The organism is Clostridium ihumii AP5, from assembly GCF_000612845.1.
Lineage (GTDB): Bacteria > Bacillota > Clostridia > Clostridiales > Clostridiaceae > Clostridium_J > Clostridium_J ihumii.
In genome coordinates this window covers 230,686-288,356 of record NZ_CCAT010000043.1, presented here as the reverse complement: position 1 = coordinate 288,356, position 57,671 = coordinate 230,686, and the positions used below count along the sequence as shown (strand labels likewise).

General features: G+C 25.4%; 54 protein-coding genes and 1 riboswitch (1 of these 55 running past the window's edge). Of the genes, 5 read left to right on the top strand and 49 right to left on the bottom strand.

Annotated elements, in window-relative coordinates; all coding sequences use genetic code 11:
• Positions 1-12: 12 nt before the first annotated feature.
• From BN346_RS07205 to BN346_RS07155, 11 genes are all read right to left on the bottom strand, one after another.
• On the bottom strand, positions 13-1,356 hold the full coding sequence (locus tag BN346_RS07205) for a replication-associated recombination protein A (RefSeq protein ID WP_101541685.1): 1,344 nt from the start codon (positions 1,354-1,356) through the stop codon (positions 13-15).
• Between the two features lie 158 nt (positions 1,357-1,514).
• Positions 1,515-1,970 (bottom strand): GNAT family N-acetyltransferase, encoded by a 456-nt coding sequence (locus tag BN346_RS07200; protein WP_040327457.1) that lies wholly within the window; start codon positions 1,968-1,970, stop codon positions 1,515-1,517.
• Between the two features lie 242 nt (positions 1,971-2,212).
• Positions 2,213-2,620 carry a hypothetical protein gene (locus BN346_RS07195; RefSeq protein ID WP_040327456.1) on the bottom strand — a complete coding sequence of 136 codons (408 nt, stop codon included), beginning with the start codon at positions 2,618-2,620 and terminating at the stop codon, positions 2,213-2,215.
• A gap of 499 nt (positions 2,621-3,119) precedes the next feature.
• Entirely contained in the window at positions 3,120-3,875 is a 756-nt protein-coding gene (locus BN346_RS07190; RefSeq protein ID WP_040327455.1) for an ABC transporter ATP-binding protein, read from the bottom strand.
• Between the two features lie 5 nt (positions 3,876-3,880).
• Positions 3,881-4,915 (bottom strand): FecCD family ABC transporter permease, encoded by a 1,035-nt coding sequence (locus BN346_RS07185; protein ID WP_040327454.1) that lies wholly within the window; start codon positions 4,913-4,915, stop codon positions 3,881-3,883.
• Complete coding sequence (locus BN346_RS07180) at positions 4,899-5,813, bottom strand: ABC transporter substrate-binding protein (protein WP_040327453.1); 915 nt, start codon at positions 5,811-5,813, stop codon at positions 4,899-4,901. Before BN346_RS07180 ends, BN346_RS07185 begins: the two co-directional genes overlap by 17 nt.
• A 197-nt stretch (positions 5,814-6,010) precedes the next feature.
• Positions 6,011-6,565, bottom strand: coding sequence for an NUDIX hydrolase (locus BN346_RS07175; protein WP_040327452.1), 555 nt, complete (start codon positions 6,563-6,565; stop codon positions 6,011-6,013).
• Between the two features lie 695 nt (positions 6,566-7,260).
• Entirely contained in the window at positions 7,261-8,007 is a 747-nt protein-coding gene (locus tag BN346_RS07170; protein WP_040327451.1) for an ABC transporter permease, read from the bottom strand.
• Positions 8,007-8,663: an ABC transporter ATP-binding protein gene (locus BN346_RS07165; protein WP_040327450.1), complete on the bottom strand. Its 657-nt coding sequence runs from the start codon at positions 8,661-8,663 to the stop codon at positions 8,007-8,009. The genes BN346_RS07170 and BN346_RS07165 overlap by 1 nt, the downstream gene beginning before the upstream one ends.
• Positions 8,664-8,800: 137 nt before the next feature.
• The gene (locus BN346_RS07160; RefSeq protein ID WP_040327449.1) at positions 8,801-9,412 is read right to left on the bottom strand and encodes a DUF488 domain-containing protein; all 612 of its coding nucleotides are present in this window, start codon (positions 9,410-9,412) and stop codon (positions 8,801-8,803) included.
• A gap of 38 nt (positions 9,413-9,450) precedes the next feature.
• Entirely contained in the window at positions 9,451-9,957 is a 507-nt protein-coding gene (locus BN346_RS07155) for a gamma carbonic anhydrase family protein (protein ID WP_040327448.1), read from the bottom strand.
• 255 nt (positions 9,958-10,212) lie between these two features.
• On the opposite strand from BN346_RS07155, the gene BN346_RS07150 reads away from it, so the two are divergent.
• Positions 10,213-12,348 (top strand): sensor histidine kinase, encoded by a 2,136-nt coding sequence (locus tag BN346_RS07150; RefSeq protein ID WP_040327447.1) that lies wholly within the window; start codon positions 10,213-10,215, stop codon positions 12,346-12,348.
• 180 nt (positions 12,349-12,528) lie between these two features.
• On the opposite strand, the gene BN346_RS07145 is transcribed toward BN346_RS07150, so the two are convergent.
• The 15 genes from BN346_RS07145 to BN346_RS07075 all read right to left on the bottom strand — a co-directional run bounded on the left by BN346_RS07145 (position 12,529) and on the right by BN346_RS07075 (position 28,218).
• Positions 12,529-13,647 carry a 4-hydroxybutyrate dehydrogenase gene (locus tag BN346_RS07145; protein WP_040327446.1) on the bottom strand — a complete coding sequence of 373 codons (1,119 nt, stop codon included), beginning with the start codon at positions 13,645-13,647 and terminating at the stop codon, positions 12,529-12,531.
• A gap of 27 nt (positions 13,648-13,674) precedes the next feature.
• Positions 13,675-15,042, bottom strand: a complete 1,368-nt coding sequence (locus tag BN346_RS07140; protein ID WP_040327445.1) for an aldehyde dehydrogenase family protein — start codon at positions 15,040-15,042, stop codon at positions 13,675-13,677.
• 44 nt (positions 15,043-15,086) lie between these two features.
• Positions 15,087-15,617: a 2-oxoacid:acceptor oxidoreductase family protein gene (locus BN346_RS07135; protein WP_040327444.1), complete on the bottom strand. Its 531-nt coding sequence runs from the start codon at positions 15,615-15,617 to the stop codon at positions 15,087-15,089.
• Between the two features lie 22 nt (positions 15,618-15,639).
• Positions 15,640-16,407: a thiamine pyrophosphate-dependent enzyme gene (locus BN346_RS07130; RefSeq protein WP_040327443.1), complete on the bottom strand. Its 768-nt coding sequence runs from the start codon at positions 16,405-16,407 to the stop codon at positions 15,640-15,642.
• Between the two features lie 2 nt (positions 16,408-16,409).
• Positions 16,410-17,528, bottom strand: a complete 1,119-nt coding sequence (locus tag BN346_RS07125) for a 2-oxoacid:acceptor oxidoreductase subunit alpha (RefSeq protein ID WP_040327442.1) — start codon at positions 17,526-17,528, stop codon at positions 16,410-16,412.
• The gene (locus BN346_RS07120) at positions 17,521-17,709 is read right to left on the bottom strand and encodes a 4Fe-4S dicluster domain-containing protein (protein WP_040327441.1); all 189 of its coding nucleotides are present in this window, start codon (positions 17,707-17,709) and stop codon (positions 17,521-17,523) included. The genes BN346_RS07125 and BN346_RS07120 overlap by 8 nt, the downstream gene beginning before the upstream one ends.
• A 29-nt stretch (positions 17,710-17,738) precedes the next feature.
• Positions 17,739-19,070 carry an acetyl-CoA hydrolase/transferase family protein gene (locus tag BN346_RS07115; protein ID WP_040327440.1) on the bottom strand — a complete coding sequence of 444 codons (1,332 nt, stop codon included), beginning with the start codon at positions 19,068-19,070 and terminating at the stop codon, positions 17,739-17,741.
• A gap of 428 nt (positions 19,071-19,498) precedes the next feature.
• Entirely contained in the window at positions 19,499-20,548 is a 1,050-nt protein-coding gene (locus tag BN346_RS07110; RefSeq protein ID WP_051540147.1) for a sigma-54 interaction domain-containing protein, read from the bottom strand.
• 24 nt (positions 20,549-20,572) lie between these two features.
• Entirely contained in the window at positions 20,573-21,415 is an 843-nt protein-coding gene (locus BN346_RS07105) for a YitT family protein (RefSeq protein WP_040327439.1), read from the bottom strand.
• Positions 21,416-21,798: 383 nt separating this feature from the next.
• A riboswitch (cobalamin riboswitch) is annotated at positions 21,799-21,986 on the bottom strand.
• Positions 21,987-22,548: 562 nt separating this feature from the next.
• Positions 22,549-22,941, bottom strand: a complete 393-nt coding sequence (locus BN346_RS07100) for an HsmA family protein (RefSeq protein WP_040327438.1) — start codon at positions 22,939-22,941, stop codon at positions 22,549-22,551.
• Positions 22,942-22,943: 2 nt separating this feature from the next.
• A complete protein-coding gene (locus BN346_RS07095; protein WP_040327437.1) occupies positions 22,944-23,375 on the bottom strand; it encodes a MarR family winged helix-turn-helix transcriptional regulator in 432 nt (143 codons plus the stop codon).
• Positions 23,376-23,407: 32 nt separating this feature from the next.
• Positions 23,408-23,854, bottom strand: a complete 447-nt coding sequence (locus BN346_RS07090; protein WP_040327436.1) for a hypothetical protein — start codon at positions 23,852-23,854, stop codon at positions 23,408-23,410.
• Between the two features lie 202 nt (positions 23,855-24,056).
• Positions 24,057-25,877, bottom strand: a complete 1,821-nt coding sequence (locus tag BN346_RS07085) for an ABC transporter ATP-binding protein (RefSeq protein WP_040327435.1) — start codon at positions 25,875-25,877, stop codon at positions 24,057-24,059.
• 1 nt (position 25,878) lies between these two features.
• The gene (locus BN346_RS07080; protein WP_040327434.1) at positions 25,879-27,606 is read right to left on the bottom strand and encodes an ABC transporter ATP-binding protein; all 1,728 of its coding nucleotides are present in this window, start codon (positions 27,604-27,606) and stop codon (positions 25,879-25,881) included.
• Between the two features lie 426 nt (positions 27,607-28,032).
• Complete coding sequence (locus tag BN346_RS07075) at positions 28,033-28,218, bottom strand: hypothetical protein (protein WP_040327433.1); 186 nt, start codon at positions 28,216-28,218, stop codon at positions 28,033-28,035.
• A gap of 184 nt (positions 28,219-28,402) precedes the next feature.
• Here BN346_RS07075 and BN346_RS07070 point away from each other — a divergent pair, with 184 nt between their 5' ends.
• Positions 28,403-29,992, top strand: a complete 1,590-nt coding sequence (locus tag BN346_RS07070) for an amidohydrolase (protein ID WP_040327432.1) — start codon at positions 28,403-28,405, stop codon at positions 29,990-29,992.
• 41 nt (positions 29,993-30,033) lie between these two features.
• Here BN346_RS07070 and BN346_RS07065 read toward each other — a convergent pair whose 3' ends face one another.
• The 6 genes from BN346_RS07065 to BN346_RS07040 all read right to left on the bottom strand — a co-directional run bounded on the left by BN346_RS07065 (position 30,034) and on the right by BN346_RS07040 (position 34,572).
• Positions 30,034-30,498 (bottom strand): GyrI-like domain-containing protein, encoded by a 465-nt coding sequence (locus BN346_RS07065; RefSeq protein WP_040327431.1) that lies wholly within the window; start codon positions 30,496-30,498, stop codon positions 30,034-30,036.
• Between the two features lie 141 nt (positions 30,499-30,639).
• Positions 30,640-30,981: a zinc ribbon domain-containing protein YjdM gene (locus tag BN346_RS07060; protein ID WP_040327430.1), complete on the bottom strand. Its 342-nt coding sequence runs from the start codon at positions 30,979-30,981 to the stop codon at positions 30,640-30,642.
• A 99-nt stretch (positions 30,982-31,080) separates the two neighbouring features.
• Complete coding sequence (locus BN346_RS07055) at positions 31,081-31,968, bottom strand: sensor histidine kinase (RefSeq protein ID WP_040327429.1); 888 nt, start codon at positions 31,966-31,968, stop codon at positions 31,081-31,083.
• Between the two features lie 24 nt (positions 31,969-31,992).
• On the bottom strand, positions 31,993-32,877 hold the full coding sequence (locus BN346_RS07050; protein WP_040327428.1) for an ABC transporter permease subunit: 885 nt from the start codon (positions 32,875-32,877) through the stop codon (positions 31,993-31,995).
• A 1-nt stretch (position 32,878) separates the two neighbouring features.
• Entirely contained in the window at positions 32,879-33,793 is a 915-nt protein-coding gene (locus BN346_RS07045; protein ID WP_040327427.1) for an ATP-binding cassette domain-containing protein, read from the bottom strand.
• Positions 33,794-33,882: 89 nt separating this feature from the next.
• A complete protein-coding gene (locus BN346_RS07040; RefSeq protein ID WP_040327426.1) occupies positions 33,883-34,572 on the bottom strand; it encodes a response regulator transcription factor in 690 nt (229 codons plus the stop codon).
• Between the two features lie 316 nt (positions 34,573-34,888).
• Here BN346_RS07040 and BN346_RS07035 point away from each other — a divergent pair, with 316 nt between their 5' ends.
• Genes BN346_RS07035 through BN346_RS07025 form a run of 3 tightly spaced genes read left to right on the top strand, consistent with a single transcriptional unit; the run spans position 34,889 to position 37,869 of the window.
• Positions 34,889-35,998, top strand: a complete 1,110-nt coding sequence (locus tag BN346_RS07035; protein ID WP_040327425.1) for an ABC transporter permease — start codon at positions 34,889-34,891, stop codon at positions 35,996-35,998.
• A 14-nt stretch (positions 35,999-36,012) separates the two neighbouring features.
• On the top strand, positions 36,013-36,708 hold the full coding sequence (locus tag BN346_RS07030; RefSeq protein ID WP_040327424.1) for an ABC transporter ATP-binding protein: 696 nt from the start codon (positions 36,013-36,015) through the stop codon (positions 36,706-36,708).
• Positions 36,709-37,869: an ABC transporter permease gene (locus BN346_RS07025; protein WP_040327423.1), complete on the top strand. Its 1,161-nt coding sequence runs from the start codon at positions 36,709-36,711 to the stop codon at positions 37,867-37,869.
• A 207-nt stretch (positions 37,870-38,076) separates the two neighbouring features.
• Here the strand turns inward: BN346_RS07025 and BN346_RS07020 are convergent, their stop codons facing one another.
• The 17 genes from BN346_RS07020 to BN346_RS06940 all read right to left on the bottom strand — a co-directional run.
• Positions 38,077-39,720: an ATP-binding cassette domain-containing protein gene (locus BN346_RS07020; RefSeq protein WP_051540145.1), complete on the bottom strand. Its 1,644-nt coding sequence runs from the start codon at positions 39,718-39,720 to the stop codon at positions 38,077-38,079.
• Positions 39,721-39,743: 23 nt separating this feature from the next.
• Entirely contained in the window at positions 39,744-40,775 is a 1,032-nt protein-coding gene (locus BN346_RS07015; RefSeq protein WP_040327422.1) for a helix-turn-helix domain-containing protein, read from the bottom strand.
• 161 nt (positions 40,776-40,936) lie between these two features.
• A complete protein-coding gene (locus BN346_RS07010) occupies positions 40,937-42,850 on the bottom strand; it encodes an FtsX-like permease family protein (RefSeq protein ID WP_040327421.1) in 1,914 nt (637 codons plus the stop codon).
• Complete coding sequence (locus tag BN346_RS07005) at positions 42,850-43,596, bottom strand: ABC transporter ATP-binding protein (RefSeq protein WP_040327420.1); 747 nt, start codon at positions 43,594-43,596, stop codon at positions 42,850-42,852. The genes BN346_RS07010 and BN346_RS07005 overlap by 1 nt, the downstream gene beginning before the upstream one ends.
• 172 nt (positions 43,597-43,768) lie before the next feature.
• Entirely contained in the window at positions 43,769-44,407 is a 639-nt protein-coding gene (locus BN346_RS07000; protein ID WP_040327419.1) for a nitroreductase family protein, read from the bottom strand.
• 93 nt (positions 44,408-44,500) lie between these two features.
• Positions 44,501-46,252 (bottom strand): WG repeat-containing protein, encoded by a 1,752-nt coding sequence (locus tag BN346_RS06995; RefSeq protein ID WP_051540143.1) that lies wholly within the window; start codon positions 46,250-46,252, stop codon positions 44,501-44,503.
• A 289-nt stretch (positions 46,253-46,541) separates the two neighbouring features.
• On the bottom strand, positions 46,542-46,865 hold the full coding sequence (locus BN346_RS06990) for a cupin domain-containing protein (protein WP_040327417.1): 324 nt from the start codon (positions 46,863-46,865) through the stop codon (positions 46,542-46,544).
• A gap of 134 nt (positions 46,866-46,999) precedes the next feature.
• Positions 47,000-48,121: an ABC transporter permease gene (locus BN346_RS06985; RefSeq protein WP_040327416.1), complete on the bottom strand. Its 1,122-nt coding sequence runs from the start codon at positions 48,119-48,121 to the stop codon at positions 47,000-47,002.
• Positions 48,114-49,262 carry an ABC transporter permease gene (locus BN346_RS06980; RefSeq protein WP_040327415.1) on the bottom strand — a complete coding sequence of 383 codons (1,149 nt, stop codon included), beginning with the start codon at positions 49,260-49,262 and terminating at the stop codon, positions 48,114-48,116. The genes BN346_RS06985 and BN346_RS06980 overlap by 8 nt, the downstream gene beginning before the upstream one ends.
• An 11-nt stretch (positions 49,263-49,273) precedes the next feature.
• On the bottom strand, positions 49,274-50,203 hold the full coding sequence (locus BN346_RS06975; RefSeq protein WP_040327414.1) for an ABC transporter ATP-binding protein: 930 nt from the start codon (positions 50,201-50,203) through the stop codon (positions 49,274-49,276).
• Between the two features lie 111 nt (positions 50,204-50,314).
• Positions 50,315-50,935 carry a response regulator transcription factor gene (locus tag BN346_RS06970; protein ID WP_040327413.1) on the bottom strand — a complete coding sequence of 207 codons (621 nt, stop codon included), beginning with the start codon at positions 50,933-50,935 and terminating at the stop codon, positions 50,315-50,317.
• A complete protein-coding gene (locus BN346_RS06965) occupies positions 50,935-52,050 on the bottom strand; it encodes a sensor histidine kinase (RefSeq protein WP_040327412.1) in 1,116 nt (371 codons plus the stop codon). Before BN346_RS06965 ends, BN346_RS06970 begins: the two co-directional genes overlap by 1 nt.
• A gap of 176 nt (positions 52,051-52,226) precedes the next feature.
• Positions 52,227-52,976, bottom strand: a complete 750-nt coding sequence (locus BN346_RS06960) for a nitroreductase family protein (protein ID WP_040327411.1) — start codon at positions 52,974-52,976, stop codon at positions 52,227-52,229.
• A gap of 234 nt (positions 52,977-53,210) precedes the next feature.
• On the bottom strand, positions 53,211-53,993 hold the full coding sequence (locus tag BN346_RS06955; RefSeq protein ID WP_040327410.1) for a class I SAM-dependent methyltransferase: 783 nt from the start codon (positions 53,991-53,993) through the stop codon (positions 53,211-53,213).
• A 137-nt stretch (positions 53,994-54,130) separates the two neighbouring features.
• On the bottom strand, positions 54,131-55,132 hold the full coding sequence (locus tag BN346_RS06950) for an aminoglycoside phosphotransferase family protein (protein WP_040327409.1): 1,002 nt from the start codon (positions 55,130-55,132) through the stop codon (positions 54,131-54,133).
• Positions 55,133-55,635: 503 nt separating this feature from the next.
• Positions 55,636-55,977: a hydrogenase maturation nickel metallochaperone HypA/HybF gene (locus BN346_RS06945; protein WP_040327408.1), complete on the bottom strand. Its 342-nt coding sequence runs from the start codon at positions 55,975-55,977 to the stop codon at positions 55,636-55,638.
• Positions 55,978-56,009: 32 nt separating this feature from the next.
• Positions 56,010-57,671, bottom strand: partial view of an FAD-dependent oxidoreductase gene (locus tag BN346_RS06940; protein ID WP_040327407.1) — the 3' portion only. 1,038 nt of this gene lie beyond the right edge of the window; the window shows 1,662 of its 2,700 coding nt (coding positions 1,039-2,700); its start codon lies off the right edge, out of view; its stop codon occupies positions 56,010-56,012.

Here is a 57,671-nt window from a genome sequence, read left to right as displayed (position 1 = left end):
ATATATTTTATATTATAATTCCTTAAGACTTCTCAATCTGTTTTTTATTTTACTCTCATACCCAATTTCAGTAGGTTCATAATATACCTTGTTTTTTATTTTATCTGGAAGATATTGTTGCTTTACATAATGATATTTAAAGTTATGAGGATAAATATACTTTTCTTTATCACCATATAGTCTTTCAGCACCACTATAGCCCTTTTCCCTTAAATGAATTGGAACTTCCCCAATATCTTCATTTTGTACATCATTTAATGCACTGTTTATAGCATTATAAGCTGCATTGCTTTTAGGTGCACTTGCTACATATGTAACAGCTTGAGAAAGTAAAATTCTAGCTTCGGGCATTCCAATTTTAGAAATACCATCTAAACAAGCATTTGCTATTAGTAGTGCATAGGGATCTGCATTACCAACATCTTCAGATGCACATATTAAAATTCTTCTAGCAATGAATTCAATATCCTCACCTGCATAAAGCATTCTAGCTAAATAATGAACAGCAGCATTAGGATCTGAGCCCCTCATACTTTTAATAAATGCAGATATTATATCATAGTGATTATCACTATTTTTGTCATATGTTATATGTTTTTTTTGGATACATTCTTCAATAGTTCCAATATCTATGATTATAACTCCTTCTTCATTTTTATTTGTAGTTAAAACTGCAAGCTCAAGTGCATTTAATGCTCTTCTACCATCACCATTAGAAGATTCAATTAAAAACTCTAAAGCTTCTTTCTTTAATTCTATATTTAAATTTCCAAATCCTCTTTTTTTATCAATCAAAGCTTTTTTTATTAATTTTTTTATATTATCCTTAGTTAATGGATTTAATTGAAATATCATTGCTCTAGATAAAAGAGCTTTATTAACTTCAAAAAATGGATTTTCTGTTGTAGCACCTATAAGAATAATTCGCCCTTTCTCAACATGTGGAAGTAAGGCATCTTGTTGACTTTTATTAAATCTATGAATTTCATCTATAAAAACTATAGTTTTTTTATTTTCCATTTTCAAATCATCATCAGCTTTTTCTATAGTTTCCCTAAGTTCCTTTAAATTACTTGTAACAGCATTTAATGATTTAAAATTACTACTAGTTGATTTTGCAATAACTCTTGCTAAACTAGTTTTTCCTGTTCCTGGTGGTCCATATAGGATTAGAGATGACAATCTATCTGCGCTTATAGCTCTATATAAAAGTTTACCTTTTGATAGAATATGTTCTTGTCCTATATAATCATCTAGGCTTTCTGGTTTTAATCTTTCTGCTAATGGAGCATTAGAAGAATATTCTTTTTCTTCAGTTGGATTTATATCAAAAAGACTAATATTTTTAAAACTCATATTTATAAACCTTTCCTAAAATAAATTATTAAGTTTAAATGGTATAAATAAACATACCATTTATATTTTATGGTATGTTTATTATATCAAATTATTTTTCCTTTAGGATAAAAATAATTTAATTAATTATATTAAAATTATTTACATAAATCTGCTAATTATAACTTTTTTATATAAATTGTATAGTCGTTATTTTTAAATTCTACATTGTATAACAACTTTTCAAAAATTTTACATGAACCAATATTGCTATTTCTAACATATGCAACTAATTCATTTACATCTTTAAATTGGTTTTTGTTATCTTTTATATAGTTTTCAGCTAATTTTATAGCATTAAGTCCAAAACCTTTATTACGATAATTTTTATCTATACTATAACTATATACCACTTTAATTTTTTCTTTAGATATTTTTATTTGACCAATTTCATAATTATTATCCATAATTATGAAATGATGTATATTGGGATTTTCAATATTTTTCAAAAAATCAAATTCAAAGCTATGTCGAGAAACTTTTTGAGTATATCTTGCATTTTTTCTTACATCTTCATCATTAATCCATTGAAATAATTTATCAAAATCTTTTAATGTAACCCTTCTTAACTCCATATATTTTCCCCCATCATAGTATTTAGTTTTTCATTTTAACTTTAAATAAATTTTGTTTCTTGACACAATACTATTTAAAATTGTAACCTAAATAATTTCTTGTTTTATCATAAATTCTTAAAACATATTAAAAAATTATTTTTCTATATAAAAGCACATTAAGGAAAATAACAAATCAAATATATATTATTTGGTAAGCTATCTTCCTTAACATGCTTAGTGCTTAAAATTAAAATATTTTATTATTCTTGTTCTTGTTCTTGTTCACTTAAAAATTCAGTTAAGTCAGTAGAAGTGCTTTTAGCAAAGGCTAAGAAAACATCCTCATCAATTTCTTTAAATTGTCTAGTATTAACTACAACTAAATCTCTCATTAATAATTTGATGTCTATTTTTCCTACAACTTTAACCATATCAATTTTAGTTAAAGCTCCTAGTATTCCTTCAAACTCTTTTGTGTTTGAAATAACTGCATTATTTGATTTTGGGAATGAAGCTCTATCATCTAATGTAACACATCCATAAAATTCACCAAATTCATCATATAATTCTAATGCTATATTATTCGTATTTAAGTATCTTTCTAATGCACAAGTTAAATTTAATCCTTGCCATGAAACTTTTTTATTAAATATATTTAAAGTTGCCATTTATAAAACCTCTTTCTTTGGTAATTTACTTTAAGCACCTAATGTAATCTAACATATTTACTAGTAGTATTTACAATTATATTAAATTTAATTTTATAATATACTAGTTATAGATTTATAAGTTTTAAATTTTTATTGAAGCTTTTTTCTATATAGGGTTCTAAGTTAATTTCTAAATTTATTCATTTTCAAAATTACACATTCTTAATAGTTAATTATGATATGAATTGATTTAAATTTAATAACAAAGTAAAAAAACTATTCTTAAATTCATACATAAAATTTAAGTGAAAGCTTGTTCCCCTATATGCATCATAAATTATCACACTTATATATTATATATAATTTTTCTATATAGTAAAGTAAATTTACATAAATTTTTACTATATAATGCTAATATAATATATTTATATATTATATATAATACCAAAATAATGGCTAATTTTATACGTTGAAAATTTTGGAGTGATAAAAAACTACACTATTTTTAAGTGTAGTTCTATTTCCATTTTTCTAAAGCTTTAATCATAAAACCTTTTATGTCTAATCCATAAACTGATTTTAATTTATGCTCATCTAAAACTTCTTTAGATTTCCCACTAGATATAATTTCTCCATTTTTAATCATAACTATTTCTTCACTAAACATTTGAACTAAATTCAAATCATGAAGTACACCTATTACAGTTTTATTATTTTTCTTAGTCCAGTTATTTATATGCTCTAATATTTCTATTTGGCATTTTAAATCTAAGTGGTTAGTTGGTTCATCAAGTAATATTATATCTGGATCTTGTGCAAAAGCTCTAGCTAAATATACTCTTTGAAGTTGACCACCAGACAATTCACTTATTAACTTATCTTTATAATCCAGTAATCCTACAGTTTCTATGCAATTTAAAATAATATCTATATCTTTTTTAGATAAACTAGCAAAAACACCATCTAAATGAGCATATCTTCCAAGTGCTACAGTTTCATACACAGTATATGGAAAATATATTTGAGAAGTTTGGGTCATAAAAGCAATTTTTTTTGCTAAATCTTTTCTTTTAAAATTTTTAATTTCTTTACCATCTAAAAGTATATTTCCTTTATAGTCTATTAAATTAGCTATAGCTTTTAACATAGTTGTTTTGCCACAACCATTAGGACCAACTATGGATATGTTTTGACCGCGATTTATTTTAATAGAAACATTTTTAACAACATCTATTCCATCATAACCACAATATAAGTTATTTATTTCTAACATATAAATCACCTACTTCTCTTATTAAAGTATAAATAACCAAAGAATGGAGCACCAATTAAAGCTGTTATTGCACCTACTGGAAGTTCAGATGGTGATGCTATAGTTCTAGCTATTAAATCAGTTATTACCATTAAAGAGCCCCCAAAAACTATACACATTGGAATAACAAGTTTATGTTCTGAACCTAAGGTTTTTCTTACTACATGAGGTGTTATTAAGTCAATAAATCCAATTGTCCCACTTAGTGCAACTGCACTTCCAGTTAAAATAGCAGTTGCTATAAATAATATTTTTTTCACTTTTTTTGTTTCTACACCAACAGATTTAGCTTGTTCTTCACCAAAAGTCAAAATGTCCATTTCTCTACAATATCTTAAAACTATTAATATTCCAATTACAAAAAACGGTAATCCAACTAGAACATAAGACCAACCTTTCATGGCGAAAGATCCCATTTGCCACATAGTTATAGTTTTTATATCCTCACTAAATAATGCTGATATAGTAGTTAATATAGCATTAGTAAATAATGAAAAAACCATTCCAGCTAAAATTATAGTACTATTAGATAATCCTTTGTCTACTTTAGTTGAAAACATTATAACAAAAAATACAGTTATAACTCCAGATAAAAAACCTATGAAAGGTAAAGCAAGATTTCCTACTATAGGTATTGTAATTCCTAAAATTATGTATATGCCTACACCTAAAGACGCACCTGATGATACCCCTAATGTATATGGAGATGCTAATGGATTTTTTAATATAGATTGTACAACTGCACCACTTACAGCTAATGCTGCTCCAACTAAAAATGCAAGTAGTACTCTTGGAAGCCTAATAACCCAAATTATAGAAACATCTTTAGGTTTAATACCTTCTATTAATGGTAAATTAAAAAGTTTATTACCAATTATCGATATAATATCTGTTATATTAATATCGGAACTCCCAATGGAAGTTCCGATACAAATTACTAAAAATACTATAGGAATAGATAGTATTAAAAGCATATTTTTATTTTTATTCTTTATATTCATCTGGATAAATATCTCTTGCCATTTCTTTTAGTGCTTTAACTATATTTTGGCTTCCACGAGATGTAGTATTTTTATCAACTAAAAATACTTTATTATTTTTAACTGCATTTACATTTTCAAAACCTGGACGTTTTTTTATTGCATCTGTAGCATTTTCTATGTAACCTTCATTTGTTAATATTACATCTGGGTTAGCAGAAATTACAGATTCTTCACTAGGTGAAATCCATCCTTCTTCTTTAGCAAATACATTTTCAGCACCAATAGTTTCAATCATTTCATTTAGAAATGTTTTGCTTCCAAAACTATATAAACTTGGAGTTGAACCAATCTCAAAGTAAACTTTTTTCTTATCTTTAATTGTACTTGCAGTTTCTTTTATCTTGTCAACTTCGCTTTTCATTTCATCTACTATTTTCTTACCTTCAGATTCAGTTCCAGTTAATTTTGATAAGAAATCTATATCTTCATATATTCCTTCTATACTTTCACTGCTTGGAAGATATACAACTGTAATTCCAGCATCTTTTATTACTTTAAAAGGATCTTCAGAACCTTCTTGATTATGGCCTGATGCAATTACTATATCCGGCTCTAAGCCTATTATAGCTTCAGCATCTGGATTTCTAAAATCTATTTTAGTTATATCCTTATTAATACCTTCAATATCATCTGAGTATTTATCAATAGCAATTAGTTTATCGCCTAATCCTAATCCTACTAAAATTTCTGTATTTGATGGAGCTGTTGAAATTATTTTTTCCATCTTTTTAGGAGTAGTAAATTCATTTCCTGCTCTATCAGTCATAGTTGTAGTTTTACTACCACAACCAACAAATAAAACTGTTGACATAACTACTAATAATAAAGATATTAAAATGTGTTTTAAATGTTTCATATGTAACCTCCGTTTAAATTTTGTAATATTAATCTTAAAAACAACATTATTAATATATACATTTAATATTAAATATATGATTATATATTTAAATTTTATATGAGATACTAATAATTATTATCAATTTAAGCAATAATTATTATATTATTTACATATTATTTTGTCAATTCAAGTAATAAAAAGAAGATTTATGGAATTTATTTATTTCTGCTTAAAATCTTTTTGTAAACTGCTTGCATATGAGGTTCTTTTTTAGTTATGTCCAAAACAGCATTTACATCTATCCATCTAACATCACTATTTTCATCTTCTTTTACTCTTAAATTCTCATTTTCATCAACTTCTAATAAATATACAAGGGATATATGTAAATGTGATGATATAAACTTTCCATTCTTAATATGTGATTTAACTGGTAAAATATCTAAACTTATAATATTTTTATTTACAACACGTATATTCTTAACACCAGTTTCTTCTTTAATCTCTTTTATAGCAACATCTAAAAAATTTTCTTCCCCATCAGCATGACCACCAGGTAATGACCAATTATCATATATATTATGATAAACCATCAAAACTTTATCATGACTTTTATTAAAGGCTAAAGATGAACAAGTTATATGAGCAATAGTATTTTTTCTTGTTAATATATCATCAAAACTACTTAATAAGTTGCACATTGAAATTTTATCTGCTGATTCCTGTTCATTTATTGGTTCATATTTTTTAAGTGATTCTTTCCAATTCAAAATAAATACCTCTTTTCATAATATATAATAAAACCTTTATATTTAATATTTCTATAAAAGTACTATAGGGTTCCAAGTTCAAATTTGAAGTAATGTCTTTTTCAAATGATATTACTAAAATTATATTTTATTCCTATGTTTGTATCGTAAACCAATTAAGAACTAAGAGTGAAAAGTGAAAAGTTATGGTAGCTATTACTCTCTTTGTTCCTAATATCTAAAAATAGAAATGCTTAAAAACTACGTTTTTATATTGTTTTCCACTAATTTGCTCTGAAAATTTAATAAAAAATCATTCTTTTAAATTGGAAATCCAATATTTACATTCATTTTCAACTTTCAATTTTCCATTTTCAATTAAATTAATTAGAATTCTCAACTGAAACATGAATAACTTAAAGTTCCAACTTGGATTCCTATAGCTTTATTTTACTACAATAATTAAGATTACGAAATTCAAAAAAATAATTTTTCAAATGGAGAGATTAGAGATAATACCTTTGAATTTTCAGGAGAAATCAGAAAACTTATAACTAAAATACCATATAAAGTAAATGGAACTTTTGAAGATAACTCCCTAACTGCATTTGCAGATACAAAATATGGGTTATTATCTATAAAGGGAAAAGAAATTTAAAACATGAATTTATTAAATAAAATAGAACTTCACTAAATTTTAGTGAAGTTCTATTTTATCATATTTTCAATTGCTTTCGTTCATTAAAGAAATCTTTATAACATATGTATGTAGCAAGCATTGTTGATATTGATGAAGATGAAAGTATCATAAATGTAACCATTATCTGAAATTTTATTGCTATTAGTGGTGATGTTCCACCTAAAATTAGTCCAGTCATCATTCCAGGAAGTGATACAATTCCTAAAGTTTTTGCTGAGTCTATAGTTGGAATAATGGCTATTTTAATACTGTCTCTTAAAATATCTTTAGAAGCTTCCTTAATATCTGCACCTAAAGATAACTTTACTTCAACTTCTTCCCGTTTATTTTTAAAGTTATTATTTAAGTTTCTATAACTTAATCCAATAGCTACCATTGAATTACTTATAACCATACCAGCTACTGGTATAATTTCATTAGGAACAAATTTTATTGCACCTGATAAAACAAGTATTGTCATTGTTATTATAGTTCCTACTGCCATGGAAACAAAAGATATACTTACTACATTTTTAATGCCTTGTCCCCTTTTTCTTGTGTTTATAGCTGCATTTATCATCATTATTAAAATTAATATTATTGTACATATGGGATTTTTAAGTCCAAATATTAAATCTAAAATGTAACCTACAACTAACAATTGAACAATTGCTCTTAAAATACTTACTATAATTTCTTTTTCCAATCCTAAATGTTCCTTATAAGATATAAAAATTGGAATTAAAATTAGTATAGATGCTATAATTAGTGATATTGTATCCATTACTTAATCCTCTCTATATCTTCAATTTTACCTTCACACATCAATATTCTTTTATTAAATATTTTAGTACTTTGTTCTAAACTGTGAGTAATCCAAAGAATTGTAACACCATTTAAATTTAAATCTTTTATATAAGCTTCAACAAGTCTAGCATTTTCTTTATCTAATGCAGATGTAGCTTCATCTAAAAGCAGTATGTCTGGAGTATAAATTAAGTTTCTTATTATTGAAATTCTCTGCTTTTCACCACCAGATAAAGATTTAATATCTTTTTTTAAAATGCTTTCATCTAAATTAAATTTATTTAGCATTTCTACTATTCTATATCTATCAATAACTGTATTACGTATTTTATATGGAAATGTTAGATTTTCATATACATTATCACCAAATAAATGTGGGATTTGAATGCAATAACTTATATTTTTTCTAAGTTCTATAGGGTCATATTCATTATAATTTTTTTCTTTATAGAATAAATTACCTTTAGTTACAGGAATCAAATCTGAACATAATTTTAAAAGTGTGCTTTTCCCACTACCTGAAGAACCAATTATTGATATGCAATCTCCCTTTTCTACATTAAAAGAAATATCATTTAATATTGTTGTATTATCTTTTTCATAGTAAATATGTTTTACTTCAAGTATACTCATCTTAATCTCCTTACTCTAATTATAAGTTTAATTAACTCTACATTTTTATAGTATAAAATTTATAAAAAAATATATCAACCCAAAAGCATAAAGCTGTATTAAAATAAGACAACATTTATTTTAATACAGCTTTAAAACTAGTTTAAATTTTCAATTCTATAACTAATTTCTTTATTTGCAAGTCTATAGCATTCTAATAACATATCTTCTCTTGAAATTGAATTTTCAAAAGTATCTAATGTAAGTTGTTTTCCACCTTTAAAATATTTATCTAAAAGACTTTCTTCTATATCTAATTGAGATGCTAAAGAATAATCATGTAAAATATGTTTTACATGAAAACCTTCTTCTGTTAAAGCTTTACCAACTAATATACTTCGATGACATCTTAAAGGTTCTTGCATAGCACCTAAAAGTGCAATTTTATATCCTTTTTTAATACCTAGTTTTAAACGTTCTACACCATTTTTAAAGTCTATTTCATTTATAACTTTTTCAAAATCAGCATATCCATAACTATTATATGAGGTTTTAGTCTCTCTTTTAGCACCAAATTCTTTAGCCATATAAATATAAGTAAAACCTAAGTTTATTAGTGTGTGTTTTATATTGTCTTTATTATATTGAATATTATACTTAGAATAAGGTGTAGCTCTAATATCTACAATACAATTAATATTATAATGTTTTAACATATCAACTAGACGGGTTAATTCATAATTTGAATGTCCTATTGTATAAATATCCATACACTCACCTTCACTTTTTAAATTTAGTTTATTAAATTTTACATAGATTTATATTCTTTTGCTTCGTTTATATAATGTTGAGCAGAAGTTTTAAGTGATGCTAATTCATTTTCAGTAAGATTTCTAATAACTTTTGCAGGAGATCCCATACACAAAACTCCAGAAGGTATTTTTTTATTTGAAGTTACAAGACTACCAGCACCAATTATAGTATTTGCACCTATTTCAGCATTATTAAGTATTGTTGCTCCCATACCAATTAATGTATTATCACCTATTTTACAACCATGTATAATTGCATTATGACCAACTGTTACATTTTTCCCAATTTGTACGCATTCTTTATGTCCTACATGTACTGTAGAATTATCTTGTATATTAGTACCGCTTCCTATAAATATTGGATTACAATCGCCTCTTAAAACTGCTCCAAACCATATACTACAATTAGACTCTATTGTTACATTCCCTATAATATCTGCACTAGGTGCTACAAAAGCACTTTTATCTATTAGGGGATTACTACCCTTATATTTGTATATCATAAAATTCATCTCCTAAATTTCATCATTTGTTTAATTTTATTATATACTAATAAAAATAGTTTTAAATAGAAAACTATTTAAACGGAAAAGTTTAAAAATTCTAATAAAAAAGAATAAATTCAACAAAAATAAATTTATTTTTGTAATTTTTTCAAGATTTATTGAGAATATGTAAATATTGCAATATAATTAGTTTATTAATTAAAGTATATAATTAAATTTACTTTTTAAAACCTGTGTATTGAGGTGAGAAAAATGTGTTATAAAAATGATTTTTTAAAAAAGGGATATACTTTGGAAGATTTAGAAAGCATATTAGATGCCATTCCTAATGAGATATGGCTTAAAGATGAAAATGGAAATTATAAATATGTAAATAAAGCTTTTGCTGAACAAATGAATAGAAAAAAAGAAGATATTCTTGGGAAAAATGATTTAGATTTTGGTGATAAGGATATTGGAACTAAATCTAATAACAATGATAAAGAAGTTATATTAAGAAAAACACCTACATTTCAAGAATCTAAAATATCTATTAATGGGGTGGAAAAATGGTTTGAAACATATAAAAGTCAACTTTATAGAACTGGAAAAAAATCAAAATGGATTATGGCAATGGCTAGAGATATAACTTTATATAAGAGTATTGATGAACATATTAAGAGAGAAATAGAACAAGATTCTAAAAATATACTTGCTAATTTGGATTTTTCTACTGAAGTATATGATATAAAAAAATTTAAAAATACTGATATAGAATATAAAGAAAGAATAAATACAATCATTGTTAATTTGCATAATACTTTAAAATGTGATGAAGTCAGCATTTTTTTGTATGATAAAAACTTACAAAGTTTAGATTTATATCTTAAAACTGGTAATTGTTTAAGTTTAGAATATGATTTTAAATTTAAGTTAGATACTATAACAAAAAATACTTTTATCAATGAGGACATATGTCATAATTTCACTTATGTAATGAGTAATTTAGGTTATCATACAAATAATGGAGAAGTCATAACTTGCAGTTTAAAATGTAAAGAAAAATTAATAGGTATCATAAATATTTATTATGATTATAATAATAAAACTAATACCAATTATATAAAAGATGATTTCATTAAAAATTGTTGTTACAAACTTGGATTGTTATTTAAAAATAGATTTTTATTTAACAAATCGAAGGATGAATTTGAAAAAAGAATTGCATCAGAGTATGAATTAGAAATGTTTTTAAATACAGCTACAGATTTATGTGCAATTATTGATGAAGCTGGTAAATTCATTAAAATTACAGATAAGTGGACAAGTACTTTAGGATGGACTGAAAATGAACTTCTAAAAATGAATATATTAGACTTAGTTCACCCTGATGATTTAGACAATTTCACAAGCATTCATGAAAAATCAATAAAGAAAGAATTGGGTGTATTAAATAAATATAGATGTAAAAATAATGAGTATAAAATACTTGAATGGAGTTGGAATTATATAAAAGATTCTAAATGTACTATTCTTACAGCTAAAGATAAAACTAATCAATTTAAATTAGAAAAGGAAAAAAAATTATTAGAAGATGCTATTGCACTTGAAAGTTTAAAAACAGAGTTTTTTGCTAATATTTCTCATGAGTTTAGGACCCCAATAAATATAATACTTACTACTATTCAATTAATTTCTAAAAATCTAGATAATTGCCCTTGTTTAGATGAAAAAGAAAAACTTTTTAAATATATTAAGAGTATAAAACAAAACTCTTATAGAATATTGAGACTTGTTAATAATTTAATAGATATAACTAGAATAGATGGTGGATATTATGAATTAAAATTAATCAATTGTAATATAGTTTACCTAATAGAAAATATTGTTTCTTCTGTAGTTGATTATATTGGAACTAAAGGACGAAGTATAATTTTTGATACATCTGAAGAGGAAATAATAACAGCTTGTGATCCCGAAAAAATAGAAACTATAATGTTGAATTTATTATCAAATGCTGTAAAGTATACAGAAAAAGACGGTGAAATACTTGTAAATATAGATTATGATAAAGAAAATAGTAATTTAATTGTATCTGTAAAAGATGATGGAGTTAAAATAGATGAAGAACATGCTAAATCTATTTTTGAAAGATTTACACAAACTGATAATTTGCTTAATAGAAAGTGTGAAGGTAGCGGAATAGGTCTCTCACTTGTAAAATCATTAGTTGAATTACATGATGGAACTATATGGTTAAATACTGAATTTAAAGATGGTGCAGAATTTATATTTACTTTACCTATAAAAAAGGTTAAAGATAAAGAAAATGTAGACATTCAATCAAAGGTATTAGATTCTAAAATTGATAGATGTAATATAGAATTTTCAGATATATATTCTGTTTAATAAAAAATTATATATAATAAAAAAACACATATTCAAATTAATGAACATGTGTTTTTTTTGGGTAGTTCAAATATAAAATCAAAATAGTTGAATTATTAAATTACAAATTTGCAGACGATGAGGCAATGTTTATTTACAAATTTGTGTTTTAATTTTATCAATTATTTTTCTTTATATGCATTAATACAGATTTTTGTATAATTTATATATTTCTTCTTTGCTAAGTTCTACATAGTTATTAGCTAAAAGTCTTTGTTGTGTTTCTATTACACTGTTTGTAAAAATCTCTACTTCTTCTTCTTTCATACCGTAAGAATTTAATTTTTTCTTATTTATTAAATTTTCCAAAAGATTTTCTAGTTCTTCATATACATCTACATTTTTATCTGTTTTCATTACTTCTTTTAATAGTTCATTTACATTTTTTATTTTCCCATTAGGATTCTTTTTATTATAACATTTAAATACTTCTATAAAAAACTGGTAATTAGCTTCTCCATGTGGAACATGATAAGTAGCACCAAGTGGATATGACAATGCATGCACTGCTCCAACTCCAGCATTTCCAAAAGATATTCCTGCATAATTACTTGCAATTAGAAATTCTTCTATTATTTCTTTTCTATATTCTTTACCATTTTCTATTATTTTTTTATATCCATGCAGTATCATTTTAATTGCTTCTTTACTAAACATTTCTGTATATGGGTTTGCTTTTGGTGATACCAATGATTCTATAGCATGAATAAGTGCATCAATTGAACTATATACAAAGAATTCATATGGTAAATTTCTTACAAGCTCTGGTATAAGAATAGCATAATCTGCATATAACTCAGGAACTGCAAGCCCTATTTTAGTTTTTTTAGATTTTATTTCAGCTATAGATATATTTGTAACTTCACTTCCAGTTCCACAAGTTGTTGGTATAATTATAAGTTCTTTTTCTTTTATTATTGGAAGTTTCTTTTCGAATAATTCACAAGTAGTGCCAACTTCTTTAAGTGATAGCACTTTGGATATATCTATTATAGAGCCACCACCTATAGCTATAACTCTTTTTATATCTTTATGTGAAATTTCTTTTATTATTTTATCTATTATATCATCAGAAGGTTCTTTTAAATTGTAGTCTTCTTGAAAAATATAAGAGCTTTTAAGATTTAGATTTTTAAGAAAAGTATCATATAAAAATCTATTAGTAAATATTAAATCATTTTCACATACAGAAAATTCTTCACAAAATTCTTTAATTAAATTAAATTTTAAAATTTTAGGTCTAAGTTCTAACAAATTCATAATTTTATCCTTCTTTCATTAATTATCTTATGCCCAAATTTCATCATCACTTGGAATTTTTGCATCACTATTAAAGAAACCTATTCTTGAAACATTTATTAAATGTTTGTAATCTAAGTTTTCTGAAATACTGTTATTTCCCCAAGATCCACAGCCTAAAGTAGTTGTTGGCGCAAATCCATTATATAAACTTCCCCCTGCTGATGTTGATGAAGGTTGATTTACTACAAGTCGACTAACAGTTAAATGTTTTCCTGCATATTCAATATGCTCCTTATTATTTGAGTGTATTGCACAAGAATGTCCTTTTCCTTCAAAATTTAAATCATTTTGTGCTAATTTAACTGCATCTTCAAAAGTATCGTACTCGAAAGAAATCATAACTGGACACATTTTTTCTTTACATAATACATCTTCACGACCATTTCCTCTGGCTTTCAAGATTATTACTTTTGTGTTTTCAGGAATTTTAACACCTGCTAAATCAGCAATAAATTGAGTACTTTGTCCAACTATTTTTCCATTTATAGGTCCATTTTCTGGGAACATTACACTTGCAAACTTTTCTATAGTTTCTGGATTTTCAGTGTAATAGGCTCCATTTTTCTCAAATTCTTCTATTATTTCATTATAGCTTTCTTTAGGTGCTATAATGCTTTGTTCACCTGAACATATTATTCCATTATCAAATGTTCTTCCAGTTATTATTTTAGGAACAGCTTCACTTATGTCTATATCTCTATCTATAATGCATTGAACATTTCCTGCTCCAACGCCATAAGCAGGTTTTCCACTACTATAAGCTGATTTTACCATTCCCATACCACCAGTGGCTATAACTACATCAACTTTCCCCATAAGCTCTGAAGTTAAATCTATTGAAGGTTCTTCTATAGTTTGAATTAAATTTTCAGGTGCTCCTAATTTTTTTATAGCTTCATTAAATAAGTCTACCACATATTTATTACATTTTTTTGCTCTTGGATGAGGTGCTACTATTATAGCATTTCCACCCTTTAATGCAAACATTGCATTACACATAGGTGTAACTATCGGGTTTGTACAAGGTGTAACTGCTGCTATAACTCCTTTTGGCTTAGCAACTTTTATTATTCCTGTGTTTTTATCTTCTTCAAGGATTCCTATAGATTTTTTTGTTTTTAAATTATTCCATATAGTTTTTGATTTACCTTTATTTTTACTTACTTTGTTTTCATATACACCCATTCTTGTTTCTTCTACAGCCATTTTTGCAAGTTCTTCTGCTCTATCATAAACAACTTTTGCAATTTCTCTAACTATACTATCTACTTTTTCTTGGCTAAATTTTGAGTATTCCTCTTGTGCTATTTTTGCATTATTTATTAACTTATCAATACATACTTTAGTTTCCATCTTTTATTTCCCCTTTTATTTAATTTATTCAAATTTATATTTTTTTAAATAGCAATATCCACCATATTTATTCCGGCATTAAATGCATCTAAATTTTTATTTATAGTTGATTTTGGAACATTATCGCAAATTGCTTTTTCTATATTTTTATAATTTATTTCTTTAGTTAAAGCTGCCAATATTCCAAGGCATAATATATTTATAGCTTGAGAATTTTTTAATACATTCTCTGTACAGTTAAATATATCGAATTTTCTTACATTTTTTTCATTAGGAGCATCTATACTCTTATCAGTAATTATAATTGTGTTTTCATCTGCGTTTTTTATGAATTTATCAAGTCCACTTTGACTTAAAGCAAGAATGATGTCAGGATTTTCTACTCGTGGGTAACATATATCATTATCTGAAATTATTACATCAGCTCTACAACAGCCCCCTCTTGATTCAGGACCATAGTTTTGAGTTTGTATTGTGTGTTTACCTTCCAAAACTGCTGCTTCTGCTAGAATAACACCTGATTTTACAATTCCTTGTCCACCTAAGCCAGTAAATAATATTTCTTTTTTACTCATTTTAAATTCCTCCTAAACTTAACTAAATATTATTGATGTACTCATTTATATACTCAGGTTCCCTAGTATCTTTTAATATTCCTATTTTATATATGTCAGTATTATTTTTAACTTTTTCTTTAATATCATTTATCATACTAGATGGTGTTTTTAAGGAGTTTCTTCTTCCAAATTGCACTGGACAAGGTGTCAAAACTTCTACTATAGAAAATCCTTTATTATTAAAACTTTTCCTTATCATATCTACCAAATGATTGTAATGTGCAACTGTACTTCTTGCTATGTAAGTTGCTCCAGCAGCTTCTGTTAACTTGCAAATATTAAAATCTCTACAAGTATTTCCTGTTTCAGTAGTTGTTGTTCTTGCATTTAATGGCGTCATTGGTGAACATTGTCCACCTGTCATTCCATAAATATTATTATTGAAAACAATAACATTTAAATCTATATTTCTTCTGCATCCATGTATTAAATGATTACCACCAATAGCAGTACAATCCCCATCACCTGTTAACACAATAACTTCTAATTCTGGATTGGCAAGTTTTATGCCCTCTGCAAAAGGAATTGCTCTTCCATGCAATGTGTGTATAGTATCAAAGTTCATATATTGAGCTGCTCTTGAAGAACATCCAATACCTGAAACTATACATATTTTATCTTTATCTATAGTTAAAGAATCAATAGCTTCAACTAAAGCACTAACTATTATTCCATTTCCACAACCTGCACACCAAATATGAGGAAGATGTTCCTTTCTTAAATATTTATCAATCAATTCTTCCTTCATTTTTAATCCTCCTTTAGTGCATCTTTAATTTCATTAATATTGAAAATTTCTCCACAATATTTGTTTAAAGCTACAACTTTACATTTATCTCCAACAATTGCTTTAACTTCAGATACTAATTGTCCTGCGTTTAATTCTGGAACAATTATTTTATTTATTTCATTTTCTTCTAATATTTTTAATAGTGCTTTATCTGGGAAAGGCCAAATTGTATATGGTATAAATAGTCCTAAATCTTCAATTCTCTCTTCTAAGACAAGCTCTTTACACACTCTAGCTGTAGAACCAAATGTAACAATTAGTGTTTTACAATGGTCCGTATTTATTTTTTTATACATAGAAATATCATCTTTATTTTTTTCTATTTTATTTAACAACCTATCAATTAAATTTTTTGCAATTTCATTTGAATTAGAAGGATAACCCGTTTCATCATGACTAAGTCCTGTTACATGAAATTTATATCCTTCACCAAGTGGTGCCATTGAAGGTACAAAATCTTCTGTTAATTCATGCGAAATAAAGTTTTCTTTACCTTTGGGAATTTTCCTATTTATAATTTCAATGTCATCTTTCAGTTCAACACTTTCCCTCATATGAGCAATAACTTCATCTAAAAGTAAAATTACAGGAACCCTATACTTTTCAGCATAATTAAATGATTTTATAGTAAGTTCATAAATAGTAGCTACACTATCTGGAGCAATAACTATAACTGGATGATCTCCATGAGTTCCCCATTTACTTTGCATTACATCACCTTGAGATACAGATGTTGGAAGTCCTGTACTTGGTCCCCCTCTCATTACATCTACTATTACACAAGGTATTTCTGCCATAGAAGCATATCCTATTATTTCTTGTTTTAATGAAAATCCTGGTCCACTTGTAGCAGTCATTGATTTTATACCTGTTAATGCTGCTCCAACAGTTGCTGCTGCTCCTGCTATCTCATCTTCCATTTGTATAAATCTACCACCCACCTTAGGTAGTTTAACTGAACTTATTTCTGCTATTTCACTTGCTGGACTTATAGGATATCCTGCATAAAACTTCATTCCAGCTTTAATAGCACCTTCAACACAAGCTTCATTTCCTTGCATTAATACTAATTTACTCATTTCTGTCCCCCCTTACATGTATTGCAAAATCAGGACAAATATTTTCACATATGTGACATTTTATGCAACTTTCTTCATTTATTACAATTGCCTTTAATTGTTGTTTACCTAAAACTTTCTTTGGGCAACTGTCTACACATAATCCACATCCCTTACACCATTTTTCATTTATATATATCATGATTAATCCCCCTATCTACAGAACTAGATTTATTTATGAATTTTATAGTAAATAAAATAATCAAATTCTTTTTTAAATCTTTTTTCCCATTCTTCTATAAGTTCTGCTCTAAATTTAGGATGTGCTATGTTAATAAGTGCTCTAGCTCTTTCTTTTAAAGATTTACCTTTAAGTTCTGCTATTCCATATTCGGTAACGATATATTGAATATCATTTCTTGATGTTGTTACAGCTGTACCTTTTTCTAAAAATGGAACTATTCTAGATACTTCTTCATTTTTAGCAGTTGATGGCATAGCTATTATGGACTTTCCACCATCTGACATATTGGCACCTCTTATAAAGTCAACTTGTCCCCCAACGCCACTAAATTGTTTCATTCCTATAGATTCTGATGCAACTTGACCCATTAAATCTACATGGATACAAGAATTAATAGCTACCATATTCTTATTTTTGCTTATAATATTTGGATCGTTTACATAATCTACAGGATAAGTTTCAATCATAGGATTATTATTAACAAAATCATATATTTTTTTAGTTCCCATTATAAAACTAACTACAATTTTATTTTTATGAATAGTTTTTCTTTTATTAGTAATAACACCTTTTTCTATTAAGTTTAAAACTCCATCAGATATCATTTCTGAATGAATTCCTAAATTTTTTTTGTTTTCTAAACACATTAATACCGCATCTGGTATAGAGCCTATTCCAAGTTGCAATGTAGAACCATCTTCTATAAGACTTGCACAATTCTTACCAATAGCTTTTTCTATATCAGTTATATTACTTTTATTTATTTCTATTAAGTCGTAATTTACTTCTACAATGTAATCAATGTCATTTATGTGTATAAATGAATCTCCTAGAGTTCTTGGCATATTAGGGTTTACTTCAGCAATTACTAACCCTGCACATTCTGCAGCTGGTTTTGTATAATCATTAGATATTCCAAAGCTACAAAATCCATGTTCATCTGGTGATGAAACTTGAATTATAGCTACGTCAACTGTTAAGTAGTCATCTCTAAACATTCTTGGTATTTCTGAGAAAAAACAAGGTGTAAAATCTGCATTTCCATTAGCTATCGCCTCTCTAGTTGTTGGTCCAGCAAAAAATGAATTATGTCTAAAATTATTATTGTTTTCTTTTTTTACATAGTCACCTAAACCCATACCAATCATATGAACAATTTCAATGCCTGAATATTTATCCTTTTCATTAACCATAGCTTCTACAACTTTTTTAGGTTCTCCAGCAGCATGACCTATAACGACTCTACTGCCATTTTTTATTTTTAAAGCAGCTTCTCTAGGTGATAAAAGTTTTTCTTTGTATAAATTTAACCACTCCATTTTTACTCCTTGTAATTACAATATTTTATTTTTAAAATTTAAATTATTTATTAATCAGTTTATAGTATTTTTTATTTTATCCCCCCTCTTACCAGCCCACTTATTTTAAAAGCAATTACTATGCCAATTTTAATTATTAAAAATAATGCTTACTTTTAGCCATTTAATTAATATTAATATAGATATAAATTTAAATATTTGATGATTATTTGCAATCGTTATTTTTTTAACTCTTTCTAAAGTTGTATTTACAATATGTTTACATATGTGTATGCAAAAATGCAATTTTTCATATTTGCAACTATTTGTTCATTTTTATTGATAATGTGAATCAAAACACTTTTTTAAATATGTGTTTAATTAAAAAGAAATAAGACTGATGATATTATAATCAACAGTCTAAATATGTTTATTAAAATAAAATCTAATTAAGATTTATTTTTAAAATATTTTTGCTTTTTCCTAATTAACGTAGATGGATCTATTTGTAGCGCTTTTGCTGCGGTTCTTACATTACCATATCGCTCTAATGCATCTTCTATAATTTCTATCTCAATTTTATCTATTATTTCTTTTAAGCTATATCCTTTTATAGAGTAATTGTTCATACTTAACATGTAATCTTGTTCAATTTTTGTATTTTTTATTTCTTGATCTAAATTTCTCTTGTATATAATATTTGATTCATTCATTATAATTTGCCGTTCCACTATATTTTTAAGTTCTCTTACATTTCCAGGCCACTCATAATTATAAAGACACTCTAATGCATTTTCACTAAAATTACATTTGGTATTATATTTTTCATTTATTTCATTTGTAAAGAAATCTATAAGTAACTTTATATCTTCTTTTCTTTCTCTTAATGGTGGTATTACTATAGGAAAAACACTTAATCTATAGTATAAATCTTCTCTAAATAATTTCATATCTATTAATTTTTTTAAATCTTTATTTGTTGCAGCTATTATTCGTATATCTACACTTATAGATTCAACACCACCAACTTTTTCAATTTGCTTTTCTTGAAGAACTCTTAAAAGTTTAACTTGAGTAGTTAATGGTAATTCGCCTACTTCATCTAAAAATATTGTCCCTCCATCTGCTAATTGAAATAAACCAATTTTCCCACCTTTGTTTGCACCAGTAAAAGCACCTGGTTCATATCCAAAAAGTTCTGATTCTATAAGATTTTCTGGAATTGCACCACAGTTTATTGTTATAAATGCATTATCTTTTCTTTTACTATTATAATGAATATATTTAGCTATTCCTTCTTTTCCTACACCTGTTTCACCTAATATTAACGCTGTAATATCTGTCTTGGATATTTTACTTGAGTTCTTTAAAACATCCATCATCGAGTTAGATTCTATTGACATTCCACTTATATTAAAAAGATTTTTCTTCATAACCTGTAATTCTTTGTCATATTCCATGGAAGAGTCATTATAAAAAGTAACTTCATTATTATCCATATTTCCCTCCATAAATTAAATAAGTTAGCTTTTAAATCCATACCCTAGTACTTCACATATATTGCTTACTGTTATAAAAGCATCTTTATCTACTTCATTTATATAATGCTTTAATTTGCCTACTTCTCTTCTTCCGATTACTACAACTAATATGTTTTTTTCTTTATTTGTGAATCCACCTCTTCCATTATAAAAAGTAGAGCACCTATCTAAATCTTTTATTATAAATTGATTAATTTTTTCATATTCTTTGCTAACTATAGTAACTTCCTTACACATGTTTATACCTTCTAATACTGCATCTATAACAAAACCATTTATTATTACACCTAGCATTGCATACATTGACATTTTTATTCCAAAAGCAAATGCAGCTGCAACTGTTATACTTAAATCAGATAATAATACAGCCTTTCCCAAATTAATATGAAAAAACTTATTTAAAATCTTTGCAATTATATCTGTTCCACCAGTAGATGCATTTTGATTGAAAACAATCCCCATTCCAGCTCCAGATATTAAAATTCCAAATATAAGTTCTAATAATATATCTCCAGTAAGTGAACCTTTTAAGTTTATAGTTTTTTCAAGAATTAAAACTGCAAAAGAAATTCCAAAACTAGCATAAATTGTTTTAACTCCAAAACTGCTACCAATAAATATAAAAGCCACTATAAATAAAACTATGTTAATAACAATCATAATAATCCCAACAGGTACTTTAGGAATGAAGTGATTTATAACTATGGCTAAACCATTTGCTCCACCTGTTGCTAGGTTATTATTCATTAAAAAGAAATACATTCCACATGCAACCATTATAATACCTATGTTTATAAGTAAAAATTCTTTTAATTTTTTTATCATAAAACTCCCCCTCTTATAACTTTTAAAAGTTAAATTATTAACTTATTTTTTTAAAACTAAATACTTAAAATGGTGAGATGCTATAGGGAAACAAGCTCGAATTCAAAACTATTTTTTAAGTTGTAAATATATTGCTTTCAAAAGAAATACTTACTATAAAATGATTCCGAGCTAGTCTCACTCTTAAGGGTATCCAAGTTTTGGAACCAATAATTATGAAGATGAACTTGGAACCCTATATTAAATGTTTAAAGTATTTTAAGTAAAATTTAAAATAAATAAAGCCCCTAACTAAACGTTAAGGGGCTAAAAATAGCACAACTATAAAATATATAAACTTCAATTTATATATATTTGTTGACACCCCCCATCTGCCGTAGAGTATTGGTGTATAAATCAAGGCAGGTCTTCTGACTCTGAATCATAAAATTACTTTAGCCTTCCCAATTTAAATCAGTGGCACTAATTTAAAGTAATTCTCCTCATTACAGCGGCGGGACCGTATAAGACTTTCACTTATTTCCCTTTTAAACAAAGCATAAAACTTTGTACCTTAATCTACTATATTCAATTAACTACGTAATAAAAAACAATTTTTTCACAAACCAAATCAAAATTTTCTTAATTTTCTCACCTATTCCAGTATATACCTTTCTCGTATATTTATTCAAGTGCTATTCTAGATTTTTAATAAATATTAATTGCTTTATATAACCATATAATAAAACCTCCTCATTAGTAAATTTAATGAAGAAGTTTTATAAGAATAAACTGTAAGATTAATAGTATCATTTGATAAAAAGATTATTTTAAATTTTAATTTATCGATAAAAAAACTTTTTTTCATGAATGGGTTGTATCAAAATAACTTAGTTAATAAATTAATTAATAAGTTTAATTTAAAATTATAAACTATATTATTAAATTAATGAAAAATATAAGGCTATTGGTAAACTTTAAATACCAATAGCCTGTTTCTTATAACACTACCATTCTCATTTAATATTTGAGTAATTTCATTTTTCAACTTGAAACCATATATTTTAACAAAAATATTTTTGATACAGCCCCTTGGAATAATACTATTCTAATTTGATAGTCAAAAAATCTCATATTCCTATATAATTTAAAAATTATGACATTCCTATAACCATTCCAATAATATAAGGAATTAACCAAACAATCCATACTAATAAACTAAATTTATGAAATGCTAATTTCTTTTTATCGTCTCCTTTAAATAATACCCATGTTGCCCAAATTGCATGAAATAGCATTAGTATAATAGCTATCATTCCTGTTATTCCATGAAGTGAAATTCCAGAAGCAGCATTACTTACTTCATTTAAAGATGCTATACGTTCCATAGTCAATGTGCCTGTAGTATCAAAAACAAGTCCTAACCAAAATGTAATAACATGCCATTTTCTTAGTGTTTTAGATTTTCTTTCTGAAAAAACACCTATAGTATAAAATACTAAAGCTAAAGTTATTGTGATAATTGCAAATATCAATTTCCCATCCATTTTTATCTATCTCCTCTTATTTTATTTCTTAAATTTAGTAAGTTATTTTTAACTTCTTTTATTTCTTCATCTGTAAAATTTTCAAATACTTTATCAAAGCTTTTATTAATTTCACATCTAAAATTTTTAGCAAATTCTATACCTTTATCTGAAAAAGTAACATATGTATTTCTTTTATCTTCATCATCTTTAATTTTTTTTACATAACCTTGTGATTCAAGTCTTTTGACTATACCAGACACAGTTCCCTTTGCTAAAAACATTTCATCACATAACTGAGATATATTAACCTTACCATTATGAGCTATTAACTTAATAACCATTATTTGCTGATGAGTAAGTCCACTTTCTTTTAAGTTATTACTAACTATTTCAATGGTACTTGCATATATCTCCTTTATAAGCATAGCTATTTCAAAAGAATTATAATTCATATACTTATTTCATCCCCATTCATAAATTAATTTTATAAACTATATTTAGCTTTAGTTTTTTCAAATTTTATAAAACTTATTAAAAATAATACACCAGCTATAAATAACGCAAATCCAAGGCCCATATAAAAGGAACCTAAGTATATAGGATTTACTATTTCTAAATTTCTTATAGTTATTCCAAAGAATATCATAAATCCCATTATGATATAGCTTTTAACATCGAAAAATGAAAATATACAATGTTTCTTTAAATTACTGTTTATAATTCTTTTAGTATGCTTTTCAAACATTTTACTAAATATAAATTTAAAAAATAGATAAAATATTATAGCTGAAAATAATGCACTTAAAATCAAGTTTCCATCATTAGTTTTTATATCACCTACTCCTAAAGTAAATACTCTAAATCCTGCAAACCCCCAAATAAGTCCCGCTACAAGTAATAAAGTTTTCTTTTCTACTTTTAAAATATTCATTTTCTTTTCTCCTTATAGTTTGCATGCGAATCATTTAGTTTCTATGCAAACTATTTTATTATGTTATAAACAGCTTGTCAACATGAAATATATGTAAAGACCTCAAATAATACTTTTTATATTACTTGAGGTCTTTACTATAGGATTTCAAATTCAAATTTTCACATTCACTGTCCATTGTCAATTTTTTAAAATATATACCTTACATTTCAAATTGTTTAGAATACATATTATAATATGTTCCTTTTTTATTCATAAGTTCAAAATGATTTCCCTTTTCTACAATTTCACCATTATCTATTACCATTATAGTGTCAGCATCACGAATTGTACTAAGTCTATGAGCTATAATAAAACTACTTCTACCTTTCATAAGTTTTAGCATAGCTTCTTGGATATTAAGTTCTGTACGAGTATCAACATTACTTGTAGCTTCATCTAATATTAATATAGATGGATTAGATAAAATCACTCTAGCTATAGCTAAAAGTTGTTTTTGACCTTGACTCAAATTTGTTCCATTCTCTAGGAGTATTGTATTGTATCCATTTTTCATATGTCTAATAAATGAATGAGCATTTGCTATAATAGCAGCTTCTTTTACTTCATCATCAGTAGCATCTAGCCTTCCATATCTTATATTCTCCATTATCGTTCCTGAAAATAGATAAGTATCTTGAAGCACAATTCCAAATGCTTTTCTTAGACTGTCTCTTTTATAATTTTTTATATCAACACCATCAATTAAAATTTTTCCTTTAGAAACATCATAAAATCTTGATAGTAAATTTATAATTGTAGTCTTACCAGCCCCTGTTGGACCAACTAGTGCAATAGTTTCACCACTTTTCACATGAAAATTTATATTTTTTAAAATTAATGCTTCTTCACTATATCCAAAATATACATTTTCAAAAGTTATATCACCATTAATATTTGAAAGCTCTTTTGAATTTAAATTATCTTCTATCTCTTCATTTTCATCAAGAATTTCAAAAACTCTTTCTGCTCCTGCAAGGGCAGATTGAAGAGTATTAAATATATTTGCAAGCTCATTTAAAGGTCTTGTAAATTGTCTAGAATAACTTATAAAGCTTGCTATAACTCCAACAGTAATCATATTTTTAACAGCTAAAATTCCACCTACACCAGAAGTTATTGTAAAACCTATATTGTTAATAACATTCATAAACGGCATTAAAAATCCTGATAGAGTTTGTGCTTTTATTCCTACATCACAAAGTTTGTTATTTATATCATTAAATTCATTAATAACTTTATCTTCTTGATTAAAAGCTTTTATGACAAAGTTGCCGGATATAATTTCTTCAATATTGCCATTAAGTTTACCAAGTTCTGATTGTTGATTTTTAAATAATACTTTAGTCTTTTTTGCTATAGTTCTTGTTAATAAGAATACTAACGGTATTGTTACAAGACTTGCAATTGTAAGATATATATTTAGTACTATCATCATTATGAAAGAACCTATTATAGTAATGGCACCAGACATTAATTGAATTGTTGATTGAGAAATAGTTGTGCTTATATTATCTATATCATTAGTAAGTCTACTCATAACATCCCCATTACTATGTGTATCAAAAAAAGATATAGGTAATTTTTGAAGTTTATTAAATAATGATTTTCTTAAATTTTTCACAATTTTTTGAGATACACTTGCTATGATATAACTCTGCAAAAAATTTGTTACTGCATCAATTAAATATGAAATTATTAAAACAAAAATTATTATTTTCAATGCTGTAAAATCTACAAGGTTATTTTTAATAGACATGCTATCTATAGCTTTACCTGTTAAAAATGGAACTAATAAACTTATTAATGAAGTTATTATTATAAAAAGAAATACAATTATTAAGGATTTTTTTTCATCTAAAAAATATTCCCACAGTCTTTTGAATGTTCCTTTAAAGTCTTTTGGCTTTATTACTGGAGATGAAAATCTTCTACGTCCACCACCAAATCCATTTTGAAAATTACCTACTGGTCTAGTATTCATATTACATCATCTCCTTGCCAACTTGTGATAAAAGTATTTCCTTATAAACTTCACAATTCTTTGATAATTCTTCATGTGTTCCAATTCCAGCTACACAACCTCCATCAAGCACTAATATTTTATCAGCATGCATAACAGATGTAATACGTTGAGCAATTATTATTGATGTAAGAGAATTAGAATATTCTTTAAGGGAATTTCTAATATTTTCTTCTGTAACTGCATCTAATGCACTTACAGAGTCATCTAATATTAAAATTTCTGGATTTTTGACTAATGCTCTAGCTATAGATATACGTTGTTTTTGCCCACCTGATAAATTTACTCCACCTTGACCTAATGTAGTATTGTATCCATCTTTAAATTCTTTAATAAAATCATGAGCATTTGCCAATATGGATGCTTTTTCAACTTCTTCATATGTAGCAGAATTTTTGCCTATTTTTATATTATCAATGATAGTTCCAGAAAAGAGAACAACCTTTTGAGGAACTATTGAAATTTTATTTCTTAAATCTTTTCTATTTACGTTTTCAATATTTACATTATTTATTTTTATATTTCCTGAATTAGGTTTATAAAACCCCATAATTAAGTTTGCTATAGTACTTTTACCTGAACCAGTAGAACCAATTATTCCTAGAGTTTCAGAAGTGTCTAAAGTAAAATTAATATTATTAAGAACAATATCATTATTTTCGTCACAATAAGAAAATGATACATTATTAAATTCTACTTTTCCTTTTATATTGTTTTCTTCTAATTTTATATTAACTTCATTTTCATCAATCTTCTCGGAAAAAATTTCATTTATCCGCTCACAAGATGCACTAGCTTTTACAAATACTGTGAAAACACGAGATATTATCATTAAGGAAAATAGTATATGTGTCATATAATTTACAAATGCAATTATTTCTCCAACTTGCATTGTTCCATTGTTTACTTTAGTTCCTCCTATCCAAAGTATTAATACAATACATAAATTAACACTAAGAGTAATTAATGGTGAAAATATAGCCATAATTTTTAGTGTTTTAGATGAGATATTCGTTAAGTTTTCATTACACATTTCAAATCTAGATGTTTCATAATCAAATCTATTAAATGCTTTAACAACCCTAACTCCTTGCAAATACTCTCTCATAACAGAATTAACTTTATCTAAAGAATTCTGCACTTTTGTAAACATTGGATAACCAATTTTCATATTAATTGCTATTAATATGAAAATTATAGGTATAATTGCAAAAAAAATTAAAGACATACGCCTATTAAGTTTTATAGCCATAATAAGACTTCCTAAACATAAAATCGGAGCTTTTGCAAATATCCTCATAAGACCATTAACAAAATTTTGAATTTGTGTTACATCATTAGTAAGTCGTGTTACTAATGATGCACCATCATATTTATCTATGGTTTTAAAAGGTAGTTTTTGAATTTTAGTAAAAAGATCAATTCTAAGTTCTGTGCCAAATCTTTGAGATACATTGCTTGCAATAATATTACGCCCAGTGGCACCAATTGCACCTAATCCAGTAATAACTATCATCAACATAGATTTTGAAAGAACAAAGTTCATATCATTTTTTGCTACACCTATATCTACAATTTTAGACATTATAGTTGGTTGAATAAGGTCACATACTGTTTCAAGTATTAAAAAAAATAATGCACTAAAAAACAATTTCCAATATTTTTTAATGTATTTGTTCAAAAATTTCATATGTCATCACCTCTTAAATCTAGATAATATAGGGTTCAAATTTTAAATAACATTTTATAAAATGATAATTCTATAGTTATAAGTTATTCCTATTTCTATATTGGAAATCAATTACGAACTAAGAAGTAAGAGTGAAAAGTGATGGTAGATATTACTCACTTTGTTCCTAATGTCTAAAAATAGGTTAATTTTTGTACAGTAGTTTAAATGTATCTTTCTCAACTAAAGCATGAATAACTTAAAGTTCTAAATTTGATTCCTATATAATTATATGTAAAATATAATTTATATAATTCTATAAAAAAAATATATATCCTTTAAAATAAAAAATAGAATCAATCTATATTTTGTTTAAATAGATTGATTCTATTAAATTATATATATTATATCTTAGTTTTTATAGTTCTAAATAATTAATTTTTAAATCTAAGTTTCAGGACTTGTTATAAACTTAGATGAATCTGGATAGTTTCTAGCTGCATTTGATACATTTGCATAAGCAGTTAAATAAGTCCATACTACTTTGTTTAAACTTAATGCAGTTTCACTTTTAAGGGCAAGTAAAGTTAATTCTAATGCTACATCCATTTCATTTCTTCCTGAAGAATCCATTTAAACACCTTCTCTAAATAAAATATTTATCACTAATTAATATATAGTTTATTAATATTTTGGGTACTCTATAATTTACATAAACGGAATATTATATTATGCATATTTAAATAAATCTTTAGTGAAAATATTAGTTGATGATATAATTAATAGAAAATAGTGATTTAGATAGGAGTTAATTATTATGAGTGAAAAACTTTACTTTAATGGTGACATATTAACTATGGAAAATGAATTATATGTTGAAGCTTTGCTTATAAAAGATGATAAAATATTTAAAACAGGATCAAAAGATCAATTAATTAAAGTCGCAAGTAAAGAAGTAGAATTTATTGATTTACAAGGTAAAACATTAATGCCTTCCTTTATTGATAGTCATAGTCACTTTTCAGGATATGCAACATCCCTTTTACAAGTTTCAGTAGAAGAATCAACCAATTTCAATGATATTATAGATTCTATTCAGAATTTTATTAAAAAGAATAATATAAAATCTGGTGAATGGATTTCAGTTAAAGGATATGATCATAATAACTTAACTGAAAAAACACACCCGACTAAAGAAATTTTAGATAAAGCTGCTCCAAATAATCCTGTAGCATTGCAACATCAAAGTGGACATAATGGTGTATTTAATTCTAAAGCATTAGATATATTAAATATCAAAAGTGAAACACCTAACCCTTCTGGTGGAATTATTGAAAAAGAAAATGGTGAACCAACAGGTTATGTTGAAGAAAATGCATATGTAAATAATATTCAAAAAGTACCTATGCCTTCTATGGAAGACCTTTCAACAGCACTAGTAAAAGCACAAGATACATATGCAAGTTATGGAATTACAACAATGCAAGAAGGCATGATAGTTCCAATGCTTGGTGATATATTAGACTTATTAAGAGTAAAGAAATTGCTTAAGCTTGATTTAATTGGATATATAGACTTAAGAGATTATGAAATCCTTGTTAAAAGATTTAATAGTTGTATTAAAAAATATGAAAATCACTTAAAAATTGGTGGATATAAAATTTTCTTAGATGGGTCACCTCAAAGCCGTACAGCATGGATGTTAGAGCCTTATAAAAATGGTGAAGCTAACTACATGGGATATCCTATATATGAAGATAATGCTTTAACTGAAAAGGTAACATTAGCAATAAAAGATGATATGCAGCTGCTTGCTCATTGCAATGGAGATGCTGCTTGTAAGCAATATATAAATGCATATAATGATGCTATTAAAAATGCTCATACTAAAAATGATATAAGACCAGTCATAATACATGCTCAGCTTTTAAGAAAAGATCAGCTAGATGATGTTAAACGTCTTAACATGATACCATCTTTCTTTGTTGCTCATGTATATCACTGGGGTGATATACATGTAGAAAACTTTGGATTTGAAAGAGCAAGTTCTATAAGTTTAGCAAATTCCGCACTAAAAAAAGGAATTAAATTTACATTTCATCAAGATTCACCAGTAATAGAACCTAATATGTTAGAAACAGTTTGGTGTTCTGTTAATAGAATAACTAAAAAAGGTATTGTACTAGGTGAAGATGAAAGAATAGAACCATTAGAAGCATTAAAAGCAGTTACAATAAATGCAGCATATCAATACTTTGAAGAAGATTTAAAAGGAAGTCTTAAAGAAAATAAACTTGCAGATTTAATCATATTAAATGAAAATCCATTAAAAGTAGATAAAATGGATATTAAAAGCATAAAAGTACTTGAAACAATTAAAGAAGGTAAAACCATATTTAAATTATAATAGTAAAAAACTACTCTTATCTCAGGAGTAGTTTTTTACTATTATCTTATAGAAATATATATGTGTATTTCTTGATTTTTTAAATCACTATTTTCATTTTCTTGATATTCTTCAAAGTCATAACTATACATCCTATCTAAATTCATTTTCCATAATTTACACCAAAATAATGCTACTGACTTTTGAATGTCTCCTTTTATTATGAACTTAGCATATTTTCCAGCAGGTATTCTTTTATATACCAAAGGATATTGCACTATAGATTCACTATTTACTTCAACACAAGTTAAAAAATTAAATGGTTTTGTAAACTCTCCTTCATAGTCTGTATATAATCCAATAGTTTTGTTATTAACTTTTCCAGATATTTTTGAATAGTAATTATTATTAAAAAAATTACTCCATAAAGCTCCAATATCTTTAATTGATTTTTCTTCTTCATTAGTTGTATTTTTTATTAACCCAACAATATGCTTTTTATCTAAATTTACTATTTCATAATTCATAAGTATATACCTCGCTTACTTTTTTATTAAAGTATAACGAAACTAATATGACATAAGTATGTCATATTAGGAAAACATACAAAAATAAAAGCTAGATATTTAGTATATCTAGCTAATGTATTTTAATTTATTAATAATCAATTATGCTTTTTTAACAAATTCAGATTTTAAAGACATTGCTCCAAATCCATCAATTTTACAATCAATGTTATGATCTCCATCAACTAAACGTATATTTTTAACTTTAGTTCCGATTTTTATAGAAGATGAAGCACCTTTTACTTTAAGGTCTTTTATAACTGTTACAGTATCACCATCTTGTAAAATATTTCCGTTAGCATCTTTTACAACTAATACATCATCAGTATTTTCATTTTGTGATTCTAAATTCCATTCGTGTGCACATTCTGGGCAAACAAAAAGACTTCCATCTTCATAAGTGTATTCTGAATTACATTTTGGGCAATTTGGTAAATTACTCATTAAATTCCTCCGTTCATTACGTTAATTATGTTTAAAATTTATAAGACGATTTATATAATAACATATTATTTTTACACTTACAAATATTTTTATAAAAACTCAATATAATTTCCACTTTATTGTTATTTTTAGATTGTGATTTTCCATGGATGAATATAGACTTGCACCTAATCCTTTTGTAAATGATTTAACTATGCTAAGACCTATTCCAGTAGTTTCATTAGTTCTAGAATTATTTCCTGTATAAAACCTATTGAATATTTTTAAGCAGTCATCTTCCTTTAATGATGGTGCATAATTAATAAATTCTGAAATTATATAATTATTTTCTTTTTTTAATGATATTTTTATATACTTTTCACCATATTTTAAGCTATTATTAATCAAGTTTGAAAATATTCTATTTAAAGCATTTTTATCAGATATTATAGAATCCATATTATCATCAATATCTATTATTGGCTCTATATTTTTTACTATAAAATCATTATAAAATAATGCAATATTTTCACATAAAACATCTTGAATATTAACTTTTTCAAAATTAAATTTATACTCGTCAGATTGAATTCTTGATAAATCATAAAAATTATTAATTAAATTTTGTAGTGTTTTTGTTCTTTTCTCAATAATACTAATATATTCATTCTTATCACTATGACTTATAGTATCACTTTTTATTAACTGCATATATCCAATTATAGAGGTAAGAGGAGTTCTTAAGTCATGTGACATATTTGTAATGCTAGTTTTTAATTCTTCTTCTATATTTTTAGATTTAATATTTATCTTTTGATTTTCTTCATATAGTAAATTTATGTTACTTGCAAGTTCATCTATATATTTAAAGGATGTTTTTGTTTTTAAATTTTTGTATTCACTTAAATTGTCTTTAATTTGAGCTGATATATATTTTAAATCTTTTAACATGAGAATAATAAAGGCAAGTAAAATTATTATAATTATTATTAATATATATATTACCATTAAATTACTCACCTCACTTTCTATTTACTTAATATCTTGTTTTTTTAACATGTAAGTTCCCAAAATTAAAGAAATTATAGTTGATACTAAACTTATTACAATACATTTTATAGTTTGACTGTTAGTTGCATTAATTGAAATTGCTACTGCTGAATTATAAAAAGGAGTTAACTCATATATTCTATCAAACCATGTATAACTTCCATAAAAAAATGATGCTATTGTAGGAAGTAAAATAAATATACCAACAGATACTCCTATAACCGCTCCATTACTTTTTAAAATTGTAGAAACTAACATTATAATTCCAACAACAGCACTATATGATATTACTGAAACTAAAAATGTTTTTAAAATTGTGATTAACTGAACAAACTTAAATTCCTCACCCCAACCACGGATAAATGTATGACCTATAGTAGATATACCAACTTGAATAGCTATTACAATTATTACTCCAATAAGTATAGATAAAAACTTTGAAAAATAGAAATACTCTCGCTTTTTACCATAAGCTAATGTGTTTTTTATAGTTCCCTCACTATATTCTTTAGCCATTAACGCACCAACCAATATAGCTATAAAGATTTCTATAACACCTGATCCAAAAGATGAATAAAAAACTTCTTTTGATGTAGGGTTAAACTCATCACTCCATGCACTACTATTAAAGCCTAACTGACCTGGATTTATAGGCTCATCGCTTTTTTCTTCTTGTCTTATATTTTCAATTTGTTCAGTTATTTCTTTTTCACTAAGATTTTTCATAGAGCTTTTGGCTAAATCTTCACTTAAAGATACTGACATAGCTAACATTAAAATTGATAATATTGCTGCTATAATACAGACTACTTTAAAAGATCTATTTTTAAATAATTTATATAATTCTGCTTTAAATAATCTAATCATTTTATTTTCCTCCAACAACATTCATAAAATATTCCTCTAAATTTTCGCCTTCTAATGAAATGTTTTCAACTATTACACCTGACTTTGAAATAGTTGAATTTATTAATCCTATTTCATTTAAATTGCTAAATATTTTTATCATGTTATCTTCTAGAACTTCATAATCCATAATATTTAAATTTCTTTCTAAAATGATTGATGTTTTTGATAAATCATCAACTTTAAGAAGAATATATTGTCTACATATAGCTTTTAATTCAGAATCTGAAATTTCTTTTATTAATTCTCCATTATTAATTATTCCATAATGAGTTGCAAGTTCTGATAATTCTCCAAGTATATGACTTGATATTAATATAGTTGTATTTTTTTCCTTATTTATCTTTTTTAAAAGTTCTCTTATTTCTACTATTCCCATAGGATCTAATCCATTTATTGGTTCGTCTAATATTAGAAATTTAGGATTTCCAAGTAGTGCATTAGCAATTCCTAGCCTTTGTTTCATACCTAATGAAAAATTTTTAACTTTTTTGTTCTTGATATTATTTAATCCAACTAATTCTAAAACTTCATCTATACAATTTTTATCTGGAATGTTTCTAACTAATCTTGAAATTTCTAAATTTTCCTTTGCAGACATATTACCATAAAAAGCTGGGTATTCTATTAAACTACCAATAAATGTTCTAGCTTCATTTAAATGATTCTCACTAGTTCCTCCAAATAATTCTATTTCACCTTTAGTTTTGTGAATTAAACCTGTAATCATACGAATAAGAGTAGTTTTTCCTGCACCATTTTTACCAATGAATCCATATATTGAGCCCTTTTCTATTGTCATATTTACATTAGCTACTGCATATTGATTTTCATATTTTTTAGTTAAATTATGTGTCTTTAATATTATATCTCTCATTTTATACTTTCCCTCCTTTATTATGATTACATTTTAGATTTGCTATTATAAGCAGTTTTAAAGAAAGTATTAAGAAAGTATAAAGTTTGTTATTTTAGTTTAAAACCTATTCCCCATACAGTTTGAATGTACTCTTCCTTTGTTAATTTGGATAATTTAGCTCTCAAATTACTAATATGTACATTTACTGTATTATAATCACCTAAAAAATTATCTTTCCAAACTGATTCAAACAAATTTGCTCTAGTAAAAACTTTATTTGGATTGTTAATTAAAAGATATAAGATATCAAATTCTCTAGAAGTAACAATCATTTCAATTTCATTAACGAATACTTGTCTACTTTCGTTATTCAATTCAATTTCTCTATATAAAATTTTATTATTAGAATTTAATGCTGGGCTAAAATCTTTATATCGTCTTAATTGAACATTAACTCTAACTAAAACTTCTTCAACATCAAATGGTTTAACTATAAAATCATCTGCTCCAATTTTTAAAGCATTAAGTCTATCATCTTGTTTTGTTTTTGCTGATATAACAATTATAGGCATAAAATTAACTTTTCTTATTTCCCTTATTATATTTTCACCACTGACACCAGGTAACATTAAATCTAGCAAAACTAAATCATACTTATATTGTTCTAAACACATCATAGCTTCTGTTCCTGAATAAGTGCACCTAACATTATATCCTTCTTTTATAAGGATGCTATATAATAATTTATTAATATCTTCATTATCTTCAACTACTAAAATATTTATATTTGAATTCATAATACACCCCACTTCCTAAAAAAAATTATATCATTTTTATTAAGTATGAGTCATCATTTATATCTATTAATAATGAATCCTATTATTTTTTAAAAATTTATTAATTTCATAATAAAATTTAAAAGAATTTTTACATGAATATATATTGAACTATATGTAAAATATTGTTAATATGTAATTATACTTTAATTTCTATAAAAATTAATATACTTAAAAAACTTAAAAAACTTATGATAATAAACAGGATAACAAAACATTAATTTTTGTATTTAGTTATCCTTTTTTTTATACATAAAAAATTAAGGAGGGATTTTTTTTGTTTAGTATAATTGCTTTTTATTTCAAGACTTTTTTTAAATCATTAAGAAATTGGATTCCTATATTACTATTAAGTTTTGGCATTATAGGTTATTGTATTTTCTTTAATAAAAATGTTCAAGGAAACATTGTTTTTGAATCTGAAGTTGGGCATGCACCTATTCAGCGTGTAACTTCTGGAGATGATAAACTTACCAACCTTGAAAGTGAAATAGACACTTATTATTCAGATGAAAATTGGAAAGCTTTTTATGAAAAAACTATTGAGTATTATAAAAGCATTTTAGAAAATAATTCAAATAGTACTAATAAAGACTTGGTTACAGATATGGAAAAATTTCAATATCTATTAGAAAACAACTTACCCTTTATAGATGAATTTAATCATAATGATGGTTTGCTTTTCCTTAAAAACCTTATGATGGAGCCTATAGTTTTACTTATTGTTATAACTATAATAATTTCAAGCTCTCAAGTATTTTCAAGTGAGATGGAAAATAAGACTTATAAACTTTTATATACTCAGCCAATAAGCAAAACCAAAATCTTTTTCTCTAAATTAATTTCAAATATTCTTGTTAATTTTTTCATTGTTATTGCTCTTATGTTAGTATGTTTCATTTATCAATGTATCACTAAGGGAATGGGGTATACAGAATTCCCAGTTAAAGCATCAATTTCAAATGAACTTATGTATCTTCCACTTATTAAATATGTACTTTATGAATTTATACTTTTGATTATATTAATAATTTTTTCATGTTCTATTGGAACTTTAATTTCTTTATTAATTAATAATTCAGCTGCTGCTATTTGTGTATCTACAGTATTTTATGGTTTACTATATATTTTATTTAAAAATAGCCCTACAGCAATGATTCAAAAATATAATCCTGGTGCTTATTTTGATATTAATAGAATCTTATCATTAGCACCACTAAGTGGTCTTAAAGCTATACTGCCTTCTAATTCTCAAGGTGAATCACTAATTGAAGGAGCTCTTACAAATATAACCTTTTTAAATGGGATTATTATACTTAGTGTAATGATAATAATATTTATAACTATAGGTATATTTTTATCAAATAGAAAGAGAATGGATAATTAAAAGGAGGAATTTATATGGAAATATTATCAGTTTCTAATCTGAATAAATCATATAATAAAAAAGTATTAGATAATTTAAATTTCACTATAAATAAAGGTGAAGTTGTTGGATTAATAGGACCTAATGGAGCTGGTAAAACTACACTTATGAAAATCTTATGTTTACTTAGTAAAGCAGATAGCGGAGAAGTTAAGCTATGTGGCATTTCTAATAACAATAAAAAAGATAGAGAAAAATATTTAGCTAATCTCTCTGCAATTATAGAAACACCTGCTCTTTATGAAAATTTATCTGGCTATGATAACATAGACTTTATTAGAAGAATAAATAAAATTTCTAAAGAACGAATGGAAGAAATGATAAAGTTTATTAACATTGGTGACATGATTAATAATAAGGTAAAACAATATTCTCTAGGTATGAAGCAACGCTTAGCTATTGGAATAGCACTTTTAAGTTCTCCTAATTTATTAATTTTAGATGAGCCAACTAATGGATTAGATTATGATGGAATTATAGAATTCAGAAAACTTATTTCAGATGTAGTAAAGGATAATGATGTCTCTGTTATAATTTCATCACATATATTATCTGAAATAGAAAAATTATGTCAAAGAATACTATTCTTAAAGGATGGCAAATTAATAGATGAAAAGATATCAAGTGATTCTATTGACAAGATGTATGAATCTGTTTACAGAGGTGAGTAAATGGGTGCAACATTTTTATTTGAAATAAAAAAAATATTCAAAGATATTAAAAATATTATTTGTATTATTTTCTTTATTGTTTTTATGATTGGATTTATTTATGTTAACTCGCAAATAAATGCTAAAAGAAATATAGAATGGAAAGATAATTTATATAATCAAAGTTCTTTTTTATCAAATGAAATTTCAGAATTATCTATGGCTAAAGAAAAAATGTCACCTAAAGTAGATAGTAGACTTGATAAAAAAATTAAATTTTTAACAGATCATAATTCAATAATGTCAGATATAATAACTGAATATAACAATAAAAATCTTAATGGTTACCTTAATAAAACAAAAGAATTAGATACGCATTCCATAGAAGGTATAAAACAAAACATTCAATTTAGTAATGTAAAATCTATAGATGCTTATGAAAAGCATATTAAAAAGATAGATATTATGCTTAAGAAAAACATTACTCCTATTTTTGAAGAAAATAGTATGGAAGGTTACAATTTTTTAAGACTTTGTTCTTCTAATGTTGTTATGCTTATATTAATAGTAGTTATGTTAAATTTTACTATAGAATGTTTTTCATCAGAATATGAAAAAAAGACATATAAGCTACTGTTTACACAACCTATAAGTAAAACTAAAATATTTTTTTCAAAATTCTTTGCAAGACTAATTGTGTCTTTTGCAATATTAATTTTAGTTATATTAACTTTATTCTTAATCTTAGGTTTTAAAAACGGTTTTGGAAATATAGAGTACCCTACTGAAATATATGTAAATGGTAAACTTGTTTTTGTTTCTTTACAAGAGTATTTTAAAAAATCAATACCTACTTTGTTAACTTGTTTATTCTTTATATTTAGTTTTTGTATTTTTGTATCTTCTATATTTAATACTACAAGCATAGGACTATCATTTACAATCTTAATATCAGTTACTCTTTTATGTTTAGGAAAAGTAATAAAAAATTTAGTGCCATTTATTCCATTTTCCTATATAAAAATAAATGATTTTCTTTGTAGCAGTGATTTTGTTTTAAAAAAGTCAGGTATATTATCACCTAATACATTTGTATTTCCTAACAATATATACTATCTTCTAATTATAAGCATAATTTTTATAATCTCCTCTATTGTCATTTTAAATAAAAAGGATATCTAATAATAAAACTAGACACCTTATATAACACATAATAAAAGAGGATTTCTATATTTTTAAAAATAACATTTTAAATATATTAATTTCAAAAGAAATGTTTATTTTATAACAATTCCAAGTTGGTCTCACTCTTGGGAGTATCCAAATTCATCTTCACATATAAGAAATAAAGCATGTTTTTACACATGCTTTATTCTTTTAATATTCATATTAAATTATTCTTTTTAGCTCCTTAAATACATCACTTTTAGATATTTCTTCATAATCTCCAATTTCAATTATTTTTCCATTTTCCATCAAAATAATTTTGTCAAATTCTTCTAAAATTTCAGATAAATCATGTGTTACTATAATTACAGTTTTATCTTTCATGTTAAGTAAATTATGTTGTAAAAGTTTAGTAGTATTTACGTCTAGAGCCGAAAATGGTTCATCCATAATGCATATAGACGATTTTGATGTTAACATTCTTATAAATGCTAATACTTGCTTTTCACCTCCACTTAATGAATTACTATAAGGCTCACTCTTTATTCTATTAAATATTCCACACTTAAATTTTTCCATTACATAATTTAAATTTTCTTTAGGATATGATGAAAATAACGTAGTATTATTATAAAAATCATCTTTAAATATATGCTCGTGCTGATTAATAGTGCATACAATGTTGTCCATATTTAAATCTAATACATTTTCTTCATCAATTAATATTTTCCCACTTAATGGTTTTGTGTATTTCATAATCATATTAATAAGTGTAGATTTTCCTGAACCACTATGACCAATTATTGCATATTTTTTTCCTTTTTCAAACTTACAACATATATCATCTATATTAAATTTATTATAGCTAAAATTTACATGATCAAAAACTATATGATTTTTAAAATCATTTTTATATTTCAAAGTTGTATATTTATAGTTGTTTATATAATCTATAACTTTATTCTTTGTATCTTTTAAAGAACTAATTGAGTTAATTGAATACAATATATCATTTAGTGGTGATACAAAACAATTCACATATCCAAAAGTAGCAACTGCTGTACCTATACTTATTTTCCTGTTAAATAAAAGTATTCCTACTATAATAAATGTAGCCGCATTTAAAATATTTAATAAAAGTTCACTTAAACTATATGTAAAACTTTTAAATTTACCGTATATAAATCTTTTATCTTTTACATTGTTAAGTGCTTTTTCATGTTCAGCATTAATTTTACTTATTGTTCTAGAGTTAATTAATTTAAAACCTTGAAGAAAATCTGTAATTTTTGATACATATAATCCCATCTCATTTAAATAATTATTTCTCTTTTTGGATAGTGTACATGATGTAAGTTTAGGTATTACTATAGCTATACATGATATTAATACTATAGTAGTAGCGATTCTAAAGTCTACATATACAAATAAAATTATTCCATAAATTATAAGCATGTTAACAGCCTTAATAATAGTTATTATTGGTGTTAAATAATCCATTTCTAAATTTAATATATCATTTCCTTGGATAGATATATATTCACCTATATCTCTAGATGAAAAATCTTCATAATTATAATTAAAAACTGATTTAAAAAAATCTCTTTTTAATGACATTTCAAACTTTAAAGAACATTTAAAATTATATATCATAGATAAATAAAAAAATATTGTGCCTATTAAATTACAAAATATATATATTAAAATTAAATGTATAAAACTTAAACATGTTTTGTTTTCTTTTAAAACAGTATCAAATAGTAACTTTTGAAGATATGGTCCTAATGCAACAGTCAATGTAACTACTGCATCACATATTATTTGAATTAAAATTAAAAATCGTATTTCATAAAGATATTTTCTCATAACAACTCATTCTTTCTTTAATTTTATATCATTGAATTTAATCGTTCTATTTCTCTTAGAGGTTTATCAACTGATTCACCACTTAATATATGATAATCTTCTTTTAAAATTTTAATTTCATGTTTTCTTGCATTTATTGCTAACTTATAATCTCCTATTAATTCTGCAATTTCTGCTATGGCTATATCAGCATCAATCATTCTAGGGCTTTTGCTATAATCTATGGATTTTCTATAATGTTCTATAGCTTTCTCATATTTAGATAGTTTTAAATATCTTTCTGCACGTATAAAATAAGCAGCCCAATTGTTATTAAATTGTTCTAATGCTTTGTCCCAAATTTCAGAAGCTTTATCTAGGTTGCCCTTTTCAAACTCTATATCACCTTCAAAAAAACTATGTTCCACATAATTTTCTATAGATTTCATGTGATTTAAAACTTCACTTGCCTCATCAAGTCTTTTATCATGAATTAATTGGTCAAAAAGAAAAGCATGACCTGCTCTATAATTTGGATATTTATTTGTAAACTCCTTGTAAAACTTAATTAATTCAAAGTTACAACTACAGTACCAATCCCCTGCTGCTCCATTTTCAGATTTTACAAGAACTGAATGATAATCTTTATCAAAAGGTTCATAATTCAAAGCTTGTTTTATATAAATACTAGATATTTCTTTATCGCATTCAGATCTTTTTAAATATAATGATGCTAAAACATAATATGCTTTTGAATTTTTCGGTTCATTTCTTATAAGTTGAAGTAAAAAAGACTTATAAGAATTAAATTTCTCATCACTTATAAAGTGAGTTTCGTCTATGGCATTTTCAATTCTTTTTAAGTTTTCCTCAGTAGATATTTTAAATAATTCATCTATTGTAACACCAAAATAAGAAGCTATATGTGGTAAAAGTTGAATATCTGGTGATGTTATATTATTTTCCCACTTTGAGATTGCTTGATATGATACACCAAAGTATTTAGCTAATTCTTCTTGTGTTACACCTTTATCTATACGTAATCTTTTTATTTGTTTTCCAAGCTCTAAATCCATTTTTAAAAGCCCCCTTTTATTTATCTTATATTTAAATTGTATAGTATAAAATTTTTTATAACAATAACTTATATTTTTAGATAACATCAACCATTAGTTGAGTTAGAAATAAAAAAATATATCAATAAAAAATTATTGATATGTTTTTTTTATTTTAGTTATTATTTTTTATAGCTTAATATTTCATTTGATATTGATTTTATATAAATTGATTTTAATATTACAAAATATATAAAATATATTACAAAAAATATTATAGGAACTAGCAATCCTTTTAGTCCAATTAAGCTTCCGTTCATTGACTTTAAAATCAATATTGCAAACACAGCATTTAATGTAGCAATTATAAATGGAATAAAGAATATTGAGCTCATTTCTATGTTTAAGATTTTTTTCATCTCAGTATAAGATAATCCAATTTTAGATAAATTTTTGTATTTTTCTTTATCAAAAATTAAGTCAGTGTAAAATCTAAAATATAAGAAACTACAACTACCTATGAAAAATATTATGCCTATAAATGTCCCAACAAATAACATAGTTTTTGTTGATGTAAGTTCAACTTGATAAACATCTGTTAATGTAGCAAAATACTCATAATCAAATTTTCCCATTTCTCCAAATGCATTATCAGCATTTGTTTTTCTTTCATTATTTAAATTATCAATCATTTCAAGACTATCTTCCCAACCATTATAATTATATCCATATCCTGTCCATGAAATAGTGGATTTATTAGTTTCTAATATTTTATACATATCATCACTAACCACTAGCATATTATTATAAAATCCTTCAGCTAGTAATGGACCTTCTACAATGAATTTAACATGCAAATTCACATCTTGTATGTTAAATTCATTAATTGTATTAAGGGATTTTATAGAATTTGGTGAACTTTTTGTTGGTATTAATGCAGCTTCATCACTATTTAACCTAATCTTTTTATATCCAAGTACAGCTCCTATTTTATTAAACTCAGAATTATTAATTACATATTGCCTATCATTTGTATTTAAAAACTTATATTCATATTTTTTAAAATTATACTTATTTTTATCTAATGTGTTTTCTATAAGTTTCATTTGTGAATCTGATATTTTATTATTTTCTGTACTCATATAAAATATATTAAAGGGAAAACCACTTTTAGATGCTTCTAATTGCTTTTCACCAAGTGAAGATAAAACACTTATAGATACTAAGGTACCTGATAACAAAATACTTATTAAAAATAATAATCTGCAATTATCTTTAATTTTATATATTAAATTACTTATCCATAATACATTTATTTTATTTTGATAAAAACTTCTTTTTCTTTTTATCATTTTTAATATTAAAACAAAAAACTGGCTAAAAAATAAATAAGTTCCTAACATTAAAGCTATAAACATTAAATACTCCATATTTTCTAATTGAAAAAGGACAACCATATAACTTCCAGATAGTAACACCACACTTGTTATAGCTAAAAATATTGACGTCTTAGGTTCTGATTTTGGCTTTTTAGTACCTTTTAATAATTCTATTACATTTTTATTTTTTATTAGAATTATAGTTACTGGGCTTGTTATTATAAATAATAATGTAAATACAATGAATGTCAGTATTATTGCAGTACTTGGAAAGTATAATGTATCTGACTTTGTCTGAAATAAATCACTTATTAATTTTAAGAATGGTTTTGCAAATATAAATCCTATTAAAATGCCTGAAACTATAGATGCAAATCCTATTATTAAATTTTCAAGTAATACAAATTTTTTAAACTGTTTTGGTGACATACCTAATATAAAAAGTGTTCCGAACTCTGTATATCTACTTTTTACAAAAGTTCCCAAAGAGTAAACAATAAATAGTAAAGAAAATAATGCAATTATAGTTTCTGTAAAGGTAAGAGCCATGCCAAGTGAACTATGAAATTGTATTCCAACACTTGCAACAGATGGATGAAACATTGACATAGCAAAAATAAAAAACATCATTATAGATATAGTGGAGCTAAAATAATAACCTAAATAAGATTTGAAATTTCTTGTAACGCTATTATATGCAAATTTTTTAAAATTCACTATCTGGCACCTCCAATGTGAGCTACTACTTTCAATATTTCCTCATAAAACTCTTCATTAGAACTACTTTTATGTATTTCTTTATATATTTCCCCATCTTTTATAAATACAACTTTTTTACAAAAACTTGCTGTATATGGTTCATGTGTTACCATCAGTGTAGTTACATTGTTATTTGTATTTAAATGCTCAAATATTTTCATAACATCATTAGTAGCTTTTGAATCTAAGTTTCCAGTTGGTTCATCTGCAAGTAATATTGATGGGTTATTAATTACTGCTCTAGCAACTGCAGCTCTTTGTGCCTGTCCGCCTGAAATTTCAAAAGTTCTTTTATTTAATATATTTTCAATACTTAAATCTTTAGCTATTTTTTCAAGTCTTTTATCCATTTCACTTATAGATATTCCTTCTAATGTTAGTGGCAAAACTATATTTTCTCCGATAGTTAATGTATCAAGCAAATTAAAATTTTGAAATACAAATCCCAATTCATTTCTTCTAAAATTTGATAAAGCTTGACCTTTTAATTCATGTGGATTTTTTGAATTTATAATAACTTCTCCACTTGTTGGCATGTCTATTGTTGAAATTATATTTAGCAAAGTAGATTTACCACTTCCACTAGGTCCCATAACAGCTACAAAATCACCTTCTTGTATAGATAAATTTATATCTTTTAATGCTTTATATGAAACCTTTCCAGTATAAGTTTTATTAAGATTGTTAATTTTTAATATTTCCATGTTTATTCCTCCGATTTTTATAAAAACATTATATATTTCGTAAGAATAGTTTACTTTTATCTAAAAAGAATATACATCGATTAATATTTCAACAACATTACAATGTTGTAAGGTTCTAATAAAAAAATCCCCTATCTTTAAGTATAAACTTTATAGATAAGGGATTTCTATTTTATTCAATAAATGTTAAAACATCTTCCAATGGTTTTCTTGGTGGCTTTGGAGGTGTATTTTCCTCAGGTACACCTAATGAAATCATAGACATTAACTGATATCCATCTTTTTCAAAACCTATAAGATTTTCAATTTCTTTTTTAGCATGTGTAGGACCTGTCATATAGCATGTGCCATATCCCATTTCTGTTGCAGCTAATAAAATATTTTGAACTGCAGCTCCTATTCCTTGAGCAGCAGATTGTGGAGATACTAATACATCAAGAATTTCTTTTGGTGCATTATTTTCTTTTAATATCTTATACTCTATCATTTTATATTCACATGAATAAACTAAAATTACTACTGGAGCATCTTTAAAACATGTATAATAATTAATTACACTCATATGTTTTTTTAAATCTTTTTCATTTTTTGCAAGCTTACCTATATTTTCATGACTTCTAGTAACTATATCAGCCATTTTATTTATAATATCTTTATTTTGAAGTATAACAAAATGCCAGTTCTGTTGGTGCTTAGGTGATGGTGCACTAGTACCAGCTTTTATTAATTCAATAATATCTTCTTTTGGTACTGCATCATTTTTAAATTGTCTTATACTTTTACGATTATAAATTAAATCCAAGTTTCTCATACTTTTTCTCCTTAGTAAGTTATTTTATGAAATCAATTCTATACTCAAAATTATTTTGTGTCAAACAATATAGGACTTGAGACCCTCTACAATTTAGTTAAATGATTTATAAAATTCACCATTTTTATTTATCATTCTTTGAATTTCTGAAAATGGTATTTTAAAAGTAATAAAGCCAGCAGAATATGGTCCAATTTCATATGGTGAAAAATAAATATATAAGTTATCTTGATCTATATAAAAATCTTGATCAAATTTTATTCCTTTGAAATCTTCTTTAAACACATAATCATAATCTTTATCTGTGGCTATTATTTTTTCAATAATTTTATTTATCTCTCCAAGCCAATACACACCACCCATAAATAAATCACCTATTGTATAAAACTTACCTGTAACTAGATTTATACTTGGTGTCTTTCTTGATGGCATTCCATGTGCAGCCCCTATTGGATAATAATATCCTGTTATATCTAAAATTAGTAAATCCTTTTTAAAAAACTTAACACTAAAATCTCCATAATAGTCATAATTTAATATATCATTTTTAGTTATTACAGTACTCTGATTATTATCATCTGATTCACCATAAGGCTTGAAATAAGACATTTCTTTTAATTTAGAATTTATACTTCTTTCTACCTTTTTACTTTTTACACCTTCTACTTTAGGATAATAAATCAAATAATTTATATTAGGTTTATATTTCATATTAATCACAAAATACTTATTATTTAATTTAATAATTTCGCTAGGCTTATACATTATTTTACCTGATTTATATAAATAATATGGCTCATAATCTATATATGAATAAATTATATTATTTTCTATATAAAGTTGTCCGCTACCTTTAACAATGGGAAGATTTTTAACTATTTTTCCAGACTTATCTATGAAAAATGTATATTCTTCATCTGAAGCATAGGAAATATTATCTTTATATTCTCCAACTTGTAAATAAATAAAATCAGTTAGAATTTTGCCCTTAGTAGTTCCTATAGCATATATCTTTCTATTTACAAACTTATCTTCACCAATAGATTTTCCTAGTGCTATCATTTCTTCACCTAACATTTTTATATCATCATATATAGGTTTTAATATATACTCACCTTTTAAATCAATTAATCCATAAGGTCCGTTAAAATCATTACCCTCACTAACTATAGCTACATTATCTTTAAAACCTTCTGCTACTTCATATAATGGTTGTATAACTACATTACCTTTTTTATCTACATATCCATACGTTCCTTGTAAATCTTTTGAAAACACCATTAATCCATTTCCATATCCAAACACAGTGTTATATTTATAAGTACTTTCTATTTCACCATTAAGATTAATCAATGCATACTCATTATCATTTATCTTAACTATTGAAAAACCCTCATTAAATTGACTTGCAGATTGATATTTAGGTTTTATAATTTCATTACCATTTAAATCAATATAACCATAACTATAAAATCCACCTTCTGATGAAGTTCCAACAATAGCCCTACCTTCATTATAGTCACTTATAAATTGATATTTACTTTCATTTATAATTTTCCCTTTTTCATCAATTACACCCATAAAATTATCTAAATTAAATACAGCTCTGTTTTCTTTAAAATTAGATATACTATCAAATTTAGGATAGATAATATATTTTCCTGTATTATCAATTAATCCGTATTTATTATTTTTCTCAACTATAGCTATATTTTTATCCGTGAAATTATATGCATTATTGTACTTAGGTTTTATAATCCATTCACCTTTCACATTAATGTATCCATATAACTTTCCATTCCTTTTATTAATTAAAGCTGGATATAACTTTTTATTAGAATTCATTTTATCTTCTCCATATAACAGTATTATTTATTATTATATGTAACACTATGTAAAATTCTAATAAAATCCATTTATACAAAGTAATTATTAAAAATACTAACTGAATCAATGTATTTTATAGGGTTCCAAGTTCAAATTCAAAGTAATCTTTTTCTCAAATGATACTAGAGATATTACAATTTTAAAAATATAGATTAATAGTTAGCATTAAAATTCTCAACTGAAACATGAATAACTTAAAGTTTAAAATTGTATTTCTATAGTTCAGTGAGTATTAATTTGTTCAATATTATTTTTTAAATGTTTTTATATTATGTAATTGGGTAGATTTTGAAATTGTAACTATTACTTTACTAGTTTCCTTAGCTATTACATTATGTTCTATTGTTGCATCAAAAGGTAAAAAATCACCTTCTATTAATTCAAACTTATTTCCATCCTTAAAACTAATAGCTATAGTTCCCTTAACTACTTGGATTGTAGCAAAACCATTGTGTACATGATTAGGTAGTCCTTTGCCTTCATCAAATTTGAAATATATACTTTTAAATTTGTCATTTTCACATAAAATTTCTTTACTTTTTTCTATATTATTTATATTTATATTTTCCATAACGTCACTTCCTTTAAATACAATTAAAACTCTTTGTGTAATTTTTATATTTATAATATACCTTATTTAAATATTTTATTCTGTAACATAAGTTACATAATAAAAGCACCTAAAAATTTAGGTGCTTAAAGTAACTATTCTTTATCTAAAATTATTTTATTTCTAGTAAAAAAGACACTTAATAAGAATAAAAGTGTTATTAATAATAGAAACGCAATTATTATAGGTAATATTCCTTTTAAATTTTCTCCTGCTTGTAATTTTTCTATAGCAAGAACTATCCACCTTGGTGGCAGTATTGAACCTATTTTTTGTACATTTTCACTCATCATTTCAAAAGGCCAAAAACATCCACTTAACATGAATATTGGTATCATAAGGCATGAATTGACTAAGGTTAACACAGTTTTCTTTTTAATTAAAGAAGCAAGCAATACACTAAATACTACAGCAAATAATGAAAATAGTAATACAAGTAATAGTAAAATAATTCTATTTTCAAATCCAAATTTGTAATTTAATAATGTACATATTAAAAAATATTCTATAGCTGGCATTGAAGTAATAATAAAGAATAAAAATGTTAATCCTCCATAATACTGCTTTTCATTAATTTTTCCCATTAATATTCTATCTTTTGTTCCTCCTAACTCATCTTCCAACAAAAATGAACAACTTAATCCGGCCACTATAAATATTATATAAAAAATAGTACCTAAAGAATCTAATATGCTAGCTTTTTTACTTTCTATACTTTGCACTTCATACTTAGGTTGTGACATTGAGAATTTATCTAATACTTTTTCCAGCCCAACTTTATTTACTTCAATATTATTACATATAGTATAAATGCTTTTAACTTCATTATTAATTATTTTTTCAATAGTTGGTTCCATATCACTTTGAGCTATAGATTTAATATTTATTTTATTAAGATTACCATTTAAAATGTCTTCAGTAAAATTTTCATCTATTGTAACTATCATTTCAAATTTATGAAATATTAAATCACTCTTGTAATTTTCATCATTTTCTAATGGTATAACTTTTATAACATCTGTATTATTTAGTTTTTCTTCAATAACACTACCTATTTTACCTTTATCATTATTTATAAATCCAATTTTGTATTGAGAAGAGGCAATATTTAACTGTGATATTGAAATAACTAATATTAATGGTAATATTAGTGAAGTAATAATAAAACCTTTTCTTTTATAAAATATTCTGAATGTATTTTTCATTATACTAATCATTTAAAAGTGCCTCCTTTTTTCTAAGGATTAATTTATATACTAATAACAAAAATAATGATAAAAATACAATTTCAATAAGTGCAATAATATATGCATTGGACTGTACATTACAAACCATAGTACTTGTAGACACATTTATCCAATAAATTGGACTTAAATACATAACTTTATTTATTACTGGAATTGCTGTAATAACAATTAATGGCATATAACATCCACCTAATAAACACAAAATAAATATAATTATATTTGCCATTCCTGCAACACCATTATCTCTCTTTACAACTAGTCCCATAATTGCGCCTATAATAGATGAAAGTAATCCTAAACATATAAATAATAAGATAAATTTCAAGGTGTTATCGCCCCAATTAACTTTTAAAACTATTGATGAATAGAAATATACCAATATTGTTTGCAAAATTGATATAAAAACTCCAAACATTACTTTGGCTACAATTATAGAGCTTTCTTTAACTTTAGATAATTGTATTCTATTCATAGTTCCTAATTTATTTTCTTTATAAACGCTTTCCCCAACAACTTGAGATACAAATAATATAATTAAGGCTAACTCTGCAAAAGTATAATATTCAGATGAGGTAACTTCTCTAGATGAATTTCTTTTATCTAATTCTATATACTCATCATATTTATTTTTCACTAAATTCTCAAAAGCCTTAGGATTAAATTCTCCTATGGTTTCATAAACAGCGTATTCATTTAACATATTTTCAAATATGCTTCTAAATACTTTACTTTTAGTTTTTTCACCATTTTTAGAAGTATAGATGCTAAATCCATCTTTTTCTATATTTACATGTAAAATAGCTTCATTTTTATCTATATCATCCATAACACTTGATTGTGATTTAACTTCTTTAAATTTAATATTTACATCATCTTCTAAAATATTTTTAAAGTTTATAAATCCATCTTTATATTTTGAATTATTATCCATTGTATAATATACCATGGAAGGATTATCCTTAGTACCAAAAACATTTTGACTTGTCATCATGTTTTTTAATCCCATACTTAAAGCGGTTATTAAGACAATAGGAAATACAAACATCATTATGACATCACTTTTTGATCTAAAGAAATGTTTAAATTCCTTTTTTATCATGGATAAAAACATATACATACCTCCTATTCTCTTAATTTTTTTCCTGTTAGTCCCAAAAATACTGTTTCTAAATTTGGATCTTCATTTAATATATTTTGAATATCGCCACCATTACTAGTTATTTTACTAACTAAATCTACTATTAAATTACTACTTTTAAGTGTAGAAATTTTATAACTATTTTCACTAAATAACACTTTTTCAACACCAGTTATCTCTAAAAGTTTATCTTCTAATTTATCAATTTTTTTTGATACTGCAATATTAAATATTCTTTTATCACCTATAAGATTTTTTAGCTCTTCACTAGTTCCCTTTGCTATAATTTTTCCATTATCCATTATTGCAATTTGATCACAAATATCATCAACTTCTTGCATATAATGTGATGTATATATGATGGTAGCTCCTTCTCTTTTAAGTTTTAATATAGATTTTAAAATATGATTTCTTGATTGTGGATCAATGCCTACTGTAGGTTCATCCATTATAATAAGTTTAGGTGAATGAGCAATGGCACATCCAATATTTAACCTTCTTTTCATACCACCTGAAAGTTCTGATGCCTTTCTATTTTTCATATCATAAAGTTCTACAAACTCTAAAGTTTTTAAAGTCCTTTTTTTTAATTCCTCACCTTTAAATCCATATAATGAACAAAAGAAACTTATATTTTCTTCAACAGTTAAATCCCAATATAATGCAAAATCTTGGGGAACTATACCTATATTTTCTTTCCATTTTCTAATTTTTGATGTGGTTTCTTCATAAATTACTTCACCAGAATTCTTTTTTATAAGTCCACATATTATTCCGATTAAAGTGCTTTTTCCAGCACCATTAGGACCTAATAATCCAAAAATCTCACCTTCTACAATATCTAAGTCAACTCCATCTACTGCAATATGATTTCCATAGTCTTTATATATCTTTTTTATTTCTAACATCTTCATAACTTAAACCTCCCTATCTCCTATAAATTAAGTATATAAAAAAAAGATGCCTATCTCTAGTTAGAAATATCACCTTTTAACATTACAATTGTCATATTAAATTATGAAAAACTATAAATTCCCTTTTAAATAATTAACTGCAATAGCAGTTCTATGCTCTAATCCTGTTTTATTAAGTATTGTTGTTATATAGTTTCTTATAGTGCCTTCTCCTATATATAATTTCTTGCTAATTTCTTTATTGTTAAGTCCTTCAGCTATAGCTTTTATTATATCTTTTTCTCTATCTGTAAAATCATATTTATTAAATGATGGCTCTGAACTTTTAACTTGTAATTTTTTTAATATGTTTTCATTCATAACAATTGTATTATTATGAACAGAGATAATTGAATTAGCTATTTGTTCTGGAGAGTTGTTCTTTAATATATAACCTTTTGCACCATAACTAAGAGCTTCATTAACATAATCTTGTTCATCAAAAGTTGTAAGTATCAAACATTTTGTATTAGTTTTTTTAGTAATTTCTTTAACAGCTTCAACACCGCTTAAAATTGGCATTCTTATATCTATTAAAGCAACATCTACATTATTATTTAAACAGGCATTTATGGCTTCATTTCCATTTCCCGCTTCAGCTACTATTTCTATGTCTCCCTTTAGCGGTAATAGTATTTTTAGACTTTCTCTAATTAAACTATCATCATCACATATTAATAATTTTACGCTCATTATACTCCCCCTAAGTTTAACATCATGTTAATTACAAAACCATTTTCACTTTTATAATTAAGTCGTCCACCAATCCCTTGCATTCTTTCTTCCATTCCTCTTATTCCAAGTCCTTTTTTAAGATTTAAGCATCCTTCTCCATTATCATGTATTTCTATTCTTGCAATTTTATTATATATATAAAATGAAACAATAACTTCTGTGGCATTTGAATACTTTGCTATATTCGTTAATGCTTCTTTTAAATTTTCTTCTATAATAATCCAAAAATTTAATTTGATTTTTTCAGTATTGCCTTCTATTCTTAGCTTAGTCTTTATTCCAGAGGTGTACTCAAAATTTAAAAGTTCTTCTTTAATATCTTCTATTGCCATAACTTTATCTCGTGGTTTAATATTCTTTAAAACTTTTCGAATTTCTTCCATACCATCTCTTAAATTTTCCATGGCACTTATTAAATATTTTTTACTTAGTTCATTGTCAGTTCCCAGTGTTTCTTTTGTAACTTCAAGTTGTAAAAGTGAGCTAGTTATTCTATGCCCTAAATGATCATGTAATTTTTGTGCTATAAAATTTCTTTCCCTTAAACTTGCAGTAATATTATTTTGTTCAAGATATTTTTCAAGATTTCTAATCTTTTCCTCCATAATATGTCGTTCATATCTTTGACCCTTATTAAATTCCTTTAATTCCTCATTGTTTATATGTTGTTTTTTCACTTCATATAAATATAATAGAATTATTATTGTATAAATTGTTATATTAAATATGTTTTCTTTTAAAATTGAATATGGTATTAATAAACTAATAATTGTGCATACAATTGGATTTATTTTATGATTTAAAATCTCAAATATTAATATAACTACTATATATTCAAATCCTGAAAATCCATGTATCATGGATAATATAGTTATAATTAATTGTATTATAGTAATAATTCTTATATATAAACTACTTAATTTTGAAATATTCTTTATCACTTCAAGTATACAAATAATTGTTATAAAACTTATATTTATAATTCTAATAATATCATCTGTTACATTAAATATAGTTGATATAGCTGCAAATATAGACATAATAAATAATAATAAACTTATATTTTTTTTCATTCTAATACCCCTATAATTTTTATTCAATATATTTATAGTATCTTAAATATTTATAGATTACAATATAAGGAAACAAACCTTTAATTAAAATAACTTTGCTAATTTATATTATTGAAAGTATGCCTTATGATTTCTATTTTTGTATTTTAACATAACTTAACAAATAATATAAAAACTTATATAAAATCATAACCAGATTCTTTTATGTTTCTTTTAATGCCTTTACTAAGTTCCTCTAGTTCATAACCTTTAAATTTATTTTTTGCATAAGCATCAGCTAAATGTAAAATTTCATTTTTCTTAAACTCTGCAAGTCTTTCTTTGCTATTTCTAGTTTGAAATAAATTTTCTTTTTGTGAATACCAATTTTTAATTTCTTCATCAGTAGGTATTTTGTAAGAATTGTAATGTACAACAGCATCTAATGGTAATCTATCAGAAAGTTTCCCTTCACTTTTAGGATAACCTAAACAGAGCATTCCTATTGGAAATGTGCCTTTAGGATTGTTTATTACATTTTTTATGTTCATAGAAGTTATATCTCCATTATAATATGTGCCAAGTCCTAAGCTTTCAGCTGCAATGGAAATGCTATGAAGACAGATTAATGCATCACAAATATTTATAATAAAACCATGAGTAGTATTTACAGGTACATTAGCATGTCCAAAAAGCTCAAACCACCTTTGAGTCCTATATGCATCAGCCAATGCTATTATTGCAAGTGCTGTATTATATACTCCTATATGATTTAATTTCTCTAAATCATCAATTACAATTAAAGAATACCCTTGTAGATTTCCACCATTAGCACTTCTAATACCTGCATTAAGTATTTGGCATAAAATTTTCTCATCAATTTTCCCATTTTCAAATGCTCTTGTTGATTTATGATTTATCAATGATCTTATTACTTCATTTTTCATTTTACATTCTCCAATCATTTTTTCTACATTATACCAATAACATATTGATAGTAACAGACTTATATATTAATCCAATTTATGGTATAATTATATTATAGAATTTAACTACTAAATTTTATTTTAAAGTATTACTAACTTCTTAATAAAAGTGATTCATATATTAAAATATAAAAAACAAGCATAAATATCCTTAAATAATGTGATATTTATGCTTATTCATTTGTATTACTAATATTACTTTTCAATTACTCCATAAATAATTGAACCTTTTTTCTTACCACCATAATACTTCTTTATTCCTAGCTTTTCAAAATCATTAAAACCATGTCGTTCTTTAATAACAACCCTTTTTTTACACACTCTAAGTGCTTCATCTAAAATCTCATTAGTTAATTCTTTATGATCTGCAAAATCTCTAAATGAATTTATGGATGTTGATTTTTTGTTTGGCTTTTTAAACATAGGGTCAAAGTATACTACATCAAAGCTATTATCTTTTTGTTTTAAAAGATAATCTTCATAGGACTCATTAACAACCTTTATATTGTTTGTGTAAGTTATAATTTCATCATTTGCATTAGTATAGTTTTCTAATCCACATTTACTTAAATAAGCTATATACTTATTAACTTCTGTACCAACCACAGATCCATTTTCTCCAACCACTCTTGAAAACACAAGAGAATCTCCTGCAAGACCTAATGTACAATCTAATATGCTCTCGCCCTCACATAGTTTTGTTGCTTCTATCATAGCTTCCTTATTCCCTTGTTCTATTGATTTAATCCTAAGTTCTGACATATTAGGATGCCAAAATAAATTACTATCTTCTCCCTTTATAACAATTTTATCTCTTTCAACTACTAATAAATAATCAAAATTCTCCTTTAAAATTGCTTTCTTTATACTAAAATTTTCTCTTTTTATATAAGGTATATTTAACTCTTTAGCTATTTCTATTGCTTTAAGATTTAAATTATCATCTGTTTCCCTTGTAGTAGTAACTGCTATTTTCATTCTTTCCTCTCTATCTTTCCTCATTGGCTATATATTTTTCGCCTTTATAAACTCTTATTAAAGAATTTATAAAGAATCTTATTATATCACATGTATAATAAATATAGGGTTCCAATCTCAAATTTAAAATAATAAATCTAAATCCATTGTTCTATTATTTTAATCATATCTGAATAATTTTGTATTTTTCTAATTGTTTCAAAAACTTCACTTGTACTTATTTCTCTATCATCTTCACTTACACAATTTAATGCAAGTGACTGTTTTAAAATATATTCAAGCCATTGAAGCTTATTTAAGTATATAGCATATAATGCTTTTTTACACTCATCATAATTAATTTGTCTATTTTCTTTATAGCCATTAATAACATTCATAAACTTGTTTTTTCCTATGTTCCCACTTAAATTTTCAGACCAATAAAGTGCAACTTCAATTAAATCTTGCATTGGATTTACATATCCAGCTGATTCCCAATCTATAATAATTGGTTTTTCATTATTCCATAAAACATTTTTAGGGTCCATATCTCTATGACTAATTACTAAATTAGAATTGATACTGTTATATGATTTTATTGCAAGTTCATTCCATACATATAATGAATTTATTATTTCATCTAAAGTCTTAACCCATAAAGAATTGTTACTTTTTCCTTCATTCAAATAGCCTGTCCAATCAATTACACTATCATAGTAATCACAATTTTTATCTATATTAATATCTTTCCAATCAACTGAATGTATGTTTGAAAGAATAGAACCTATTAAATAACAATGCCTTAAAGTAATATCATTCATATTCATTTTTATTCCATTTATCCAATTAAAAATCATATAATTTTGATCATCTAAACAATGGATAACATTATTATTTATTACTAAAGCCGTAGATACTAAAATTTTATTTGATAAATAATTAGAAATTTTTTCTGAAACTATAGTATTATTTTTAGCATCATTTCTTGACATAATTTCTGGATTTAATGCTTTTACTGCATACTTTCCGCTAGTTGTATTAACAGAATACATTTTGTGCAAAAATCCACCTGAAACTCTTACAGGTTTACTTACAACATCGCCTAAACCTAATAATTTACATAATTTCTCTATTTGAATGTTATACTTTAGCTTTTCCATTTGCTCCTCCAATAAATTGCTTTTAAAATCATATTTTTAAATATATAATTCCTATAAAACAATATATGAGTAATAAATATATATATGTTATATAGATAAACAATTTTAAATATTTATATCCAAATCAAGGATCGCCAAGGTTAAAACCTCAGCTACGAAGGTGCTATAGATTTTAGCCACAAAGGAAAATAAAATGTGCCAATTCAATGTTTCAATCTTTCATTGGACATTTGGATATATTACCTTCTAATTCTAAACTTATTTCAAAAATGAATTTAAAAATATCTATAAATATCAATAGTATAATTTGATAACTATGTTATTTAAACCTTGAACTTAGAACCTTCATTTTCATTTTTCACTCTTACTTCTTACTGGTTCCCAATATAATAATAAGAGTAAACTGTAACTCTATTTATATCATTTGATAATTATATAAACATTTATAAATAGAAATAAAAAATGAGCTAAAATAATTTTTAACTCATTTTCTATGATAATATTTAACAAGCAATAATTTCTTTAATCATAAATTCTCTACCACATAATAAATCCCAATCATTTTTTTCACATTTAGGGCATTTACCCTTATTCTCAAGTATATTGAAAACTGTATTACAATCCTTACAAATTCCGTTTCCAGGTAAAATTTCAATTTCTAATTTAGTATTTTCTAATAGTGTTCCATCCACTGCTGCTGGATAACATGCTTTAACATATCTTGGAACCATTGATGATAACTCACCTATTTGAATAACTAATGTATCTATATTACTTATATTATTGACTTTAGCAAATTTTTCAACAGTCTTAACTACTTGAAGTAAAACTCCTACTTCATGCAATTTAAATCACCACCTCTAATTAAAAGGTAATATTATTTTTTATCATCCTTACTAAAAACTGATTTTAATTTTCTTGCTGGTTTTTTTATAGCAATTCTAACTTTACGTTTAAATGCATGTTTAATAATTATTGGCTTCAAATTTGGGAACTCAACACCTTCACTATCATAAACTCTTTCTAGTTTAATAGCATCATACTTACATTTTGTAGAACAAACACCACAACCTACACATAAATATTCATCTACAACTGTAGCACCACAACCAAGACAACGTTCAGTTTCCTTTTTTAACTGTTCTTCTGTAAAAACCCCTCTTAAATCTTTAAAACTCTTCTTTTCTGTATTATCTTTACTATAATTTGCTTTTTGTCTTGGCATAGTATCATAACCTAAAAGTTCAAGATTATTTTTATCTAAAGGAGTGTAATCTCTTATAGTACGTCCTAAAATTAAACTTTGACCAGGATGAACATATCGATGAATTGAAATTGCAGCTTCTTTTCCAACTGCAATTGCATCTATAGCAAATTTAGGTCCGGTTACAACATCACCACCAGCAAATATATCCTTCTCATCTGTTTGTAAAGTAATTTTATTTGTCTTTATTGTATTATTAGGATTTATTTGAACCTTAGTATTTTCTAATATTTTTCCTAAATCTATTGATTGACCTATTGAAAGTAGTACATTTTCAGCTTTAACTATTTTTACATTATTTTCATCAAATTTTGGATTAAATCTCCTGTTTTCATCAAATACTGAAATACATTTTTTAAATTCAACTCCAACAACTTTTTCATCTTCTACAATAATTCGTTTTGGTCCCCAAGAATTATTAATTTCAATTCCCTCTTCAAGAGATTCTTCTATTTCCTCCAAAAGTGCAGGCATCTCTTCCTTGCTTTCTAAACAAAACATACTTACTTTAGAAGTTCCCACTCTTGTAGCACTCCTTGCTACGTCAATTGCTACATTACCACCACCTATTACAACAGTTTCTCCTTCTAATTCAAATTCTTCCCCTAAATTTATTTTTCTTAAAAAATCTACTCCTGTAATTACACCTTTAGCATCTTCTCCATCAATGTTAAGTTTTCTTCCTACTTGTGCTCCAATTCCAAAATAGAATGCATCAAATCCTTCTTGTCTTAAATAATTGAGACTTATATCTTTTCCTACTTCAACATTAGTTTTAAATTCAACACCTAATTCTTTTAAAATATTAATTTCAGCATTAACTACATTCTTTTCCAATCTAAAAGAAGGAATTCCAAGGGTTAACATACCACCAAGTGATTTTTGTTTTTCAAATACAGTAACTTTGTATCCTTCAACTGCTAAGTAAAAAGCACATGAAAGTCCAGATGGTCCAGAACCTACAATTGCAATTTTATTTTTATATTGATTTTTTATTTTAGGTACATATCTAATTTCTTGATTTAAATCCTGTTCTGCAATAAATTTTTTAATATCATCAATAGCTATTGGATCATCAATATCTCCTCTTGTACATGCAGATTCACATTTTCTTGGACATATACGACCACATACTGCTGGAAATGGATTTTCATGTTTTATAAGCTCAAGTGCTTCTGTATATCTACCCTGAGATGCTAATTTTATATATCCTTGAATTGCAATATGTGCAGGACATTCAGCTTTGCAAGGACTTGTACCAGTATCCAAAACAAC

Coding starts and splice junctions, on each gene's coding strand:
- BN346_RS07200 (WP_040327457.1), bottom strand. CDS start 1,970: ATGGAGTTAAGAAGGGTTACATTAAAAGATTTTGATAAATTATTTCAA.
- BN346_RS07170 (WP_040327451.1), bottom strand. CDS start 8,007: ATGGATACAATATCACTAATTATAGCATCTATACTAATTTTAATTCCA.
- BN346_RS07190 (WP_040327455.1), bottom strand. CDS start 3,875: ATGTTAGAAATAAATAACTTATATTGTGGTTATGATGGAATAGATGTT.
- BN346_RS06995 (WP_051540143.1), bottom strand. CDS start 46,252: ATGAATTCTAATAAAAAGTTATATCCAGCTTTAATTAATAAAAGGAAT.
- BN346_RS06950 (WP_040327409.1), bottom strand. CDS start 55,132: ATGGAAAAGCTAAAGTATAACATTCAAATAGAGAAATTATGTAAATTA.
- BN346_RS07040 (WP_040327426.1), bottom strand. CDS start 34,572: ATGAATTCAAATATAAATATTTTAGTAGTTGAAGATAATGAAGATATT.
- BN346_RS07130 (WP_040327443.1), bottom strand. CDS start 16,407: ATGAAGGAAGAATTGATTGATAAATATTTAAGAAAGGAACATCTTCCT.
- BN346_RS07025 (WP_040327423.1), top strand. CDS start 36,709: ATGGGTGCAACATTTTTATTTGAAATAAAAAAAATATTCAAAGATATT.
- BN346_RS07090 (WP_040327436.1), bottom strand. CDS start 23,854: ATGAATATTTTAAAAGTAGAAAAGAAAACTTTATTACTTGTAGCGGGA.
- BN346_RS07000 (WP_040327419.1), bottom strand. CDS start 44,407: ATGAGAAACTTGGATTTAATTTATAATCGTAAAAGTATAAGACAATTT.
- BN346_RS07160 (WP_040327449.1), bottom strand. CDS start 9,412: ATGGATATTTATACAATAGGACATTCAAATTATGAATTAACCCGTCTA.
- BN346_RS06975 (WP_040327414.1), bottom strand. CDS start 50,203: ATGAAGATGTTAGAAATAAAAAAGATATATAAAGACTATGGAAATCAT.
- BN346_RS06955 (WP_040327410.1), bottom strand. CDS start 53,993: ATGAAAATAGCAGTTACTACTACAAGGGAAACAGATGATAATTTAAAT.
- BN346_RS07135 (WP_040327444.1), bottom strand. CDS start 15,617: ATGAGTAAAAAAGAAATATTATTTACTGGCTTAGGTGGACAAGGAATT.
- BN346_RS07140 (WP_040327445.1), bottom strand. CDS start 15,042: ATGGAAACTAAAGTATGTATTGATAAGTTAATAAATAATGCAAAAATA.
- BN346_RS06965 (WP_040327412.1), bottom strand. CDS start 52,050: ATGAAAAAAAATATAAGTTTATTATTATTTATTATGTCTATATTTGCA.
- BN346_RS06970 (WP_040327413.1), bottom strand. CDS start 50,935: ATGAGCGTAAAATTATTAATATGTGATGATGATAGTTTAATTAGAGAA.
- BN346_RS07110 (WP_051540147.1), bottom strand. CDS start 20,548: ATGGATAATAATGAAGTTACTTTTTATAATGACTCTTCCATGGAATAT.
- BN346_RS07120 (WP_040327441.1), bottom strand. CDS start 17,709: ATGATATATATAAATGAAAAATGGTGTAAGGGATGTGGATTATGTGTA.
- BN346_RS07055 (WP_040327429.1), bottom strand. CDS start 31,968: ATGGTAATATATATATTAATAATAATTATAATAATTTTACTTGCCTTT.
- BN346_RS07020 (WP_051540145.1), bottom strand. CDS start 39,720: ATGAGAAAATATCTTTATGAAATACGATTTTTAATTTTAATTCAAATA.
- BN346_RS07085 (WP_040327435.1), bottom strand. CDS start 25,877: ATGAATACTAGACCAGTAGGTAATTTTCAAAATGGATTTGGTGGTGGA.
- BN346_RS07115 (WP_040327440.1), bottom strand. CDS start 19,070: ATGGAGTGGTTAAATTTATACAAAGAAAAACTTTTATCACCTAGAGAA.
- BN346_RS06990 (WP_040327417.1), bottom strand. CDS start 46,865: ATGGAAAATATAAATATAAATAATATAGAAAAAAGTAAAGAAATTTTA.
- BN346_RS07050 (WP_040327428.1), bottom strand. CDS start 32,877: ATGATTAGATTATTTAAAGCAGAATTATATAAATTATTTAAAAATAGA.
- BN346_RS07125 (WP_040327442.1), bottom strand. CDS start 17,528: ATGAGTAAATTAGTATTAATGCAAGGAAATGAAGCTTGTGTTGAAGGT.
- BN346_RS07205 (WP_101541685.1), bottom strand. CDS start 1,356: ATGAGTTTTAAAAATATTAGTCTTTTTGATATAAATCCAACTGAAGAA.
- BN346_RS07005 (WP_040327420.1), bottom strand. CDS start 43,596: ATGGAAATATTAAAAATTAACAATCTTAATAAAACTTATACTGGAAAG.
- BN346_RS07185 (WP_040327454.1), bottom strand. CDS start 4,915: ATGAATATAAAGAATAAAAATAAAAATATGCTTTTAATACTATCTATT.
- BN346_RS07195 (WP_040327456.1), bottom strand. CDS start 2,620: ATGGCAACTTTAAATATATTTAATAAAAAAGTTTCATGGCAAGGATTA.
- BN346_RS07045 (WP_040327427.1), bottom strand. CDS start 33,793: ATGAGAGATATAATATTAAAGACACATAATTTAACTAAAAAATATGAA.
- BN346_RS06980 (WP_040327415.1), bottom strand. CDS start 49,262: ATGTTTTTATCCATGATAAAAAAGGAATTTAAACATTTCTTTAGATCA.
- BN346_RS07030 (WP_040327424.1), top strand. CDS start 36,013: ATGGAAATATTATCAGTTTCTAATCTGAATAAATCATATAATAAAAAA.
- BN346_RS07150 (WP_040327447.1), top strand. CDS start 10,213: ATGTGTTATAAAAATGATTTTTTAAAAAAGGGATATACTTTGGAAGAT.
- BN346_RS07145 (WP_040327446.1), bottom strand. CDS start 13,647: ATGAATTTGTTAGAACTTAGACCTAAAATTTTAAAATTTAATTTAATT.
- BN346_RS07060 (WP_040327430.1), bottom strand. CDS start 30,981: ATGAGTAATTTACCAAATTGCCCAAAATGTAATTCAGAATACACTTAT.
- BN346_RS07065 (WP_040327431.1), bottom strand. CDS start 30,498: ATGAATTATGAAATAGTAAATTTAGATAAAAAGCATATTGTTGGGTTA.
- BN346_RS07100 (WP_040327438.1), bottom strand. CDS start 22,941: ATGGATGGGAAATTGATATTTGCAATTATCACAATAACTTTAGCTTTA.
- BN346_RS07105 (WP_040327439.1), bottom strand. CDS start 21,415: ATGATAAAAAAATTAAAAGAATTTTTACTTATAAACATAGGTATTATA.
- BN346_RS07075 (WP_040327433.1), bottom strand. CDS start 28,218: ATGGATTCTTCAGGAAGAAATGAAATGGATGTAGCATTAGAATTAACT.
- BN346_RS06960 (WP_040327411.1), bottom strand. CDS start 52,976: ATGAAAAATGAAGTAATAAGATCATTGATAAATCATAAATCAACAAGA.
- BN346_RS07095 (WP_040327437.1), bottom strand. CDS start 23,375: ATGAATTATAATTCTTTTGAAATAGCTATGCTTATAAAGGAGATATAT.
- BN346_RS07180 (WP_040327453.1), bottom strand. CDS start 5,813: ATGAAACATTTAAAACACATTTTAATATCTTTATTATTAGTAGTTATG.
- BN346_RS07155 (WP_040327448.1), bottom strand. CDS start 9,957: ATGATATACAAATATAAGGGTAGTAATCCCCTAATAGATAAAAGTGCT.
- BN346_RS07080 (WP_040327434.1), bottom strand. CDS start 27,606: ATGAAATTTTTGAACAAATACATTAAAAAATATTGGAAATTGTTTTTT.
- BN346_RS07165 (WP_040327450.1), bottom strand. CDS start 8,663: ATGAGTATACTTGAAGTAAAACATATTTACTATGAAAAAGATAATACA.
- BN346_RS07015 (WP_040327422.1), bottom strand. CDS start 40,775: ATGGATTTAGAGCTTGGAAAACAAATAAAAAGATTACGTATAGATAAA.
- BN346_RS07070 (WP_040327432.1), top strand. CDS start 28,403: ATGAGTGAAAAACTTTACTTTAATGGTGACATATTAACTATGGAAAAT.
- BN346_RS06985 (WP_040327416.1), bottom strand. CDS start 48,121: ATGATTAGTATAATGAAAAATACATTCAGAATATTTTATAAAAGAAAA.